We start from the raw sequence: 57,671 nt of genomic DNA on the forward strand, positions 1-57,671 counted from the left end.
TGGCGTCCTGTTATTACTGCCTAATTTTTTGTTAGCAAAAGATGTTCAACTAAACACCAACAATATTTCGTTAGTTTTATTTGCTGGCATTCCTGCCTCAATCCTCGCTCCCTACTTATGGATACAAGGTGTTATAAAGCTTGGCGCTAATACTGCTTCTATATTTATGAATCTGGCCCCGGTATTTACCGCAATTATCGCTATTCTGGTTCTACATGAAGAGATGCACAATTACCATCTAATTGGTGGCGGTATAACGTTATTAGGCGTTATGCTGGCACAGCAACTACGTACTCCTCTTATTAGGCGTAAGACAGAAAAATCTCAGGAAATTAATCATCAGAAAGCTTAAAAGGAATTCTTACCAGTAAGCCTCCTAGCATTTCGCTAGGCAATAATTGGGGGTGAGTGCCATGATAAATACTGATGTCTTTGACCAGGGCTAATCCTAGCCCCGCCCCTTCATGCCCCGCAGCATTATCAAGACGATTAAAAGCCATCAAAGACAAATTAACTTCTTCTTTAGCAATCCCCGGCCCACTGTCATCCACTTCCAAATAACAGTATGCCTTACAAGAGCTGAGAATCACTCTAGCCGTGACAATGCCGCCTTCCGGCGTATATTTAATCGCATTGTCCAATAAATTAGCGCACATTTCTGTCAGTAATACAGGTTCCCCCTTGATCCATTGAGCACTTTCACCTTCATAACCCAAATCAATATTCTTACTTTCAGCTTGTTGCAAACGAGAAAAACACGCCTGTTGCAACAATTCAACTAAATTGACCGGCCTATAATCTCGAACAGCCTCCTTTTCATGCGCTTTTAAACGAGAGAGTTGTAATAAGCGATCCGTCAGAGAGATAGTGTTATCCAATGTATTATCAATAGCCTGTAAGCTTTCTTTCCATTGCGCGGGATCTTCGCTGGCAAGCGCTACCGCTACTTGAGTTTTTAATACCGTTAATGGCGTTCTGAGTTGATGAGAAGCATCCGCACTGAATCTTTCCTGCCGACTTACCATTAGTTTCAGTCGTTCTATATAACGATTAAATGCATATAATAATGGGGAAAGTTCTGACCAAGGCAACATATCCGGTAACGGAGTGAGATCATTAGCAGGACGACGGACCATGACGCCAGAAAGTTTATGCAATGGTTTAAGTAACTGTTTCAACAGAAAATAAGCTAGAATCAGAGTCAACCCAACCACGGTTCCTTGACTCATCAAAGAAGATATTAATAATTGTTGTGCAAGATAATGACGGGAAGCCACTGTTTCAGCAACCAGTATCAACGCCATTCCCATCATTCCCCCTTCATTGATTGGCTGATAAAGGGCTGCAACCCGAATAGGATGGCCATGATATTCAGCATCATAGAAATAAACCAAAGCGGTGTATAAATTGGAGCGCAGCGTATCTTTAGGTATCAAAGGTAAATCATCATAACCGGAAATTATCTCCCCATCAGGAGATAACACCTGATAAAACAGCCGATCATTCATATTTCGCTCAAAACTATCCAGAACCACATAAGGTACATCGACAATTAATTGGTGATCCTTAACTGCCAGCCGTTCTGCCACAGTTCGAGCAGATGCCAATAAAGTACGATCATAAGCCAATGTTGCCGCATTCTCTGCACTGAAATAATGGGTGCAAACCGATAAACAGCCCAACAAGAATAGCGGAACACCAAAAAACAAAAGCAACTGGTGAAACAATGAGTTCGGTACTTTAAACCATGTCATCTTTCTGGCACTCCAGACGATAACCTAATCCCCGTAATGTACTGATCCCCACATTACTGCCTGACAATTTTTTTCGAATCCGGTGTATATAAAGTTCAATACTTTGTGGGTTTGCTTCATCTAATAGTGCAAATACCTGTTCAAATAGCTGTTGTTTAGAAACGGGCCTCCCTCGACGATGGAACAATGTCGTCAAAACCGAAAGTTCCCTTGGCGTCAAAGCCAATGGCTCATCGTTCAGAACAAAGTAACCATCATCCTGATAAACCAGAGAGCCGAATGTCAGCGTCTCCTGTAGCACATTTACACTACGCCGAAGTAATGCCCGGATACGTGCTTCCAATTCCTGTAAGTCAAAAGGTTTCGTCAGATAATCATCAGCGCCAGAATTAAGCCCTTTCACTCGCTCAGAAACATCAGCCTTCGCCGTTAATAATAATACCGGCAAATTTTGTCCACGTTTACGCAAACGAACCAACAATGAAAGGCCATCTAGCCTCGGCAAAGAAACATCCAAAATCAGCAATGCATAGTTTTCTGTCTGCAATAATTGATCAGCGACAATACCATCACTCGCAACATCTACAGCAAACCCCGCACTACTCAGTGCTTTTTGCAACCAGTGCAATAATTCAGGGTGGTCTTCCACTAAAAGTAAGCGCATATTTTAAATATCTACACCCGTTATCTTTCAAGCTGCCTCTTTGTTGGCTGCACTCACCCCGGTAACATAGTTATCTATGCTCCCAGGGATTCGCTCCCTTGCCGTCGCGATGCAACTTGAAATCCATAAGGTATAACCGATTAATATAAATATAATTACAAACATAACTATATTTTCAGTTCATATCGCCATACCTATTTTCTGAAAAATAGTCAGACACTGATTCAATTCCATTTGAATGCCAAAATACCGTGCTATAAATAACAGGATATCCTGTCATACCGAATCAAGTAATAGATTTCTATTACCATTTCCATTTACTCAGATATTGCCATGAGCACAGGGGTAAAATCAAAACGTTCATCTAATGCAGATGCCACAGAGACATTAGACAAAGTGAGTTTTATTTCACTGCCTACTTTTAAGCTAAAATTCGATATCACCATCGGCTCTTTATCATTAAGAAATGCGGATAAACCCGTCATTTTTAAAACCTTATCTGTATCATTCTTAATATTAATTGAGATCTTGGTCTTTGATGCCATTGAACTATCTACCTGGTTAATTTTCTTTTTCATCTCTTTCGGGACGCTTATCACCAAGATATCTGCACCACTACCGTAAAGATGAATACCCTTACCAGTTACACTTGAATTACCTACACTCACAGGAACTTTAAAGTGAGCAAACGAATCCATATTTTGTCTAAAACATTCCACGTATTCTGCATTGGCAAAAATAGTCGGCACTTTTTCCTGAGCGTCTAACAAAGATTTTGATGGTTGTCTGGAATCTTTATAATCACCACAGGCACTGACTTCAACCAACAAATCAGATGTCACCGTTTTAACTTGTTCAGATAACAGCTGGTTAACAGATACCGAAGTACTGAGTTCTGTTTTACATCCTGCCAAAGCAAAAGCCATAGCACTACCCATAACACTACAAAGAATCAATTTTCTCATCATTTCCTCAATTCAGATTTTTTCAAGATAAAGTCTTATTATGTGAATCCAAGTATTCAATAAATTCTCCGTTTAATTTAACACATTGTATAAATAATTAATTACCATTTGCATGATCCGAATGTAAAGTTCTCGCGAGCAAAACAGAGCAACCTCAAAACTACGAGAAACTTACAACAAACCAAAACAAAAAAGAAAGCCTGTAGCCACTTGTTAACTCATTAATGCGAAACACTACGCAAATTTAAGCGATTAAAATCACATATCAACAACTTTTCTTGTTAATGAAAGGTAAATGAAAGGTTTTGTTATTACTAATTGAATCAACCAGGGCCATTTGTAATGGTTATGTCTTACACCGGTATTGATGAGAGCAAACAAATGAAAACTATAATGATCAAGATGTTAGCGGCAACCGCTTTACTATTCAGCACAAGCAGTGTTTTTGCTGCCAGTGCGCCTGGCAGGACAGAATGTATTGCCCCGGCAAAACCGGGTGGCGGGTTTGACCTGACCTGCAAGCTGATCCAAGTTTCATTACTGGATACGAAAGAGATCAGCAAGCCTATGCGCGTCACCTTTATGCCCGGTGGTGTTGGCGCTGTCGCTTACAATGCTATTGTCGCACAACGACCTGCTGAAGCGGGAACCCTTGTTGCCTTTTCTGGCGGCTCTCTGCTCAATTTGTCTCAGGGGAAATTTGGCCGCTATAACGTTAATGATGTGCGCTGGCTGGCAAGCGTTGGTACTGATTATGGAATGATCGCTGTGCGTGCTGATTCGCCTTACCGTACCTTGAACGATTTGATGGACGCTTTCAAGGATAATCCTAATAACATTGTATTTGGCGCTGGCGCGTCTATCGGCAGTCAAGACTGGATGAAGACCGCACTGCTGGCAAAAGAGGTTGGCATTGATCCTCACAAGATGCGTTATGTCGCCTTTGAAGGGGGCGGCGAACCTGTTACCGCTCTGCTGGGTAATCATATTCAGGCGGTTTCCGGTGATCTGAGCGAGATGGTGCCTTACCTGAATGGAGACAAAATCCGGGTCTTAGCTGTTTATGCAGATAAACGACTAGATGGTGATCTAGCCAATATTCCTACTGCTAAAGAGCAAGGTTATGACCTGGTGTGGCCGATTATCCGCGGATTTTACATGGGCCCAAAAGTTTCTGATGAAGAGTACCAATGGTGGGTTGATACTTTTAATAAACTACAACAAACGGATGCTTTTAAAAAACAACGTGATATCCGTGGGTTGTTCGAATTCAACATGACCGGCAAAGAGTTGGACAACTATGTGAAAAAACAGGTTGAACAATATCGTGAACAAGCCAAAGCTTTTGGTTTAGCCAAATAACAGAGTCGTCATTATGAGCGATCGTATCTTTGCTACTATCTGGCTAGTGCTCTGTGCCATTGGGATGGTTATTGGTTGGGGCATTCAGAGCGAATACACTTATGAACCTTTGGGGCCCAGACCTTTCCCAATGATCATTCTGTCTCTGATGGCGCTCTGTGCCTTACTACTGCTTTTCAAAAAACCAGAACAGAACACTTGGCCTAGCGCCCCCGTTATCCGTCGCCTAATGTTGTTGATTATCTCTTTGGTTATCTATGGCTGGGCATTTGAGTGGCTGGGGTTCCCTCTCGCTACAGCGCTGCTGACATTCAGTGTCGCACTGTTGTTTAACGCAACACTGCTTGCCGCAATTATTTCCGGGGTGTTCCTTGGCGTCACGCTCTATTTCGCCTTTGACCGCTTACTTGACGTAACTCTGCCTCTCGGTAGCTGGCTCAACTGACGGAGAACTTATGGAAACGTGGATGTATCTTAGCCAAGGTTTTGCAGTTGCAATGGTGCCGCAAAACCTGATTATTGCTTTAATTGGCTGTTTTGTCGGTACGATTGTTGGATTGCTGCCGGGGCTTGGGCCGATTAATGGTGTTGCGATTCTGTTGCCACTGGCTTTCGCTTTAAAGCTACCTGCTGAATCTGCCCTGATTTTACTGGCAACCGTTTATATCGGCTGTGAATATGGTGGGCGTATATCATCGATTCTGCTGAATGTTCCTGGTGATGCCGCTGCCATTATGACCACACTAGATGGTTATCCGATGGCCAAACAGGGTCGTGCGGGTGTGGCGCTGTCTATTTCCGCAGTGAGTTCTTTCTGTGGTTCTTTGCTGGCAATTTTCGGCATCATTTTATTTGCTCCATTACTGGCGCGGTGGTCACTAGCTTTCGGCCCTGCTGAATATTTTGCACTTATGGTTTTTGCTATTGCTTGTCTGGGTAGCATGATGAGCCAGAATCCGCTGAAATCACTATTAGCAGCATTAATAGGATTGGGTCTGGCAACTGTCGGAGTAGACGCCAACACCGGGGTTTATCGTTTTACTTTCGATAGTGTTCATCTGTCAGATGGTATACAGTTTATTGTTGTGGTAATAGGTCTGTTTTCTGTCAGCGAAATTCTGCTGATGTTAGAAAACGCCTCAACCGGCAAAACCATTATCCGCAAAACAGGCCGCCTGCTGTTCAATCGCAAGGAAGCGGCTGAATGCGCCATACCAACGCTTAGATCATCTTTTATCGGTTTCTTTGTCGGTATTTTGCCCGGCGCAGGAGCGACAATTGCCAGCGCAATTACCTATATGACTGAGAAAAAGCTCAGTGGGAATAGCGACTCATTTGGTAAAGGTGATATTCGCGGCGTGGCAGCCCCAGAAGCAGCTAATAATGCCTCGGCCTGCGGCTCCTTTATTCCAATGCTAACATTAGGAGTGCCAGGCTCAGGCACCACTGCCGTCATGATGGGAGCATTAACGCTCTATAATATTACGCCTGGGCCGGGAATGTTCACTGAGCAGCCGGATATTGTCTGGGGGTTAATTGCGGCTTTATTAATTGCTAATATTATTCTGCTGATTATGAATATCCCAATGATAGGTCTGTTTACACGGATGCTGACTATTCCACTTTGGTTGCTTGTCCCAGCTATTGCTACTGTTTCAGCGGTTGGTGTATATGCCATACATAGCACAACGTTTGATCTTCTATTGATGGTAGGGTTGGGTGTTTTCGGCTATATTCTGAGGAAAATGAATTTCCCGATGTCGCCATTAATCCTCGGTTTCGTATTAGGAGAAATGCTGGAACAAAATTTACGTCGCGCGCTTTCTATTAGTAACGGAGAATTTAGTATTCTGTGGAATAGTGCAATTGCTCAGAGTTTATTGATCCTGGCAGTGCTGGTTTTGATTATTCCACCCATATTACGAATTGTCCGTAAGCGCCGCATTCAGCAAGCGGCTACCGAAAATAAAGCATAATAAGAAAAACCCCATAATATTACAAAATTATAATTATCATAAAAATATTATGGGCTTTTCTATCGCAACAACAATATATTTCCGTATTCACATTATATTTCATACAAAATCGAAACTCAGCAAAACAGGGTTAAAATTCACTCTATATAAACGAATAACGAAACACGCCAATTTGTTGCAACATTCATAGCAAGAATCATCTTTCGATAAAATGCCGACTTTACCAAATCGGCAATTCAACATTCCCGACGACTGTTAAATAGCTATTAAATGATATTGCTGATATTGCGTGCTCAATATTATTATATATTGGCCTTTTTTGTTGAAACAGACAAGATACGAATAGCACGTAAAAATAGGGCTATACAATGGAAAGGTGACTCGCTATACGCAGTCACCTAAGATGTATCAAATAATGACCATTTTTGGTCCAAAATAATCTGTGATGGGAGGAATCAACCTAAATATTTGCTCATCACCAAAGAAGCATTAGTTCCGCCAAAACCAAAACTATTGGACATCACCGTATTCAATTTTTGCTCAGTAGGTTTAGTGATGATATTCATGCCTGCCGCTTTATCATCAAGATCTTCAATGTTAATACTCGGTGCAATAAAGCCATGCTCTAACATCAATAGGCTATAAATCGCTTCGTGTACACCAGCAGCGCCCAGTGAATGACCAGTCATCGCTTTTGTTGCAGAAATTGCCGGTGTTGTATCACCAAAGACTCCCCTGATCGCTTCCAACTCTTTCAAATCACCCGCAGGAGTAGAAGTACCATGCGTATTCACATAATCAATGGAACCTTTCACACCTTGCAGCGCCATATTCATACAACGAACCGCACCTTCACCAGATGGAACAACCATATCCGCGCCATCGGATGTTGCACCATAACCAACAATTTCAGCGTATATGTGTGCGCCGCGTGCCAGTGCATGCTCTAATTCTTCCACAACAACAATACCGCCGCCGCCAGCAATAACAAAACCATCACGGTTTTTATCATAAGTACGGGATGCTTTTTCTGGCATTTCGTTGTATTTGGTTGAAAGTGCGCCCATTGCATCAAATTCACAGCTCATTTCCCAACACAGCTCTTCACCACCACCGGCAAAAACAATATCCTGTTTTCCTAACTGAATAAGTTCAGCCGCATGACCAATACAATGAGCAGAAGTAGAACAAGCAGAACTGATAGAATAATTTACCCCTTTGATTTTAAAAGGAGTTGCAAGGCAAGCAGACACACCGGAAGCCATTGCGCGAGTTACCATATAAGGCCCCACACCACGCAAACCACGAGCACGCATACCATCAGCACTCGCAACCTGGTTATATGGTGAGCCACCACCAGAACCCACCACCAATCCGCTACGAATATTGGAAACCTGATCATCAGTCAGGCCAGAATCTTTAATTGCCTCATCCATCGCCAGATAAGCATAAACAGAGGCATCGCTCATGAAACGCTGAATTTTTCGGTCTATTAATCCGGTGGTATCCAGTTTTACATTCCCCCAGACATGGCTTCTCATTCCTATCTCTTTGAATTTTTCAGAAAAAGTTATCCCGGAGCGGCCTTCTTTCAAAGATGCCAGTACTTCTTTCTGATTATTACCAATGCTGGAAACAATACCCAAGCCAGTGATCACTACACGCTTCATTAAATACCTCATTAAATGTGTTTATCCGCGGGATTTCTATCTATGCTATGTAGCACTTTAGCGTACACTTGTACGCTGAACAAGTCCGATCAGGATAAAATTACGAAGAAAAATTCATCTTTCTAAAAATCCCAATATGTTTTCATGTCAAAATAACCGTTAACTTTCATAGAATACAGTAAAAACCATTCGGATTTTAATAGATAAAAATAAATTTCAGACAGGAATTATTTTGGAAAAAAACAAAATCATAAAATACTTGTAATTTACATCAAAAATTTAGACCAAGGGTAATAATATCAATACAATATATATGAATTTATCAAGCATTCTAATAATGATTAGCAGGCTTATATTTATATATAAGTTGATATACTTGTTATTTTTATTAATTTTATTGCTAATTAGAAACAATTTTAATAACTGATACTAATAAGGGTGAATAAAATTTTTATGAAATGAATCAATCCCTATGTTATATTACTGACTGCATTACGTAAAATATCCAAACTTACAGCAACAAACGTTTTAGAACAGAAAATTTCCTGACTTTATCAACAGATAAAGCCATTATTCATACAAAAGATGATGGTAATTATGCTATGTCATATGCAAATAGTTGGTTCATTGTAAGACCTAAGTAATTTTACCCAATAATCTTAATGGGGGTTAATAATGAGAGGACTTGGTTATCTTCTACTGAGCGTTGGTATCATATGGATTTTAGTGGCTTTTAATATGGACACAAACACTTTATCACAATATGGCAACAAATTTAACAATATAGAACCAATTGCTTCACAACAAAATCATATCCTAATTGGCGCATTCATTACACTTTATGGGCTAATTATGATTATATCCAGTAAGAATCAGAGATTATTAGAGTCTATATACAGAAGTAATATTAAGGAGATTGCCGAGTTCAATTCAAAAGATGTATCCATACCTACACCGATGCAAAACTCAGATGACTTAAAACGAGCTAATAAGAAGCGGCCAAGCGTAAAGTGATAGCAATGATTGATACGATTGCCTCACATTTAAAAGAGAGGCAATCAAAAGAATTTAAAAGATTATGTGAATTTCATATTCATTTATAAATACAAACCCCGCTTCTTTGGCGGGGAATTATTTCCTTGAACACTCCACTTTTATTATGAGAAGAGCTTATTCATAATAGAGTATATTATAGTGTGTAAAACTATTTATTATTTAATAGTGAACATATCCCCAGAGAGAAACGTTCAATATCAAAGCAAATGTCTTCTCAATAATTCCCTTTGCCAAAGTCAATATTTTATTCAGATACACATAGGGAAAGATTGGTAACTCATATTGGCAACATATGAGTAAGTTTCGCCGTTTCCATCGGCACTTCCGTCTTAACACTCTGAATACTGTCGATCCGGGTTAGATGTTCAGCATGGAAACGGCGGTAAGAGTGGAGATCCTCTGTAACAATTCTCAAAAGCGCATCACATTCTCCTGCCATTAAGTGGCATTCCACCACTTCAGGCATTTCTTGGATAGCATCGGTAAAACGCTGAATTGTCTCTGCATCCTGAGCCTTGAGCCAAATTCGGGCAAACAATGAAAGACTAGCGCCGATCTTCGAACCATCAAGAACAGCAACATAGCGCTTGATAACTCCTGCTTCTTCCAATAACCGCACACGCCGCAAGCAAGGCGATGGCGATAAACCAACCTCTTTAGCTAATTCGACATTCTGGAGTCGGCCATTACGTTGTAAGGCACGAAGAATACGTTTATCAATATTATCTAATTTCATTGGCATTCGATTCCATTAAAACCAAAAATAAATCACGCAGATTTTAATATTAATATAAAAATTGAAAAAACAGACACAAAATATCATAGAAATTAGATTAAAATACCAATAATTATCTTTTGTAGATTGATTGCAGTATCTACCTGCCCTACTTAATTGCTCTAATCCAGTAATTGGCATGCCTGTTAAATATTTATGGAGGAAAAATCATGCAATTAGAGAACTTGTTAATTTTCGCTGCAACTGTACTGCCGCTAATCTGTACTCCCGGACCCGATATCATGTTTGTGGCATCTCAAGGTCTGTCAGCAGGAAAAAGTGCCGCCCTACGTGCCAATGCAGGGATCATCTCCGGTTATTGTCTACATAGCGTTCTTGGCGCTCTGGGTGTTACAGCTATCGTGGCAACCTCACCAATTCTGTTCGAGGTGATGCGTTGGGTTGGCGTTGTCTACTTAGCCTATTTAGCGGTTCAGATGTTTCGTTCAGCCATGCATCCCGGCAAAATTATTTTCTCGTCCTCATCAGCCAAGACCTCGCTGACCAAAGGTTTCCTAACCAGCTTTCTAAACCCCAAAGGATTGCTAATCTACTTTGCTATTCTGCCAAACTTCATCACTGCGGACAGCAACTATACGCTCCAATCCATTATTCTCTCAGCAATTTTCATCACTACCTGTGCTCTCATTTACGGATTAATCGGTATCATCATAGCTAGCATGGGGGAAAAAGGCTCATTCAGCGATCATCGCCGTCGCTGGGTTGAAGGAATTGCCGCAGGGCTTTTATGTTTAGCCGCCGGGCACCTGGCGAAGAGCTGAACAGAATGATTGTTGATATAATGCCCAATAATGTCCAGCACTTGTCCAAATACAGGTGCTGGCTGCTGTTCAAATCAGCACTTTTCCACTCTTTTCTTCCGTCAGGTGGTACATCAACCCCAACCTCGCTAAAATCGCATTATTATCAGTAATATTGCAGGCATTACCGTGAAAAATTCTGCTATCTGTAACGCAACCCTAAGTTGGAATGATCAAGGTACTCCAGTTTCAACACAGTTTGATGACGTTTATTTCTCAAATCAGGATGGGCTGGAAGAAACCCGTTATGTATTTCTTAATGGCAACCACTTTCCCCAACGATTCAGCACTCATTCCCGTTCTAACTGTGTCATCGCGGAAACCGGCTTCGGTACGGGATTAAATTTTCTGACGCTTTGGCAATCTTTTGATCTATTTCGACAGCAAAATCCTGATGCGTCATTGAAACGTCTACACTTCATCAGTTTTGAGAAATATCCGCTGAAAACCAATGACTTAAAAGCCGCTCATCAACGCTGGCCTGAACTTGGAATTTTTTCACAGCAACTTTGCCAGCAATGGCCTCAACCACTAGCAGGCTGCCATCGGCTGATTATGGCAAATGGCGCTGTCACATTGGATTTATGGTTTGGCGATGTCAATGATCTGTTGCCCACAATGGATTCCAGTCTTCACGGTAAAATAGATGCCTGGTTTTTAGACGGCTTTGCTCCTGCCAAAAACCCGCAAATGTGGAGTGAACGGTTGTTTGCCGCAATGGCGCAATTTGCCCATCCAGAAGGCACCTTTGCAACCTTTACTTCTGCTGGTGTCGTCCGTCGCGGTTTACAACAGGCTGGTTTTAATGTCAGTAAAATCAAAGGATTCGGGCGAAAAAGAGAAATGCTGACTGGAGTTCTAGCAACTCAGAAATATCAGCCATTACCAGCACCTTGGTTTGCCCGGCCGCCAGCAAGCCACACCGATGATATCGCGATTATCGGCGGAGGGATTGCCAGTATTCTTACCGCACTTGCGCTATTGCGTCGTGGAGCACAGGTGACGCTTTATTGTCAGGATGCAGCCCCGGCACAAGGTGCGTCTGGTAATCGCCAGGGAGCGCTTTATCCGCTACTGAACGGTAGTAATAACGGACTCGAAAAATTCTTTACCTCTGCATTCACCTTTGCCCGCCGCCAATATGAACAGTTATCAGCGCAGGGAATTGATTTCGACCATCAATGGTGTGGCGTCAGCCAGCTTGCTTATGATGAAAAAAGTAGCAATAAAATTGAGAAAATGCTGGCAACAGAATGGCCGAATGAACTCGCCATCGATATGAATTGTCACCAGTTAAGTGAAAAATGTGGGCTGGATATTCATCACCACGGCATTCACTATCCACAGGGCGGATGGCTATGTCCGGCTGAACTCACTAAAGCAGCAACAGAGTTGGCACAACAGCAAGGAATGCTCTGTTGCTTCAATCATCAAGTTACTGCGCTTAACCACAACCAATATGGCTGGCAACTGCATCTCATGCATCAAGGACAATCGTTAAATGCACAGCACAAAACGGTAGTGATTGCCAACGGTCATCATCTACCCCAGTTTGAACAAACCGAGAAACTGCCAGTGACTGCCGTGCGTGGTCAAGTCAGTCACATCCCAACCACAACTGATCTGAGCCAATTGCAAAATGTGCTTTGCTACGATGGTTATATGACACCGGCTAATCCAGCCAATCAACACCACTGTATCGGCGCCAGTTATCAGCGTCATCGGCTTGATAATGAATATTCTGAAACAGAACAGCAGGAAAACCGTGATCGGTTGCTGAAATGTTTACCTGATGCCGAATGGACAAATCAGGTTGATGTTTCTGCTAAACAATCCCGCCAAGGTATTCGCTGCGTTATTCGCGACCATATGCCAATGGTGGGAAATGTGCCGGATCTCAATAAGATAATGACAGATTATCAAGATTTGCCAGAAAAAATCCGCACAGGGAGCCCCATTACAGATGCAGCCTGTTATTCCAATCTGTTTGTTATCGGGGCATTAGGTTCCCGTGGATTATGCTCAGCGCCACTCAGTGCAGAAATTCTTGCAGGACAGATCTTTGATGAGCCATTACCATTGGATAATGAAATACTGGCGGCCCTTCACCCAAACCGTTTCTGGATTAGAAAACTACTGAAAGGACGTAAAGTGAAAATTGAAAAGCCATAAGGAACTGCACTGCCTAAGCAGTGAAATGCTTATGTAACTTTTGGGAGACAGCTTAATACTATTGCTGATATCACATAATAAAATCTGACAAGTGGAGGAGACAAAATGGTTGCTCAAACATCAATACTGCACGTTCGTGTAGACGATAAACTCAAGGCCGATGCTATGGAAAAGCTCTCAAATTTAGGCTTAACCATATCGGATGCGGTACACATTCTACCCACCTATATCGTCAAAGATGGTGTGTTACCTGCTGACTCAGAAGCTTACGACGCCTGGTTTCACGCTTAAGTGCAAGAAGCGCTCGACGATACGCGCCAACCTCTCCCACATCAGCAAATAATGGATGAAGCTCAAGAATTAATTGAAAGGAAACTTCGTGCTTGCTCTTGAATGGTGGAAAAAGGAATAAAAATCGCCATTAAGTCTCCGTTTCTGATGCACTGCCCCCAAGAAACTCATATGGTTTCGTGGGGGTGTAGCTCGTTTTTTCTATTCTATTGCTTTAATTCAACTTATTGAGTTTTAGCATTATCCAGCAGGCGCTGCCAAGTATTAAGAACAAGAACCTGATCCGGCGGCGCCAGTTCTCCCGCTTTAATTGCAGTTTGGATACTTTCTTCAACACGGTCATGAAGCTGTTCAGCCGTATGAGCGCCTTCCTGCTCCAATTCTGCTACCGCTAAAGTGAGATGCCCGCGGAGATAACCACCAGCAAACAATTCATCATCACTGGCGTGATCTACCATGTCATCAATTTGCGCTAAAATACGCGTTTCAAACTCAGCGAGCATCATTTTTCCTCAAATTCAGTTTCATTCTGCGAATATATCTTCCGGGTAAGGAAAATGTTCCGCTTTTAACGGAGGCGTATTGTAAAACGATTGCAGCCCCTGAATAAAGCACTCCGCTCTTGCAGGTATCCCCTGCGCTAAATAGTCCATGATCTGATCATGAACTTTACGCTGAAAAGCTAATCTATCAGGCTCAAAATCCCCTTCAAGGTTGTCACAACTAACATTAAACGGAAAACCTGCCGCAGTACAAAACAACCAATCAAGTGCCTGTGGTTTAATTTCTACTTTTTCAAATTCACTTTGCGTCTGTGCGTCACGCCCATCCGGGCAATACCAGTAACCAAAATCCACCAATTTCCGGCGCTCTTGACCCGCAATGCACCAATGAGCAATTTCATGTAATGCACTGGCATAGAAGCCATGAGCAAATACAATTCGGTTATAAGGAGTCTCTTCATCTGCCGGCAGGTAAATAGGTTCGCCATCACCTTTAACCAAACGTGTGTTGTATTCGTCACCAAAACAGCGATTGAAAATATCAATAAGTTGTTGATAGTTATGCGTTATCATGAATTAAAAACAAAACCCTGAATCAAAAATAAAATGCCAGCCAACTACGGATCGTATCGCCGTGATTATCATTCAGTAATTTAATACTCATCAAAAAGGAGATGATGACAATCATAGGGCGAATCAGTTTCTGTCCATGAGTCAAAACTAAACTCGCACCCAACCGCGCACCAATCACCTGCCCTGCCAACATTACAAGGCCCAATACCCACAAAACTTGACCGCCAAGGATAAAAAGCGCTAATGAACCTACATTGGAAGCAAAGTTCAGTACTTTAGCATGAGCGGTGGATTTCGCCAGGTTATAACCACACAACACGACATAAGCTAACGCATAAAATGAGCCAACACCGGGGCCAAATATGCCGTCATATAAACCCAGTCCACTCCCGACAAGCAAAGCAAATGCCACAGGCGTCAAGCGACGATGGCGCTCTTCTCTGCCAATAGTTGGCGTCAAAAGGAAATAAAGACCAATAATAATGACCAGAACCGGTAATAGCTGACAGAGAAAATCTGGCTTTATAAATTGGACAATAATCGCACCAGCCACTGAGCCAAGTAATGTCATCAATATGGCAAAGCGTTGAGATTTGAGATCAACCGCACCATAACGGACAAAATAGACGCTGGCAGAAAATGAACCTCCCACTGCCTGTAACTTGTTTGTCGCCAATGCCTGTACCGGAGAGACGCCAACGGATAACAGCGCCGGAATAGTTAGTAAACCGCCGCCGCCAGAAATCGAGTCAATAAATCCAGCCATCATTGCAACCAAAAAGAGCAGAATGTAAACTTCCGCACCTGACGACAATAACCAGTCCATATTTCATCCCATCAACAGCAACTTCTTATCAATATTCAAGCTACCCATTTCAGTCTCTGGGATTTTCAAGGCTAGCTTCATTCTCAAGTTCACCAGCGAGGAAGGCTGGATTCGATATCAGCACACTGCGCCCTCTGGCGTAATAGGTGGTCCATCAGCACGATAGCTACCATTGCTTCTGCAATCGGCACAGCTCGAATACCAACACAAGGATCATGGCGGCCACGAGTGATCATTTCCACTTCTTCACCCTGACGATTAATCGTTTTACCCGGCACCATAATGCTGGACGTTGGCTTCAATGCAATATGAGCAATAATTGGCTGACTGCTGCTAATACCACCCAGAATCCCGCCCGCATGATTACTGGTGAATCCCCGAGCAGTTATTTCATCTCGGTTTTCGCTGCCGCGTAAATTGATAACACCGAAACCATCACCAATTTCGACGCCTTTTACTGCGTTAATACTCATCAGCGCATGAGCAATATCAGCATCAAGACGGTCAAAAACCGGTTCTCCCAAACCAGCCGGAACATTTTCCGCGACAACAGTCACTTTCGCGCCAATAGAATCCCCCGCTTTTTTCAGTTCACGCATCAAGGCATCAAGTTGTTCAAGTTTAGTCTCATCAGGACTGAAAAATGGGTTTTGTTCCACCTGTTCCCAATCTTTCAATTGGCAATGGATATTGCCCATTTGAGTCAAACAGGCACGGACACGAATACCATATTTATCCAGCAAATATTTTTTCGCTATTGCACCTGCGGCAACACGCATTGCCGTTTCACGCGCAGAAGAGCGGCCCCCACCACGATAGTCACGGATACCGTATTTCTGTTCATAAGTGTAATCAGCATGGCCTGGACGAAACACATCTTTAATAGCACTGTAATCCTGAGAACGTTGGTCAGTATTTTCAATGAGTAAACCGATACTGGTACCGGTCGTCACCCCCTCAAATACACCCGAAAGAATGCGAACCTGATCCGGCTCACGGCGCTGTGTTGTATAACGGGAAGTCCCCGGACGACGCCTATCTAAATCAATTTGCAAATCGGCTTCTGTGATTGCAATGCCCGGTGGCACACCATCGACAATACATCCCAACGCCAAACCGTGAGATTCGCCAAAAGTGGCGACCCGGAAAAATTGCCCGATACTATTTCCCGCCATCCCAATTCCTTCCTGTTAATCGTGCTTTTATTTGACTCTGCCTGTTTTGCATTATTACCGCAGTTACAACCTATCCAATTATTCAATCTTTGAATAAGCGAAAATGTTCGTGATGTTCAACCAACTGTTGACGTGTCAACATAAATACGCCATCACCACCATATTCAAATTCCAACCAGGTAAATGGCACATCAGGATATTGTTCAATCAAATGCACCATACTGTTGCCAACCTCACAAATCAACACACCTCGTTCAGTGAGAAAATCTGGAGCAGTCGCCAGAATACGGCGTGCCAGTTTCAAACCATCTGAACCCGCCGCCAAACCCAATTCAGGCTCACGGCGAAACTCTTCCGGCAAGTCGCTCATATCCTCGGCATCGACATAAGGCGGATTTGTGACAATAAGATCGTATTTAACCGGCGGCATATCGCGGAACAGATCAGAACGAATCGGAATAACCCGGTGGTCAAGGCTATGATTCTGAATATTCTGTTCAGTCACGGCCAGCACATCCGCGGAAATATCTACAGCATCTATTTCTGCTTCCGGGAAAGCATATGCACAGGCAATAGCAATACAACCACTACCCGTGCAGAGATCGAGGATATTGGCAGGTTGGTCAGGGATCAATCCCGTAAATTCATTATTAATTAATTCACCAATCGGTGAACGCGGAACCAAAACCCGTTCATCAACATAAAATTCATGACCACAAAACCAGGCTCTGTTAGTCAAATAAGCAACTGGAATGCGCTCATTAATACGGCGCAGTACCCGCTCGACAATACGATGACGTTCAGTTGATGTCAGTCGCGTAGTTAGCATCTCTTGTGGGATATCCAGCGGCAAAAACAGCGATGGAAGAACCAATTGCAGTGCTTCATCCCAAGGATTGTCTGTACCGTGCCCGTAATAGATATTCGCCGCATTAAACCGGCTAACAGACCAGCGCAACATATCCTGAATGGTATATAACTCAGCTACTGCCTCATCGATAAAAATCTTGTCCAAAAGCGCCTCCAGCCCTGCAAATTCATTAGCCTGCTAGTTTGCCACGATCATTGAAACAAATCAGCTTTATATCAGGCTAATGACATAGAATTTTAAGTACTAATGTTCAGCAAGCAATGAATTAAGGAATGACAATTAAAAAGGCAGCTCGGATGTTCTATTGCAGATTTTTAATTAATTTTCAGCTCAAACCGTCTTATTCAACAACAAGACGGTTTGGTTTCTACATATTTAACATTGTGTTTCTTTGACTGATTGAGCGCTCACAATAATGACATTTTTTCGTATCCATAAATAATAGGCGGATGTTAACAGCACGATCCATACTCCTCCCACATAGAACGCAATACGTGTCGCTGGAAAGTAACTGAGAACAGCAATAATAAATATCATAAACACGATGGTCAGAATCGGCGCAACAGGCCACATCGGTACTGGGAATTGTAATTTCTGCACTTCTCCCGGCGACATTTTTCTGCGCATAGCAAATTGAGATAGCAAAATCATTAACCAAACCCACACGGTGGCAAAAGTCGCAATCGAAGCAATAATCACGAATACCTGTTTAGGGAGCAAGTAATTGAGAACCACAGCACACAATAATGCCAGCGTCATAACCATGATTGTCACCCAAGGCACCCCGTTACGGCTTAAATGCATAAATTTTTTATGGGCTAATCCTTTCTCGGCCATACCGTACATCATACGACCAGCACCAAAGATATCGCTGTTAATGGCCGAAATTGCCGCCGTAATGACGACAATATTCAGAATATTCGCCGCCGAACCAATGCCTAACCCCTGAAATATTGCGACAAATGGGCTACCTTCTTGGCCGATGCTGTTCCAAGGGTAAATTGCCATTAATACAAAAATAGTGAATACATAAAACAGAAGAATACGAAACGGGATAGAGTTAATCGCTTGCGGGATCATTTTCGCCGGATTCTTAGCTTCACTGGATGTAATACCGATAATTTCAATACCACCGAAAGCAAACATGACAACAGCCAGAGACTCAATAATGCCGCCCAACCCATTAGGCATAAACCCACCGTGTTGCCACAGATTGTGAATTCCCGTCGCCTGAAAATGGCCGCTAAAACCAAACAGAATAATACCTGTTCCGGCAATAATCATGGCGCTGATTGCAGCAACTTTCAGAATCGATAACCAGAATTCCATTTCGCCAAACACTTTAACTTTACAAAGATTAAGTGCGCCAATAATGAAAATAATACTCAGTACCCATATCCAGCGCGGTACTTCCGGGTACCATAGCCCCATATAAATGCCAAAAGCAGTCACATCCGCCAGACAAACGATGATCATTTCGAAAGTATAAGTCCAGCCGGTAATAAATCCGGGCAATGGGCCTAAATATTGATGAGCGTAACTGGCGAAAGAACCGGCATCCGGCCTGTGGACCGCCATTTCGCCTAAAGCGCGCATAACCATAAAGACAGCAGCACCGCCTATTAAATAAGCTAACAATACCGCCGGACCTGCCATACTTATTGCTTCAGCAGAACCATAAAAAAGACCTGTACCAATCGCAGAACCCAACGCCATAAACCGGATATGACGTGCGTTGAGTCCTCGCTCTAGTTGTAATGAGGCTTGCATGATTTACCCTCTTATCTTTTATTATTGGGTTTTATCAGAAAGATAAATGTGACAATCAGGCCGGTCAGGCACCGGCCATTGGTTTATTTAATGGTTATTTTTACTCTGTAATATCTGTCCAGAAGGAAGTAATGAGGAGAGATGTTGCTCGGCTAATAATTTCACAGCAGCATCAATATCAGGCGCAAAAAAACGATCCTGATCGTAATAATCTACTTTCGCTCGCAGGATATTACGCGCTTCTTCCAAAATCGGGCTGCTTTTCAGGCCATTGCGGAAATCGATTCCCTGACAGGCAGATAGCCATTCCACTGCCAGAATACCTCGGGTATTTTCTGCCATTTCCCATAAACGACGCCCCGCAGCCGGCGCCATTGATACATGATCTTCCTGATTGGCCGAAGTCGGTAAACTGTCAACACTCGCCGGGTGCGCCAACGCTTTATTTTCACTGGCAAGCGCCGCTGCCGTCACCTGTGCAATCATAAAACCTGAATTCACCCCACCATTCTCAACTAGGAAAGGCGGAAGCTGTGACATATGTGAATCCATCAACAACGCAATACGTCGTTCTGACAATGCACCTATCTCTGCTAATACCAGCGCTAAATTATCAGACGCCATTGCAACAGGTTCAGCATGGAAGTTACCGCCGGAAATCACCTCGCCCTGCTCAGCAAACACCAATGGGTTATCAGATACGGCATTAGCTTCAGTCAGAATAACCTCAGCAGCATGGCGCAACTGAGTCAGGCAAGCGCCCATGACTTGTGGCTGACAACGTAATGAATAAGGGTCCTGTACCTTGGGGCAATTGATGTGAGAATCTGATAGTTCGCTGCTCTCTTCCAATACATAACGATACAATGCAGCAACATCGATCTGCCCTTGTTGCCCCCGTACCGCATGTACACGGGCATCAAATGGTTTACGTGAACCCAATGTCGCCTCTACGGATAAAGAACCACAAACTATCGCTGCCGCCAGCAGATCTTCTGCTTCAAATAACCCACGTAATGCAAAAGCAGTGGATACTTGGGTTCCATTGAGTAACGCCAAACCTTCTTTAGCCGCTAATGTAATGGGTTGTAAATTAGCCTTTGCCAGCGCTTCTTTGGCTGACAGCCATTCGCCCTGATAACGCGCTTGCCCTTCCCCAAGTAATAACAGGCTCATATGTGCCAACGGCGCCAAATCACCAGAAGCCCCCACCGATCCTTTACAAGGAATATGAGGATAAATTTCCGCATTGACTAACGCGATTAATGCCTGGATAACTGTAAGACGAATACCGGAGTAACCACGGGAGAGGCTGTTAATTTTCAATACCATGATCAACCGAGTCATATTATCGTCCAACGCTTCGCCGACCCCGGCAGCATGAGAGACAACCAACGAACGCTGTAGTTTTTCTAAATCATCTTCTTCGATCCTTGTACTGGCTAATAGCCCGAACCCGGTATTAATTCCATAGGCAGTGCGATTTTCAGCAAGAATCGCGTTAACACACTCCACGCTGTGATCAATAGCAGGAAAAATCTGACTATCCAGAGCGATTTTCACCGGTTGTAGATAAACCTGACGTAGTTCATCAAGGGTCAATTTACCTGGATAAATAGTTAACTGCTTCATAATGTTCCTTATTTTGTATTAAGCATCGGCAAGTCTAATCCTTGCTCTTTGGCACAATGGATAGCGATTTCATAACCTGCATCAGCATGACGCATAACCCCAGTGGCGGGATCGTTATGCAACACCCGAGCGATACGCTCTGCGGCTTCATCGGTTCCATCACAAACAATCACCATACCGGAATGTTGTGAGAAACCCATGCCGACACCACCGCCATGATGCAGAGAAACCCAGGTCGCGCCGCTAGCAGTGTTAAGTAAGGCGTTTAACAACGGCCAGTCCGAAACAGCGTCAGAGCCATCACTCATAGATTCAGTTTCGCGGTTCGGACTGGCTACAGAGCCGGAATCCAGATGGTCACGGCCAATAACAATCGGCGCCGAAAGTTCGCCACTGCGTACCATTTCGTTAAAAGCTAACCCTAGTTTGGCTCGTTGCCCTAAACCGACCCAACAGATACGGGCAGGTAAACCCTGAAAGCTGATGCGTTCCCTCGCCATATCTAACCAATGATGCAAATGTTGATCATCGGGGAGTAATTCTTTAACTTTGGCGTCAGTTTTATAGATATCCTGTGGATCGCCGGAAAGCGCTACCCAGCGGAAAGGCCCAATACCACGGCAAAATAACGGGCGAATGTAGGTAGGAACAAAACCAGGAAAATCGAAAGCATTTTCTACGCCGACTTCATATGCCATTTGGCGAATGTTGTTGCCGTAATCAAAAACAGGAATGCCCTGCTGTTGGAAAATCAACATCGCCTTAACATGTTCCATCATTGAAGATTTTGCTGCTTTGATGACCTCCTCGGGCGCTGAAATAGCGCGTTGGCGGTATTCTTCCCAACTCCAGTTTTCTGGCAAATAGCCGTTGAGAGGATCGTGTGCGCTTGTCTGGTCAGTGACTAAATCCGGGCGTACGCCACGACGAACTAATTCCGGCAAAACTTCAGCCGCATTACCACACAGAGCGATAGAGATGGCTTTGCCTTCCTGAGTGTATTTTTCGATCCGAGCCAAGGCATCATCCAGATCTTTCGCTTGTTCATCGACATAACCAGTACGCAGACGGAAATCAATTCTGCTTTGCTGACACTCAATATTTAGCGAACACGCTCCAGCCAATGTTGCAGCCAATGGTTGTGCTCCCCCCATACCGCCCAAACCAGCAGTTAACACCCAACGACCCTGTAAGTTACCGTCATAATGCTGACGGCCAGCTTCCACAAACGTTTCATAAGTACCTTGAACAATTCCCTGGCTGCCAATGTAAATCCAACTACCCGCCGTCATTTGGCCGTACATAGCCAGCCCTTTAGCATCTAACTCGTTGAAATGTTCCCAAGTCGCCCAATGCGGCACCAAATTCGAATTTGCAATGAGTACCCGTGGAGCATTGCTATGGGTTTTAAATACCCCAACTGGTTTACCCGATTGGATTAATAACGTTTCGTCGTCTTCCAACTTTTTCAATGTTTCAATGATCTTGTCATAACATTCCCAATCTCTAGCAGCCCGGCCAATGCCGCCATACACCACCAGTTCATGAGGATTTTCAGCAACTTCTGGATCAAGATTATTCATTAACATGCGTAGAGGAGCTTCGGTTAACCAGCTTTTAGCTGTTAATTTTGTTCCCCTCGGTGCCCGGATATCGACATTACGAAATTTACTATTCTGGGCGGTCACGATCTGGCTCCTTTGTGGTCTTTGGATATTTGTTAAATGTATAGTTGTATATACATGTATATTCAATAGGCCAAATCGTTAACTAAAATAACATAATTACAGAGTTATTATTTTTATTTTCTTATAAATCAATTTGTTAATATTATTTCTTTCTAATTATCAATGAATAATGTTTTTCTTATTTTTGTGTTTACAATCACAAATTATTTACATCAATTTTACAAAAATATAATTTAAGGACGAAAAGGGCTTTCCTGGTACGACAGTCGTAACCCATAACGAGGTTCAGCAATGGAAGAACTGATATCGACATATTGCCTTATCACTGTGGTGCATGCGGTGCTACAGATACAGGAAAAAATGACGGCATTATCTTGTCAGGAATTGTATTGTCTATATTTTATTCAATTTAGCTACTGAGAAAATTTTTAGAAATTACCTCTCAAGGTGCATAGTATCTACTCTCAAAAAGAGTATATAAGATCACCTATATTTTTTCGAATCAATTGATTTATTCTTTATTTGTGATTAAAAAATATTAGCGATCTTGCTCTGATTAAAAAGCTTGTTATACAATATAGACACCAATTTAAATGACAATCATTATTACGCCGCAAAAAACTATGATTATAATACGATAAATAAAGAAAATAATAATTTACGCAAGTAAATTTAATAAAAATAAGGTTGGTGACAAATATGTACTCTTAAATGTATAGGAAATTAATAGAAAGTGAATCATTAGCCAATAAATACTATGTTAACTATTTTTTCATGAGGAAGAGTGTTGAAAGATTGCGAGATTATCTGTAATGACGCTATGATAGATTATGCCAATGCCTATTAAATTAATGCGGTAGCATAAATAATTTGAAGTCAGAAAAGTAATGAAATCTACTCATTCATGCTATAAATTACAAATAACTTACAAACGGAATACATTCGTATAATTTATTATGAAAACATCTGAGGGTTCGCTGGATTCGAACTTATATAGTCTTCATCCTTCTCAGGAAGATGTGTTTTACGAACAAGCGCTTTATGAGAATAGTCCAATACACAGCCTCGGCTGGTATACATTGATAGAAAAAAATGTTGATATCGTTATTCTGCAAAAAGCGTGGAATTTACTATATCAACACATTGATATGTTACGTTTACGTATATCAATTAATTCTAATAATGAAGCTATTCAATATATTCAAAATCAGAGTACGCCAGAATTAATCAAGTGCTACGATGTTTCGGCGCAGCTTGATCCTGAAAAGGAAGCACATCTTTGGATGAAGCAACAAGTAGGTATTCCTATCGATTACTTAAAGGAAACTCCATATCAAGTTACAATAATTCGCTTAAATAATGAAAAACACTACTTTTTCACTAAATTCCATCATATTATGATTGATGGTGTCGGGCTATATCGACTTCATGAATATGTCCATAAGCTATATACATATATTGAAAACGGAACATCAACAACATGGTTATCAGAAATCCCACAATATTTAACTACAATAATCAAGTCGAGAAAATATTTCAATAGCATTCAGTATGAAAAAGATAAGAGTTATTGGTTTGATTTTCTGAAACAAAAAGAAATACATCAATTAACACCCTGTTATCAGAATACAGGCAGTGATAATTGTACGTTAATATTGCCTCTTCCAATTAAAGAAGATTTACGTACTTTTTGCAGAGAATACAAAACCAATCCGCTTTTCATCTTTTCGAGTCTGGTCAGCATTATTATGACTGAACTTACAGGACAACAAGAACTGGTTTTTAACACGATCACACATGGCAGAGAGGGAAAATCAGAAAAATATGTTGTTGGGATGCATGCAAATATGTATCCGGTGCATTGTCATATTTCTCATGCGGCTAGTCTAATTGAACAGATTAAATTAACAGAATTCGAACTCAAAAATAGTTATTATCACTGTAAATTTCCTCAATCCCACCTTGCTCGAATTGCTCATAAACATAAGCTTTCTTTACCCAATATATCTATTTTCTATGAACGTTTTTCAGAGTCAGACCTCGAAGTCACCGAAAATCAGCACTATCACATAGATGGGGCATTTAATATTTATCCTATCGTCTTTAGATTGAAAAACTATGGGTATGCTCAGGAGCTAAAAATAACGATAGATTATCTGCGGAAATACTTTAGTGAGCAGGATGTCAACAGAATACTTGAACGATTACAAAACCTGTTTATTACCTTACTCAACAATCCTGCATCATTAGTCAGTGAATTACCTATTTTATTAGAACAGGAGCGCCATACATTACTGCATACCTGGAACCAGCCCAGTATATCCTATCCACAAGACCGTACTCTCCAGCAGAAATTTGAGGCTCAGGCGGCAGCCAGACCAGACAACATAGCGTTGGTGTTTGAAGGGAAAACACTGACTTATCGCCAACTAAACGAACGGGCTAACCAGTTGGCCGTGGTGATCCGCGAACAATATCAACAGCAATGCAATAAACCCATGCCAGCCGATACGTTAGTGGCTTTGTATCTGGATCGTAGTCTGGAAATGGTCATCAGCATTCTGGCGGTACTGAAAGCAGGGGGAGCCTATGTACCAATCTCCCCGGAATATCCGCCGGAGCGGGTCCGGTTTATTTTAGAAGATACCGCATCCCCCTGTGTGGTGACTCAACAGCAATATCTGACAACGCTAGGGAAATATACGCAGACACAGACTAAACAGCCTACATTGATAGCTACGGATGATCGAACAGTGACAGAAAACCTCTCGACAGAGAATCCGGTACCCGTCAGCGGAGCCACAGATCTGGCGTACGTTATCTATACTTCAGGCACAACCGGACAACCGAAAGGCGTGTTGCAGACACATCATAATGTTGTGCGTTTATTCGCAACTACTCAGGGAGGTTATCAATTTGATCAAAATGATACCTGGGTGCTTTACCATGCTTACACATTTGATTTCAGTGTCTGGGAATTATGGGGCGCATTGCTCTATGGCGGGCGTTTGATTATTCCGACAGTAGAATGTACGAAGGACTTCGGCAAATTCAGTCGCCTCTGTTCAGATCAGAAAGTTACCGTATTAAACCAGACACCCGGGGCATTTTATGCCTTTATTGATGCGTCATTGAATATTGGCGCTGAATTTCCCCATCTTCGCTACGTGATTTTTGGTGGAGATAAACTGAATCCAGTTCAATTGAAACCCTGGTGGAACCATTACGGCGATCAATCCCCTACTCTCATCAATATGTATGGGATAACCGAAACAACCGTACATGTTACCTACAAGAAATTAACCCAAGACGATGCCACAGCAGTATCTTGCATTGGACGACCATTAAATGACATGTATGCCTATGTCTTGAATCACTCCGGGAGCCTTGTACCTCCTGGCGCCCCCGGAGAGCTTTACATCGGTGGCGCTGGACTGGCGCGAGGATATTTAAACCGGCCTGAACTGACTGCCGAACGTTTTGTGGAAAATCCATTTGCTACTAATGAAGATAAGGAACGCGGTTACACTCGTCTGTATAAAACCGGCGATTTAGTCCGCTGGCAGCCGGATGGCAATCTGGAATATCTGGGGCGTAATGATTTTCAGGTTACAATCCGCGGCTACCGCATAGAACTGGGCGAAATTGAAACTGCACTCGCTTTGCACCCACAGGTAAAACAGGCGGTGGTGATCGATCGCGAATATGAGAGTAATAAAGCACTGGCAGCATATCTGGTTACAGCCGAGAAACTCTCAGACGATGGTCTAATCAGTCACTTATCTTCTCTCTTGCCGGACTATATGCTGCCAGCCAGCTTTACCCGTATTGAAGCCGTGCCTCTAACTCTGAATGGCAAAGTGGATCGGCGGGCATTGCCGGAGCCTGTCTGGGAAGACAAAGAGGGATATGTGGCGCCCCGCAATGTGCTGGAAACCCAACTGTGTGCCATTTGGCAGGATGTATTGGGACTGGAGCGAGTAGGCATTAAGGATAATTTCTTCCGTATCGGGGGCAACTCCCTGACGGCAATTAAGCTGACTACCGCCATCCGCCGCATACTGGCAACTGAGATCTCACTGGCGCAGTTGTTCGCGCTAAAAACCGTCGCGGGCCTGGCAACCCAGATGGAACAGCAGATTTATACGGTTATCCCTCATCTGACACGGGAACGTTACCCTTTATCGTTTGCCCAGGAACGGATGCTATTTATCGAGCAATTTGAACAAGGTTCCGATACTTACCATATCCCTTATCTGGTTCAACTGGATAATGATGCCTGTCTGCCCCTGTTGGAGACCGCCATTAACCGGCTGGCTGAACGCCATACTGTAATGAAGATGGTGTACCGCAGCGATGATGATGGACAGGTTTACCCACAGAAACTGAACAGAAATTTGGTTATCCCGTCCCAGTCCTGTGAAAATGCTGACATGCTATTGAACATGGTGCGTTCCGAAATAGCCACCCCGTTTGATTTGACCACAGAACCCAGCCTGCGCCTGTGCCACTATCAGCTTTCCGACCAACACTACTTATTAATGCTATGGCACCATATCGCCATTGATGGCTGGTCGGTCGATACCTTTATGGCTGAACTGGCAGAGACTTACCATTCCTTGCGGGAAGGCCATGACAGCCAGCTTCCCCCGTTGGAGATTACCTACGGCGATTACGCCGCCTGGCAACGGGACTATTTACAGGGCGATATCCGTGAACGTCAGCTCACTTACTGGCAACAGGTCCTGTCCGGCTATGAATCACTGGCCTTACCCACCGATTATCCCAGACCCACACGGGTGAATTATCAGGGGCGAGATTTCAAGTTTGTACTGAACACCCGGCTGTCTGAGCAGTTAAGAACACTGGCAAAAGCGCAGGAAACCACCCTGTATACCGTGCTACTCAGTGCCTTTTATATCACGCTGGCAAAATTGTCCGGGCAAAACGATATCGTCCTGGGGACACCGACGGATAACCGCCACCATGCCCAAACTCAGCCCCTGATTGGGATGTTTGTCAATTCACTGGCTTTAAGGACACAACTTCAACAAACCGCCAGCATAGAAGCACTGATTAAACAGACGCATCAGCGGGTGACTGAGGCTAAGGCCCATCAGGATATGCCGTTTGAACAACTGGTTGAGGCGCTGGATATTGAGCGTGACACCGCCCGCCATCCTATTTTTCAGGTGATGTTCGGGTTGCAGAACTTTGGCGAAAATCCGCCAGACAGCCGCCTGCCGTTCAGACCGGTGACACTGGATGAGCCGTTATACAGCCCTGCCAAGTTTGACCTGAGCCTGTTTTTATCCGATGGGCAAACCGATATTACCGGGTGTCTGAACTACGCCGTCAGCCTGTTTGCTGAGACTACCATCGTGAGACTGGCGGGGATTTATCAACGGGTACTGGCAGCCTTCGTGGCAGACCAGACACAATCGTTGTCCGACATTGACATCCTGTCCGCCCAGGAGCGTCATACCCTGTTGCACCACTGGAATCAAACTGATGCGCCTTACCCGCAGGATAAAACCCTGCAACAACTGTTTGAAGCTCAGGTGGAAAGGACACCGGATAACGTAGCGCTGGTGTTTGAAGGCGAATCCCTGACCTACCGCCAACTTAACGAACGGGCAAACCAGCTGGCTTATGTGATCCGTGAACGCTGTCAGCAACATCATCATGTCCCTATGCCAGCTGATACCCCCATCGCCCTCTACCTCGACCGCAGTCTGGAAATGGTTATCAGTATTTTGGCGGTTCTCAAAGCCGGTGGCGCTTATGTGCCCATCTCCCCTGAATATCCACCAGAGCGGGTTCGGTTTATTTTGGATGATACCCAATCACCCTGCGTCGTCACTCAGCAAAGGTATCTGGCAACACTGACGACGGACACGCAAACATGCGCAGAACAACCGGTACTGATAGCGGCGGATGACCCGACAATCACCGCAGGCCAGCCCGTGGACAATCCGACATCAGTAAGCAAATCATCGGATTTGGCCTATATCATCTATACCTCAGGCACCACCGGCCAGCCAAAAGGCGTCATGATTGAGCACAAAAATGTGGCTCATCTGGCGGCGGCACAGGCAGAAATTTTTGATGCCACCAAGAGAAAGAAAACCTTAATGTTTGCCGCCTATGTGTTTGATGGTTCTGTTTTCGAACTCTTCCCCAGTTTATTTAATGGACTGACTCTTTACCTTTGCAGCGAAACAGAACGTCATGCCCAAGCAGTTGAAAAACTCATTCAACGAGAAACCATTGAAATAGCGGCCTTACCGCCAGCAATATTGAAGCTGTTAATTGGCTCGCGCTTACCTTCCTTGCAGTTATTAGTCACCGCCGGAGAATCTCCCTCGCTGGATTTTCTTGACCATTTCAACCGTCATAGCGATGTCCTGAATTCTTATGGTCCGACCGAAGTGACCGTTTGTGCGACCGAAAAGAGATATCAACGTGGGGTCATCCCAACAAATATCGGCAAAGCCATTAATAACGCCCGCCTTTATGTTCTTGATAATCACGGCAATCTGTCTCCTGTCGGAGCTCCGGGAGAACTCTATATCGGCGGCGCCGGGTTGGCGCGAGGATATTTAAACCAGCCGGAACTGACCGCCGAGCGGTTTGTGGCAAACCCCTTTGCCACTAAAGAAGACAAGGCACTCGGTTACACCCGCCTGTATAAAACCGGTGATTTAGTCCGCTGGCAGCCGGATGGCAATCTGGAATATCTGGGACGCAATGATTTTCAGGTCAAAATCCGCGGTTATCGCATAGAATTAAGCGAAATTGAAACTGCACTCGCTTTGCACCCACAGATAAAACAGGCGGTAGTGATTGACCGTGATCATAGCGACCATAAAGTACTGGTGGCGTATCTGGTGACAACGGGGGAACTTTCAGACGATGAGCTCGTCAGGCACTTATCTTCCCAACTGCCGGGCTACATGCTGCCAGCCAGCTTTGTCCGCATTGAATCCGTTCCTCTGACTCTGAACGGCAAAGTGGATCGGCGGGCATTACCAGAACCTGTCTGGGGAAACAAAGAGGAATACGTAGCGCCCCGCAATATGCTGGAAACCCAACTGTGTGCCATTTGGCAGGACGTGTTAGGACTGGAACAGGTGGGCATTGAGGATAATTTCTTCCGTATCGGGGGGAGCTCCCTGACGGCAATAAGACTGACCGCCGCCATCCGCCGCATACTGGCAACTGAGATCTCACTGGCGCAGTTGTTTGCGCTAAAAACCATCGCGGGCCTGGCAACCCAGATGGAACAGCAAACTTATACGGTTATCCCTCATCTGACACAGGAGCGCTATCCCTTATCATTTGCCCAGGAACGGATGCTATTTATCGAGCAATTTGAACAAGGCTCCGATATCTACCATATTCCTTACCTAGTTCAGTTGGACAATGATGCCTGTCTGCCCCTGTTGGAGACTGCCATTAACCGGCTAGCAGAACGCCACGCTGTAATGAAGATGACGTACCGCAGCGATGATGATGGACAGATTTACCCGCAGAAACTGGACGAAAATTTGGTTATCCACTCCTGTGAAAATGCTGACACGCTGTTGAACATGGTGCGTTCCGAAATAGCCACCCCGTTTGATTTGACCGCAGAACCCAGCCTGCGCCTGTGCCACTATCAGCTTTCCGGCCAGCACTATTTATTAATGCTATGGCACCATATCACCATTGATGGCTGGTCGGTCGATATCTTTATGGCTGAACTGGCGGAGATTTACCACTCCTTGCGGGAAAAGCGTGATAGCCAGCTTCCCCCGCTAGAGATTACCTACGGCGATTACGCCGCCTGGCAACGGAACTATTTACAGGGCGACGTCCGTGAACGTCAGCTCGCTTACTGGCGGCAGGCTCTGGCCGGCTATGAATCACTGGCCTTACCCACCGATTATCCCAGACCCACACGGGTGAATTATCAGGGGAGAGATTTCAAGTTTGTACTGAACACCCGACTGTCTGAGCAGTTAAGAACACTGGCAAAAGTACAGGAAACCACCCTGTATACTGTGCTGCTCAGTGCCTTTTATATCACGCTGGCAAAATTATCCGGGCAAAACGATATCGTCCTGGGGACGCCGACGGATAATCGTCATCATGCCCAAACTCAGCCCCTGATTGGGATGTTTGTCAATTCACTGGCTTTAAGGACACAACTTCAACAAACCGCCAGTGTGGAAGCTCTGATTAAACAGGTCCATCAGCAGGTGGCTGAGGCTAAGGCCCATCAGGACATACCGTTTGAACAACTGGTTGAAGCGCTGGATATTGAGCGTGATACCGCCCGTCATCCGATTTTTCAGGTAATGTTCGGGTTGCAGAACTTTGGCGAAAATCCACCAGACAACCGTCTGCCGTTCAGACCGGTGACACTGGATGAGCCGTTATACAGCCCCGCCAAGTTTGACCTGAGCCTGTTTTTATCCGATGGGCAAACTGATATTACTGGTTGTCTGAACTACGCCGTCAGCCTGTTTACTGAGGCCACCATTGAGAGACTGGCGGATAGTTATCAACGGGTGCTGGCAGCCTTCGTGGCAAACCAGACACAATCACTGTCCGAAATTGACATCCTATCCGCCCTGGAGCGCTATACCCTGTTGCACCGCTGGAATCAAACTGATGCGCCTTATTCGCAAGATAAAACCCTGCAACAACTGTTTGAAGCCCAAGTAGAAAGCACACCGGATAACGTGGCGCTGGTGTTTGAAGGCGAATCCCTGACCTACCGGCAGCTTAACGAACGAGCCAACCAACTGGCTTATGTGATCCGTGAACGCTGTCAGCAACACCAGCATGCCCCTATGCAAGCTGATACCCCTATCGCCCTCTACCTCGACCGCAGTCTGGAAATGGTCATCAGTATTTTGGCGGTTCTCAAAGCCGGTGGCGCTTATGTGCCCATTTCCCCTGAATATCCACCAGAGCGGGTTCGGTTTATTTTGGATGATACCCAATCACCCTGTGTCGTAACCCAGCAAAGGTATCTATCAACGCTGGCGACAGACACGCAAACATACGCCGAACAACCGGTACTGATAATAACGGATGACCCGACAATCACCGCAGACAAACCTGTGGGAAATCCGGCATCGATAAACACATCCTCGGATTTGGCCTATATCATCTATACCTCAGGCACTACCGGCCAGCCAAAAGGCGTCATGATTGAGCACAAAAATGTGGCTCATCTGGTGGCGGCACAGGCAGAGCTTTTTAATGTGACAAAGAGAAAAAAAGCCTTAATGTTTGCTGCTTATGTCTTTGACGCTTCGGTTTCCGAGTTATTCCTTAGCCTGCTTCATGGTCATACCATTTATCTTTGCAACGAAACAGAACGTAATGTCCCCGCCGTTGAAAAACTCATTCAGCGGGAACATATTGAAATGGCTACCTTACCCCCTGCCATATTGAAATTATTAATTGGGGCTGAGTTGCCTTCCCTACAATTACTAGTCACCGCCGGAGAGTCACCTTCTTCAAATTTTCTTGACTATTTCAGCCAGCACAACAGCATACTGAATGCTTACGGCCCGACAGAAGTGACCGTTTGTGCGACAGGGAAACAGTATCAAGGTGGGGATATTGCAGCAAACATTGGTAAAGCGATTAATAACGTCCGCCTTTACGTTCTTGATAATCACGGCAATCTGTCTCCTGTCGGCGCACCGGGAGAACTGTATATCGGCGGTGCCGGAGTCGCACGAGGTTACTGGAATCGGCCAGAACTGACAGCCGAGCGGTTTGTGGCGAATCCCTTTGCAACCGCAGAGGATAAAACCAAAGGATATACTCGCCTGTATAAAACCGGCGATTTAGTGCGCTGGCAGCCGGATGGTAATCTGGAATATCTGGGACGCAATGATTTTCAGGTCAAAATCCGCGGTTACCGCATCGAATTGAGCGAAATTGAAACCGCGCTCACTTTGCACCCACAGGTCAAACAGGCGGTCGTAATTGACCATGAGCATAACGGCCATAAAGTTCTGGCAGCATATCTGGTGACAGACGAGGAACTCTCAGACGATGAACTCGTCAGACACTTATCTTCCCGTCTGCCGGACTATATGGCGCCGGCCAGCTTTACCCGCATTGAGTTCGTTCCCCTGACGCTGAATGGCAAAGTGGATCGGCGGGCATTGCCGCAACCTGTCTGGGGAGACAGAGAGGGATACGTAGCACCCCGCAATACGCTGGAAACCCAACTGTGTGCCATTTGGCAGGAGGTATTGGGACTGGAGCGGGTGGGCATTGAGGATAATTTCTTCCGTATCGGAGGCAACTCCCTGACGGCAATTAGGTTGACCGCCGCTATCCACCGCAAGCTGGCAACCGAGATCTCACTGGCACAGTTGTTTGCGCTGAAAACCATCGCGGGCCTGTCAACCCAGATGGAGCAGCAGATTTATACGGTTATCCCCCACCTGGCACAGGAGCGTTATCCCTTATCGTTTGCCCAGGAGCGGATGCTATTTATCGAACATTTTGAACAAGGCTCCGATACCTACCATATCCCTTATCTGGTTGAGCTGGATAATGATGCCTGTCTGCCTCTGTTGGAAACCGCCATTAACCGACTGGCTGAACGCCATGCTGTAATGAAGATGGTGTACCGCAGCGATGATGATGGACAGGTTTACTCGCAGGTGCTGGACAACCCTTTGGTTATCCAGTCCCAATCCTGTGAAAATGCTGACACATTTTTGAACATGGTTCAGGCTGAAATAGCCACCCCGTTTGATTTAACCGCAGAACCCAGCCTGCGCCTGTGCCACTATCAGCTTTCCAACCGACACTACTTATTAATGCTATGGCACCATATCGCCATTGATGGCTGGTCGGTTGATATCTTTATGGCTGAACTGACAGAGATTTACCACTCCTTACGGGAAGGCCGTGACAACCCACTTCCTCCGCTGGAGATTACCTACGGCGATTACGCCGCCTGGCAACGGGACTATTTACAGGGCGATATCCGTGAACGTCAGCTCGCTTACTGGCGGCAGGCCCTGACCGGTTATGAATCACTAGCCTTTCCCACCGATTACCCCAGACCTACGCGAGTGAATTATCAGGGACGGGATTTCAAGTTTGTGCTGAACACCCGGCTGTCTGAGCAGTTAAGAACACTAGCAAAAGTACAGGAAACCACCCTGTATACCGTGCTGCTCAGTGCCTTTTACATCACGCTGGCAAAATTGTCCGGGCAACACGATATCGTCTTGGGGACACCGACAGATAACCGCCACCATGCCCAAACCCAGTCTCTGATTGGGATGTTTGTCAACTCACTGGCCTTAAGGATACAACTTCAACAAACCGCCAGTGTTGAAGCACTGATTCAACAGACCCATCAGCGGGTAACAGAAGCTAAGACCCATCAGGACATGCCGTTTGAACAACTGGTTGAGGTGCTGGATATTGAACGTGATACCGCCCGCCATCCGATATTTCAGGTGATGTTCGGGTTACAGAATTTTGAAGAAAACCCACCAGACAGCCGTCTGCCGTTCAGGCCGGTGACACTGGATGAGCCGTTATACAGCCCTGCTAAGTTTGACCTGAGCCTGTTTTTATCCGATGGGCAAACCGATATTACCGGTTGTCTGAACTACGCCGTCAGCCTGTTTGCTGAGACTACCATCGTGAGACTGGCGGGGATTTATCAACGGGTGCTGGCAGCATTCGTGGCAGACCAGACACAATCGCTGTCCGACATTGACATCCTGTCCGCCCAGGAGCGTCATACCCTGTTGCACTACTGGAATCAGACCGATGCGCCTTACCCGCAGGATAAAACCCTGCAACAACTGTTTGAAGCCCAAGTGGAAAACACACCGGATAACGTGGCGCTGGTGTTTGAAGGCGAATCCCTGACCTACCGCCAGCTTAACGAACGGGCAAACCAGCTGGCTTATGTGATCCGTGAACGTTGTCAGCAACATCATCATGTCCCTATGCCAGCTGATACCCCCATCGCCCTCTACCTCGACCGCAGTCTGGAAATGGTCATCAGTATTTTGGCGGTTCTCAAAGCCGGTGGCGCTTATGTGCCCATTTCCCCTGAATATCCATCAGAGCGGGTTCGGTTTATTTTGCACGATACCCAATCACCCTGCGTCGTCACTCAGCAAAGGTATCTGGCAACACTGGCGACGGACACGCAAACATGTGCAGAACAACCGGTACTGATAGCGGCGGATGACCCGACAATCACCGCAGGCCAGCCCGTGGATAATCCGACATCAGTAAGCAAATCCTCGGATTTGGCCTATATCATCTATACCTCAGGCACCACCGGCCAGCCAAAAGGCGTCATGATTGAGCACAAAAATGTGGCTCATCTGGCGGCGGCACAGGCAGAAATTTTTGATGCCACCAAGAGAAAAAAATCCTTAATGTTTGCCGCCTATGTGTTTGATGGTTCTGTTTTTGAACTCTTCCCCAGTCTATTTAATGGACTGACTCTTTACCTTTGCAGCGAAACAGAACGTCATGCCCAAGCAGTTGAAAAACTCATTCAACAAGAAAGCATTGAAATCGCTGCCTTACCGCCAGCAATATTGAAGCTGTTAATTGGCTCGCGCTTACCTTCCTTGCAGTTATTAGTGACAGCCGGAGAATCTCCCTCGCTGGATTTTCTTGAATATTTCAACCGTCATAGCGATGTCCTGAATTCTTATGGTCCGACCGAGGTTACTGTTTGCGCGACTGAAAAAATATATCAACGTGGGATCATACCAACAAATATCGGCAAAGCCATTCATAACGCCCGCCTTTACGTTCTTGATAATCACGGCAATCTGTCTCCTGTCGGCGCACCGGGAGAACTCTATATCGGCGGCGCCGGGCTGGCGCGAGGATATTTAAACCAGCCGGAACTGACCGCCGAACGTTTTGTGACGAATCCTTTTGCCACCGCAGAAGACAAGGCACGCGGTTATACCCGTCTGTACAGAACCGGCGATTTAGTCCGCTGGCTGCCGGATGGTAATCTGGAATATCTGGGGCGCAATGATTTGCAGGTCAAAATCCGTGGCTACCGTATTGAACTGGGAGAAATAGAAAGCGCCCTGACTGCCCACTCACAGGTCAAACAGGCGGTGGTGATTGACCGTGATCATAACGGCCATAAAATTCTGGTCGCGTATCTGGTGACAACGGGGGAATTGCCTGATGACAGCCTGACTGAGCACCTCTCCTCCCGCCTGCCGGAATACATGCTGCCTGCCAGCTTTACCTTTATTGATGCTGTGCCCCTGACCCTAAACGGCAAACTGGATCGACACGCTCTACCTGAGCCAGTTTGGGGGGATCGTGATAACTATGTCGCGCCCCGTAATGCACTGGAAACTCAGCTCTGTACTATTTGGCAAGACGTGTTGGGACTGGAACGCATTGGCATTGAAGATAACTTTTTCCGCATCGGGGGGGATTCCATTGTCAGTATCCAACTGGTCTCAAAACTACGTCAGGCGGGCTTTTTCCTCCAAGTTAAATCAATTTTTGAAGCACCAACGGTGGCCCGATTAGCCCAACAGCTAGCTCTCTCATCATCTACCGTAAACGTGCTCGCAGAGCAGGGATTGTTAAGCGGGGAATTTGACCTGTTGCCTATCCAACAGACCTTCTTCGATTGGAATTGGCCAAATCCACATCATTGGAATCAGGCATTTATGATTCAGATCCCCGGGAATATCAAATCTTCACAGATTGAACAGGCTCTGATAACGCTGACTGAACAGCACGATATGCTACGTACCCGTTTTATAGATACCAAAAATGGCTACCGTCAGTACTATTCCGCAGAAATGCCATCTTCATATTCCATTTTACATCATTGTGATATCAGGAGATTAAATAAGGAAGCATTACATCAACAACTAACCCAATGGCAAAGTGGATTCGATTACAACAACGGGCCATTATGGCAAGCAGGTCATCTGACCGGATACAGGGATGGCAGTGCCCGGTTATTCTTCGCATTCCACCATCTGATTATTGACGCTGTTTCCTGGCGGATTATTGCTGAACATATGCGTCTGTTGTTACAGGGGACGACCTTACCGCCGAAGACCAGCAGTTATCGACAATGGGTAACGGCTGTCCACCGTTATGCACAACAGCATCAGGATGAAGTGCCCTACTGGCAACAGGTGATAGCAGGAAACGACGCCAAACCCACACTGGATAATATCACTCAGCACCGGTTAAGCATTCCTGCCGAAATGACGGACATACTACTACATGAAGCCAACACCGGTTATCACACTGAAATTAACGATTTACTGTTGAGTGCATTGACACTGGCCTTGCAGGAGACCTTCACTCAAGCTGTAAACTACATCATTCTGGAAGGACATGGGCGGGAATCCATTGACGACACATTAGATCTTTCCGAAACCGTTGGCTGGTTTACCATCATGTACCCTATCCGTCTGGAAATGCAGACTGATATTGCAGAAACCATCATCCACACCAAAGAGATGCTTCGTGGCGTACCGAATAAAGGTATTGGTTACAGTGCGTTACATCAAGCGGGATATCTGGCTGGCGATTTACCAACCATCAGCTTCAACTACCTTGGCCAGTTAGTAGGAGCCAGCCATCAAGACTGGTCCATAACCAACGATGATTGTGGGGCTGTGATAGCTAGCGAAAATGGCCGTCATTTACTGCTGAGCATCAATGGCTCAGTCCAGGAGGGAAAACTGCAATTCTGCATAGATTCCCGCTTACCACAAACCCGGACAGAGATATTTATCACAGCATTTAAACAAGCACTCAATAACGTCATTACTACGGGTCAAAAGCAAGCTCAATTGGGCGGAATAAAAACCCCCAGTGATTACGGATTCAAAGACGTTTCAATGGAACAGCTAAATCAGCTCACTCATCGTTTTGAGCATGTGAAGCATGAAAATGCAGCCCCTCACTCAGAAAAGAAAACTATTTTGGAAATGTAAAAGATGTTGATGCTAATTAAAGAACTCAGTAAAAATCATATATCAATATGGGCCTGTGAGAATAAGTTGAAACTGGCGTTTACCGGGGAAACTCCTCCCTCCCAACTTATTGATAAGGTTAAACAGAGAAAAGAAAACATATTAGGCTTTTTAAACGAAAGAAGTATTTTCTCTGAAAAAGATTTTAAAAGTTTTACTTTTCATGAAAATCATTCTGGTTCAAATGATTCAGTCATATCCCCCAGAAACAAAATTGAAACGATATTTCCTGCCACCAGCTTGCAACAGGGATTTGTTTATCATCATCTGACTCAACCACAGGATGATGCTTATCGTGTGCAATTGCTGTTGGATTATCACGCCAATATCAACTTTGCCGTCTATCAACAAGCTTGGTCGCTGGCTTCACTACGTTTCCCCATTCTCAGAACCGCATTTGATTGGGCAGGAAAAATATTACAGATCGTCACAACGGGCGCCAGTATTGGGCCATTGAACTTCAAGTTCAAAGATATCAGTCAAATACCCAAAGAAGATCGAAATAAGGCGATTGACGAAATTCAACAACACGACCGTACCCTACCTTTTGATTTAAGTCAGCCCGGGTTAATCCGCTTCACTCTCATCAGGCAAGATGAGCAGTTAGTCACCATACTGCTTACACAACATCACTGCATTGCTGATGGCTGGAGTAACCCGATTTTGTTGCAGGCTGTGCATGAGTATTACAACCAATTGATAAAGGGACAAAAACCCCAGATTGTGGCGGAACAGACTTATCTGGCAACCCAGCAATATCATCTGGATCATCAAGCTGAATCAGACGCCTATTGGGAGGCACACAAAGCCCAATTTCAGGGCGCCAATGATTTTTCTGCGTTGTTAAGTCACCGTGTCGATTTAGCGCAGATAAAAAGCATTGAAAACCCGGCTGAACAAGAACTCATTGTTCAGGGCGACGCTTATACGCAGCTTAAGAATATGTGCCGGACACAAGGGGTGACGTTGAATGTAGCCCTGCAATTCGCCTGGCATAAACTCCTGCATAGCTATACGGGTGATGCACAGACCCTTGTCGGCACCACCGTCTCCGGCCGCGATGTTCCGGTGCCGGGGATTGAATCCAGTGTTGGCTTATATATCAATACCTTGCCGCTGATGGTGCAATGGCATCCAACAGACAGTGTAGCGACGGTTTTACAGGATATTCAGACAGCTATTGCTGCCCTCAACAGCCACAGTGCCGTCTCACTGGCCAGTTTACAATCCGACGGGGAACGGTTGTTCCACAGCTTACTGGTATTTGAAAACTACCCTGCTCCCGTGGTAAGCGAAAACCCAGCAGGTATAGAACATACCCTGACATTCCGTCAGTCCGTCGAAAAAGTGGATTATCCGGTATCGCTGTTAGCCTATGAGCACAACAACAGTCTCATCATCAAATTCAATTATGGCAAAGACTGGCTGACAGAAGCACAGACACAGCGTGTACTAGGTCAGCTTGAACGTATCCTGCACTCGGCGGCATGCAATCCAGACCAGCCACATACGTCAATCACCTTCCTCAGCGAAGCCGAACGTCATACTTTGCTGCACCACTGGAATCAGACCGATTTACCCTATCCGCAGAATAAAACCCTGCAACAACTGTTTGAAGCTCAGGTGGAAAGCACACCGGATAACGTAGCGCTGGTGTTTGAAGGCGAATCCCTAACCTACCGCCAGCTCAACGAACGGGCAAACCAGTTGGCTTATCTGATCCGTGAACGTTGTCAGCAACATCATCATATCCCTATGCAAGCTGATACCCCCATCGCCCTCTACCTTGACCGCAGTCTGGAAATGGTCATCAGTATCTTAGCGGTTCTGAAAGCCGGTGGCGCTTATGTACCCATTTCACCGGAATATCCATTAGAGAGGGTTCAGTTTATTTTGGATGATACCCAATCACCCTACGTCGTCACTCAGCAAAGGTATCTGGCAACACTGGCGGCGAACACGCAAACACACGCAAAACAACCGATACTGATAGCGGCGGATGATCCGACAATCACCGCAGACCAACCTGCGGGAAATCCAGCACGAATCAATAAATCAACCGATTTAGCCTATATCATCTATACCTCAGGCACTACCGGCCAGCCGAAAGGCGTCATGATTGAGCACAAAAATGTGGCTCATATGGCGGCGGCACAGGCAGAAATTTTTGATGCCACCAAGAGAAAAAAATCCTTAATGTTTGCCGCCTATGTGTTTGATGGTTCTGTTTTCGAACTCTTCCCCAGTTTATTTAATGGACTGACTCTTTACCTTTGCAGCGAAACAGAACGTCATGCCCTGGCAATTGAAAAACTCATTCAACAAGAAGGCATTGAAATCGCTGCCTTACCGCCAGCAATATTGAAGCTGTTAATTGGCTCGCGCTTACCTTCCTTGCAGTTATTGGTGACAGCCGGAGAATCTCCCTCGCTGGATTTTCTTGACCATTTCAACCGTCATAGCGATGTCCTGAATTCTTATGGTCCGACCGAAGTGACCGTTTGCGCGACAGAGAAGCAGTATCAACGTGGAGATATTGCAACAAACATTGGTAAAGCGATTAATAATGTCCGCCTTTACGTTCTTGATAATCACGGCAAGCTGTCTCCTATCGGAGCGCCGGGAGAGCTGTATATCGGCGGCGCCGGGCTGGCGCGGGGGTATTTAAACCAGCCGGAACTGACGGCCGAACGTTTTGTAGCGAATCCCTTTGCCAACGCAGAAGACAAGGCACGCGGTTACACCCGTCTATACAGAACTGGCGATTTAGTACGCTGGCAAGCGGATGGCACTCTGGAGTATCTGGGACGCAATGATTTTCAGGTCAAAATCCGTGGCTACCGCATTGAACTGGGAGAAATAGAAAGTGCCCTGACTGTCCACCCACAGGTAAAACAGGCGGTGGTGATTGACCGTGATCATAACGGCCATAAAATACTGGTCGCGTATCTGGTGGCGGAGGCGGAACTGTCTGATGATAGCCTGACCAGGTATCTCTCCTCCTGCCTGCCGGAATACATGATGCCAGCCAGCTTTACCCACATTGAGTTTGTGCCACTGACCCTGAATGGCAAACTGGATCGCCGCGCCCTGCCTGAGCCAGTCTGGGGGGATCGTGACAGCTATGTCGCGCCCCGCAATGCGCTGGAAACCCAATTGTGTGCCATTTGGCAGGCCGTGTTGGGGCTGGAGCGGGTGAGTATTGATGATAACTTCTTCCGCATCGGGGGGAATTCCCTGATGGCAATTAAGCTGACCACAGCGATACGCCATGAAATGGGGATTGATATTCCTCTAAATATTTTATTTAGCTGCAAATGCATTTCTCTGTTATCCCAATGGTTGGAAACAGGCAATACAAAATCCAGCTTGATTAATTTATTAACACCAAAATCAACGGCAACAAATAAGCTGTTTATGGTTCATCCTGCTAATGCTGGTAGTGAAGTCTATGAATTTCTGGCAAATACTTTATCTGGTGCGTATAACTGCATAGGCATCGATAATTATAATCTCTGTACAGATAATCAGATAGATTCACTACAAAAAATAGCTCAAATTTATAGGGAGTTAATTCTGACTGAAACTTCTATTGATCAACCTATTCGCATTTTAGGATGGTCATTAGGTGGACAATTAGCGATGGAGATTGCTTTTCAATTAGAACAGCTAGGCGCAAAAGAAATTCAATTGTTCTTGTTAGATACTATAATCAATAACGAAAAGATAAAAGAATTCAGAGATAACTTAGATATATCAAGTAAACATGTGCCAATCGTTGGAAAATTGCGAAAAATGGGAGCAAGTGATACCTATATTAATAAAGTTTTAGCAGCAATACCATTTGAATGTAGCATGACTAACTGCAATTTAAGTGGGAAATTATCTCATACCAATATTACCTTATTTAAAGCTGGTCAAATGACACCATATTATACAGATGAAACTCAATTAGCTATGGGTCAATTGATAACAAAAATACCGGATAACAATATCTCCCAATGGACAGTCAATCCATTAGTTATTACATTGCTTAATGATTATTATCACGAAAATATTATTGAAGCTGTTTCCATTATCAGCGAAAAAATAATCAACACTCGGTCAATTAAGGATAATATCAATATCACTTAATTATAATTAACGGGGCTGGCATTGCTGGCCCCGTCAAATTTCTTGTCGAAATGAACACTCAATCCCTAGCCAAGCCACTAAACGCACAATCAATAACCTTATCGACAAATTCAGGTGTAATAAGAGAAAAAGAAACTATATATTTGTAGTAAATAGCACCAAAAATGCAGTCTAACAATAAGTCGCTATCAGTATTAGAGGAAATCTCTCCCCGTTCAATAGCATGTAAAATGATCTGCTTTCCTAACTGTCGTCGTGGTTCAATCCAGCGCTGAATAAAAACCTCCCTCACCTCGGTATCGTACTGCGCTGATCCCAACAGATACCTGAACAACAACCCGCGCTTGCTTTGCAACACTTCAATAAATTTTTTAATGGCAACCCGCATGGATTCTATCACTGGCATCTGTTTATCATAAATAATTAGAGGTTCAATATCATCAAAGAAAGCATCCATTAAAACCGCTGATACATTCGGCCATCTACGATAAATAGTCGATTTCGCAACGCCTGAATACAAAGCAATATGATTAATAGTGATATCTGCAATCCGTCCACTTTCAGCAAGAACAAGTGCAGCACTCAACACCGTTTTTGTCGTGTCATTATCGCGCGGGCGCCCACGTCTTATTGAGGATAGCCGCTCATTCTCACTCATAACTCCCTCCGTTTATTTCAAAAACTACCCATATTTAGGTATTGACAAATAAAACCAAAAAAGCAAGTTTAGACGCTCTAATTTCGATACCAATAGTTTCGTATTTAATAAGGGTAATCGGAATAGAGTGCTATTTCTAGTAAAAAACGGGATGTACTCCGTAAAACCGAACAAACAATTCAATGCTCAACTCATAGAAAGTGTTCCCAGGAACATCAATTCTGACTAAAGAATGGAGGAGAGAAATGTCTGTATATGATGTCGCTATTATTGGCGCTGGCCCAGCAGGCTTAGCTGCGGTACAGAAATTGAAAGGAAAAGGTTTACGAGTCGTACTAATCGATAATGGCAAAGCTATTCATGAACGCGATAAAGATAATCTTGTTGAAATAACCGAAGGACACGGTGGCGCGGGGCTATTTTCTGACGGAAAATTCTCATTTTTTCCTTCTGCTAGTGCACTTTGGGAGTTACCAAATGAACTGGAATTACGACAAGCTTATGAATGGACGTGCACCACACTAAATACATATGGCCTGGACACCCCACCATTCCCAACAAACCCCAAAGACTTCACAGTAGGTTCCGGAGAATGGGTATTAAAAGATTATCCCTCCAATTATATGTCTCTCGAAGATAGAATTAATCTTGTTGAAGATATGGTGCAAACGGCAGATGCAGATATCATCACACAAACTAAATTCCTGTCTTATAAATACGTCGGAAGAAAAGATTCTCTGATTATGAATTTAAGAGACAAAAATGCTAATACTTATCAAATTGAATGCCGACGAATCATTTTGGCTAGTGGCAGATTTGGTCCATTAGAGATTGCTAATCTAGTTGAAAAACAATCTTTCAATCGGCTAGAAGTTGGGTTCCGCATTGAACAGCAAGAAGATTTGGCATTCTTTAAAAATATGAAACAACTCGACCCGAAGTTAAAATTTCGGTCGGATGATGGCGTTATTGAATGGCGTACTTTCTGTGCTTGCCGGGATGGAGAAACAGTATTAACAAAAACCCAAGATTTATGGACCGTTTCTGGTCATTCTGACGGCCCTTCGACAGGACGATCTAATGTTGGGTTTAATACACGTATCCTTGATGAAAATATCGCGGACAGAACACTCAATAATGTTGTGTCCGCCATGAAGCAAGAAGACTCTTACTTTAGAATCAAAGTACAAGATGTATTAGCAGGAAATGCTCACATCACTACACAACTTACATCTATTTATGGAAAAGAGCTATTCGATAAGATGTTGCAAGGATTGCGTAATATTATCAAAAAATTTCCCGAAATCGATCACGAGAATACGCATATTATCGGCCCTACACTAGAAGGTGTCGGTTGGTATCCCAGCCTTGACGGCGATTTAAGCCTGGAAACGTCCCCTTATCCTGTATGGGTTGCAGGCGACGCTTGTGGAATTTTCAGAGGTATTGTTGCTGCAATGATTAGTGGTCACTATGCCGCCTCAGCGGTTCTTAAGACCCTGGCAGTAGAAGCCGCCTAATTCGCGAGCTAGCTGAATAAGCGGGGGATTACTAAGATAGGTAATCCCTATATGTTTACCATCACGAACAAACCTAATTTATCCCTATAACGAAAAAATTACCTGGGTTTATTATGAAAGTATTACATATTTTTGATATGGATGGCACTCTCCTCAAAGGAACCACGGCAAGTCTGGAAATTGCCCGTACCATGAATTGCCTGACAGAACTTCATCTGCTGGAAAAACAGTTTTCTCAAGGAGATATAAATACCAAAAAGTTTGCCGCGGAATTACAGCTTTTATGGTCAAACTTGCAATACGTTGACGTTGCCGAAGTTTTTCATGCCTCACCGTGGATTAGGGGAATAAAAGAGGTTTTTGACGATATTAGAGCCAAAGGTGAAATATCTATGGTCATTACCCTCTCACCAGATTTCTTCGCCCAACACTTAAGAACATTTGGAGTTGATATCGTTGTTGCATCAAATTTCCCTGCTTTACCTTTTCGTGAACCGGTTGATCCGGAACAGATATTAACGCCTGAAAGTAAATTACAGATAGTCAAAAAGTATGTACGGGAATACGGGCTAAATTTGGAAAAGTGTGTTGCCTATGGTGATTCTGACTCTGACCTCCCTTTATTTAATGCCCTTACCAATACGGTTGCCATAAATGGGACGGATAAAATACGTGAAATCGCATTAATTCATTACGAAGGTAATGATCTATGGCAACCCTATCAGCTCATACGGAAAAAAATCAGTTGTGAATAATAAGGATACCGCTATGAGCTGAAACGCCCTTTTAATTTATAGCGATTACCGGGAAATAGCAGCCTGGCACTGGAGACAGTGTAATGAGTGGACCAAGTTCGACGACTAATTAATAAACAAGGAGCTCCTGACTCAATTTGCAACAACTTACAGGATCGAGGATCGCCAGCAATAGCTTCCACAATGTGTTCACCTTCCGTTAGTGGGGCAATCATTGACAAATAATCGTGTGGCGTAAGCTTGGTAAAATCCTGTTGCAAATAGCCAGAAGCCGCTTGAGCATTGACATAACGATCTTCTATCTGAACAGGAATATCGTTTTCATAGTGGATAATAACCGAATGGTAAATCGGCGTACCGACGATAATATCCAATTCAGCGGCCTGTTTCACATCCGCATTCAACTCGGATAATTTTAAGATTTTACAGCTATGCTGATGAGAACGAGCTGAAATCTCATCAGCAATGCTGTGAATTTCGAATAGCGCAGATTGTCCCTTCGGTTCAGCGACAAACGATCCTACGCCTTGCAGCCGTACTAATAATCCTTCAGCGGTCAACTCACGCAATGCACGGTTGGCAGTCATACGGCTACAGTTAAATTGTTTAACCAATTCAGCTTCAGAGGGAACACGATCATTTGATTTCCATTCACCAGTATAAATTTTTTCAATGATGGATTGTTTCACTCTGGCATACAGAGGCGCAGGTTTGGCAAATGATCCTGATAAGTGCGTCGTCACAATAAATTCCTTATGCTATAAAAATGTTAAGTGATTAATTACATTCACTTTATCAGGCTATCTTTGCCAAAATAAAAAACACAATAGTACTGTTATTCTAGATAATCAATACCACCAATGTGCTAATTGCCAGGCAATACGCGCCGCTGCTTTTCCACCTATGCCCTGTATGTCAAATATTGGATTGAGCTCAACCAAATCAGCCGCCTGTAGTTTACCACTCTGACAAATTGGCTGAACTAATTGCAAAAGACGCTCTAATGGCATCCCCAAGGCGGCTGGCGCAGAGACGGCTGGCATCTGATAAGCAGGTAATACATCCAAATCGATCGTCATATAAATCAAATCAACTTGCTGGAGTATATCTTGTATCTGCTGTTGCACCTTGTCCAGCATAGTTTCACGACATTGTTCATCCCAGATAATCGTGGCATTCAAATGGTTTGCCTCATCCACCAATGCCTGAGTATTAGACGCCAAACTTGCGCCAATGCAAGTATAGTGAAACTGGCGTTGATGTTGCTGACAATATTCAGCAAGTTGACGAAATGGCGTGCCAGAAGTGGGCTGCGGCGACCGACGTAAATCGAGATGAGCATCAAAGTTAATAATACCAATACGTTGATGTGGAAAAGCATCATAAATTCCAACACCATGAGCAAAAGCCGTTTCATGCCCACCACCCAATATCAAAGTACGTACATTCTGACGTTGGCATTGGGTAACAGCATCAGATAAGGCTTGTTGCGCCTCACATAATTGATTGGGATTAGCACGAATACTTCCCAAGTCCACCAATCGATCATGCCCTTTATGACTAGCCATATTTGCCAACGACTGCCGCAAATAATCAGGGCCTTGATTGGCGCCTGGCCTCCCCTGATTACGTTTTACACCTTCATCACATTCAAACCCTAATAGAGCAATATAGTGAGAAAATTCTGCCGGCGTAAAATACGGAGATAATTTAACTGTTTGAAAAAGCCGTAGTGCATTATCCGCTTCTGCCAAATCATTTCGTCCTTGCCAAATAGTCGGCGAAGTAGCGTGCCATAAATTCATTTACTGCTCCTTAATCTGTTTATATGCTGGAATGAGTCATAACGCCACGAAACACTCTGGTATTCAAAGGGTTATGACCAAGCTCATAGAAAATATCAACGGGATTTTCTGCATCCCAAACAACAAAATCGGCGTAAGCCCCTGCACGCAATTGCCCGTGGCTCTGTTCTCTGCCCAATGCACGAGCCGCATGCCGGGTTACACCTAACCATACTTCTTCTGGAGTCAATCCAAATTGGACACATGCCATATTCATAGCCATTCGCAAAGAGGCAAATGGGCTGGTTCCGGGATTAAAATCGGTAGATACGGCTATCGGCACATTAAATTGCCGCAATAAATCAATAGGCGGGCGCTGTGTTTCCTGCAAAAAGTAGAACGCGCCAGGAAGCAAAACAGCTACCGTACCACTGTGACTGAGCGCCTCAACTCCCGCCTGATCTAAATATTCAATATGATCTACAGAAAGGCCATGATAGCGAGCGACCAGTTCACTTCCGCCTAAATGAGATAACTGCTCCACATGACCTTTTACCGGAATATTCCAACGTTGTGCTTCCTGAAAGAGCCGTTCAGTTTGTGCCAGGGTAAATCCCACACTTTCACAAAAAACATCTACTGCCTCAAACAGCCCTTTTTGCCACAGTTGTGGAAGGATATTTTCACAAATCAGATTCATATAAACATCGGGATTATGCTTATATTCAGGTGGGCAAGTATGAGCAGCGAGCAATGTGGGGCTGATTTCTATCGGATTATGTCGCGCTAAGTTCTGCGCAACTTGTAGCAACTTTTCTTCATTTTCCAGATTTAATCCATAACCCGATTTAATCTCAATAGTGGTTACACCTTCGGCCATAAATGCAGCAAGACGCAGCTGCGCGGAACGTTCAAGTTGTTCATGAGAACTGGCCCGAGTCGCAGAAACTGTCGCATTAATCCCCCCACCTTGAGCACTAAGTTCAGCATAGGACATACCATTTAAACGCTGTTCCCACTCATAAGCCCGGTTGCCACCAAACACTAAATGGGTGTGACAATCGATTAAACCAGGGGTAATTAGGCGTTGTTGAACATCAATAACCTGACAGCAATTCGTCTGTAATGTTGCAGTGGGCAAAATAGCTAAAATTTTGTCATCACGTACCAGAAGATCATATTCTCTTAATAATCCGTAAGCTGCATTGACAGCAGGGTCCATTGTCGCCAGTCTTGCATTGCGCCAGATGATATCAGTATCACGCAGTTCTACCGCCATGATTAGCATCCTGTATTGATTGGTCTGTATCTGATAAATCAGGTTTCTAGTTGTATATACATTTATTTTCCAACCAACTGTCATTGTCAAATTATTTTATCGACTACCTAGATATACTTTCCTATCAGCATTTTTAAACCACAAACTCGGTAAAATCAGGTTTCATTAAATATAATCAGGTTTAATAGTTAAAAATATGCAGTACACTTGTCACAAAATGGTTTAATCAACTGAGCAATGATGAAAAACAAATACTCCCTGAATGAGGAAGAAATTCAATTATTTCAACAATCTATAGCAGGCACTAAACGCATCAACCAGGATACCGTCTTACATTCTCCTAGAAGAAATAAAACCAGCTATATTGCCCCTGAACGAGTTCAGCAAGAGCAAATTGATGCCAGCTACTATTTTTCTGATGAATTTCAGCCCAACCTTGATACCGAGGGTCCTACCCGTTACGTAAGGGGAGATACAAGCCATTACGAATTGAAGAAATTACGCCGAGGTGACTATTCGCCAGAGCTGTTTCTTGATTTACACGGACTAACTCAAATGCAGGCCAAACAGGAAATTGGGGCATTGATCGCTGCTTGCCGTCGCGAACATGTCTATTGTGCCTGCATCATGCACGGCCACGGAAAACGTATTCTCAAACAGCAAACACCTCTATGGTTAGCCCAGCACCCGGATATCATAGCCTTCCATCAAGCGCCGAAGGAATGGGGAGGTAACGCCGCACTATTGATACTTATCGAACTTGATGAGCCTTGAGCCTATATCCGTTATCTTTCCGTAGGGTATATACGTTGCTGGATTATTAGGCTTTTTCTGCTAATTGTGACGGACTGACCTGCCAGACAAGAGTCCCTTTGCCAGTCTGGCTGTTTAAATCTACACATATCATTGCAGAAGTTGCAAACATCGGTGGTGTTTCTGCCGGACATAGCTCAGCAACTAAGTAGCTGACTAATGGTAAATGAGAGACAACTAAAACAGCGTTATGACCTTGCTCAGCAAGAAGCTGGAGATAACTACTCACTGTAGCAGCATCACCTGACGGCGTTAACCCCAACAACACTTCTTCACCATCTGGTAAAGATAAGGATTTACGAACAACTTGTAACGTCTGTTCAGCGCGAATATAAGGACTTACTAATACGAGATCAATCTGATGCTTTTGCTGTGCTAACCAGCAAGCCATTTTTTGCGATTCATTACAACCGCGAGGAGTCAGTTGCCGGGCGGCATCGCTCATTGCATCTAAAGCCGCGTCACCATGACGCATAATAAAAATTTGCATAGTCCACCGTATGAATGAGTAAGTGCAGTTATTCTACCGCTAACAAATACCAGCAATCTCAACCTGAGTTATACAATAAAAATTGTTACTACAAAAACATTTCAAACTTGACATCCTCCCCCATTTTCGCATTTCGTGACTTAAGAGGGGGATTCCCGTTAGTGGGCGACGGCTGATCGCTCTGCGTCAGGTTCCTGCTTCAACGGGCGGCCTGACCGCTCCATCCCTCCACAGGCAAGCACAGCATGCCCTGCCGCTAAAATGTTACGAGCGCCGTTTACATCTGCGTTCGCGGTATATCCACACACTTGGCACACGAATTGACTCTGCGACAAGCGGTTCTCTTTTGCTGTATGACCGCAACATGCGCACCGCCGGCTGGTGTATGCCGGAGGGATTGCCTGTACCGTCATGTTTTCGTTTCCATACAGGCGATTTCGCTGCCAGTGTTTTATCGAAGCAACGCTGCCATGCCCCATGTCAGTCTTTCAGTTTTTGTTGAAGGTTATCAGTGTAAGCTTCCTGTAAGAAGGCATATTCCGGTGTTTTTTTCCACCCCGTGAGCATGCGGTTGAGTTCAAACGCGGAGGGAAGTTTTCCGCCAAAATCCAGAATGTGTTTTGTTACCTCAAGTCCGTGATCCCAGACAAAACGAGCACACCCGCATAACTGTCGCAAACGCTGCGACTGTTCTTCCGTTGGCTCTGGTCTGAACTTGCAGGCTTTCAGTATTAGCATTATCATTCAGTGTGTAGTAGGCTTATTCTCTATTTTACTGTGCCTTCGACTAACTTCAATGCAAAAATACACAATTAATCGTTCACGACATGCCGCCTTTATTTTGCATGTACATCTTGTGTTTGTGACCAAATACCGTCGAAAGATTCTTGGCGAGCCACACTATGCCGCCTTTCATCAGTATGCAGGTGAGATCTGCCGTGACTTCGGCGCAGAACTTAAAGAGAGTCACGGCGATTTAGATCATGTTCATATGCTGATTGAGTATCCACCGACCGTTCAGCTATCGATATTAGTTAACTCGCTGAAAGCAGTCACCTCCCGTCGCTTACGTAATGAGTTTCTGGACTTACGCGAAGCATACGGAAAGGCGGTTCTCTGGTCTCGCTCCTACTTTGCGGGTTCATGCGGTGGAGCGCCGCTGGAAGTGGTGAAACAATACATTCAACATCAGCGTGGCTGATGATTCTACGGGCTTTTCAAGCCCATCCCAATTCCCCTCCCACCTGATGTCGGCGGAAGTACCCTTTGGAGCTAAAGATAGATGTTGCTTAAATCTATAAAGAGATCTTTTTCATTCAAAAATACTCAATACAATTCCGGTGCCTCAACGGCACCGGAAATCATTTTTTCATCAATGCAGCACTAGCCACTATGGATAAAAACTTTTATTCTGTTCAGCCATTTTCACTAAACACTCACAAGGTACAAATCTATCTCCATACTGGCTTTCCAGCCTACGCAGAATCTCCACCACTCTGGCACAACCAAGGCTATCAATATAACGGAATGGACCACCAAAGAATGGTGGAAAACCAATGCCAAATACCGCCCCAATATCACCATCACGCGGACTTCTGATAATGCCTTCGTCCAGACAACGAACAGCTTCATTAAGCATTAACATCACACAGCGCTGAGCAATTTCTGACGAGAGCATATGCGACTCAGGGGTTATATTCAGCAAGGTATAAATTGAGCTATCAACTTTTTTGCCTTTCTTACCCAACCGCCAGAATTTTCTGGCTTCTGATGTATACAAATAGAAACCACGCCCATTTTTCCTGCCCTTGCGACCATCTTTCAGTACAACATCGAGAGATTCAGGCGCTGCAAACCGCGGACCTAGCTGTTCTACCAGAATCGGCATGATTTTGGTGCCAACATCAATACCGACTTCATCCAATAAATTAATCGGCCCTACCGGAAAACCAAAATTAACCAGTGCTCCATCGATATGGTCAATAGGCTCTCCTGCTACCAGACAATGAGCGGCTTCACTAATATAAGGGACAAGAATCCGGTTTACATAAAATCCGGCTTTATCACCTACCACAATAGCGGTTTTACCCTGTTTCTTCGCCAACGCAACGGCTGTAGCAATCGTTTTCTCACTAGTCCCTTGATGTGGGATAACTTCCACCAACGGCATCTTATCCACCGGACTAAAATAGTGCAGACCAATAACCTGTTCTGGTCGTTGGGCTTTTTCAGCAATCTGATGGATAGGTAATGAAGAAGTATTAGATGCAAATATGGTGTCCGGTTTAGCATTCGTTTCAATTTCTGCCACCATTTGCTGCTTTAGTGACAAATCCTCAAACACTGCTTCAACAACAATATCAGTTTGTGCGAAACCACGATAATCCGTCGTTCCTGAAATCAGCATCATTTGTTGAGCACGCTCTGCCGGGCGTAGTCGCTTTTGCTTCACCCGTTTGGACAACAAATCCCAAGTATATTTCAATACCTGACTAATGCCCTTTTCATTAATATCTTTAATCCGCACGGGTAGTTTGCCACGGGTGGCTGTTACATTCGCAACGCCTCCGCCCATCAAGCCACCACCTAATATACCAACGCGCTTAATTTCCGCCGGTTTCTCTGATGAACCCGTTTCATTCTTCAACGAAGTTGCAGCAAAAAACAGATTACGTAAAGCGGCAGATTCCCGTGTCATTGCCAGTTCACCAAATGCTACCGCCTCAGCCCGTAAACCCTGACTCATGCCTTTTTCAAGACCTTCTTTGACAACATCAATAATTCGTTCAGGTGCAGGATAATGCCCACGAGTTTTCGCCAAAGTCTTTTTACGAACGATATTAAACAAAAAGTATCTTCCCAAGGGGCCAACTAATAACCGTTGTTGCCACGGCAAAGGCTTACGCACAGGAATACCTTTTTTGACTTTTTCGATAGCAATGTCCAGCAGAATATCCAACGGCACAGCATCATCCACCAATCCGAGCCGTAATGCCTGTTTCGCCCGTAGCTGTTTACCTGTCAAAATGATATCCAACGCTGAACTGACGCCAATAAGTCTTGGCAACCGTTGAGTACCACCAGAACCGGGTAATAACCCAAGTTGAACTTCAGGTAATCCAAGACGAGTTTTATCATCCAGTGAACACACACGCCAATGACATGCAAGGGCCAATTCCAAACCGCCCCCCAAGCAAGCGCCATGAATTGCTGCTACGACAGGTAAGGGGTAATTAGCTATCTGAGAAAATAGTTTCTGACCTTTTTCAGCCAAATCTCGCGCATCTTCTTTGGTCTTACATCCGGCAATCATGGAAATATCAGCACCGGCAATAAACGTATCCGGTTTACCGGAAATCAATATTAATCCTTTAAGACCAGAAGATTGCTGAGCTTGCTTGAAAACATTCAGAAACTGATCAACAAATTCTGCTTTCAGCGTATTGACCTTTTCTCCCGGCACATTAATGGTGATAACGCCGATTTTATCTGGCCTGACATCAAAATTGAAAACAGAAGCAGTTTGGTTTGTACCCGTAGTGATGGGTGCAGCATCATGTTGAGCCTGAGTCATTATTCCACCTCCAATACCATAGCAGTACCCAACCCGCCAGCAGCACAAGCGGTTGTCAACCCAAGCCCACCGCCACGACGACGCAACTCATTCAATACTTGCGTCACCATACGAGCGCCTGTCGCTGCGAATGGGTGCCCATAAGCGATTGAACCACCTAAAACATTAAATTTGTCCATATCGACTTCACCAATTGCTTGAGCACGCCCTAATTTATTACGAGCAAATTCATCACTGGCAAACATTTTCAAGTTTGCCAATGTCTGAGCTGCAAAAGCTTCATGCATATCGATTAAAGTCAGATCTTTCAGTGTAATACCTGCACGATCGAGTGCTATTGGCGTGGCGTATGATGGCCCTAATAACATATCTTGCCAGACATCAATGGCTGAAAATGCATAACTACGCAGATAACCAAGCGGTTTTGTTCCCAACGCCTTAGCCACTGATTCACGCATCAATATGACTGCCGCCGCACCATCCGTCAGCGGTGTACTATTTGCAGCAGTGACCGTGCCGTACTTACGGTCAAATGCCGGACGCAGCTTCGCATAAGAGGTCAGTACAGAATTTTTACGAACATTATTATCTTCAAGCAATGCTTCACGGTACGGTGGGAAGTGAGCTGTCATGACTTCATCAGCTAACAATCCCTGCTCCCAAGCTTTCGCTGCCAGAATATGGGAGCGGTGTGCTAACGCATCCTGATCTTCTCGACTGATACGGTAAGTCTTCGCCATCTGTTCTGCGGTATCTCCCATACGCAGACCTGTCGAATACTCCGCTACCGCCGGAGATACAGGCAATAAATCGCGAAATTTAAGGCGGCTAAGTAACTTAAGGCGTTGCGATAGCGTTTTAGCCTTATTCATATCCACCAGAGTACGAGCCAGGGATTTAGTCACGCCAATCGGCAATACAGACGAGGAATCTGCTCCACCAGCAATCCCAATATTCACCGAGCCAGCCATAATGCTTTCAGCCACATTGGCAATCGCCTGAAAACTGGTGGCACACGCGCGGGATACACTGTAAGCATCAGTACTCACACTTAACCCAGCACCGAGAACGATCTCACGGGCAATATTTGGCGCCTCAGGCATTTGCACTACTTGCCCAAATACCAGTTGGTCAATCTTTTCAGGGAGTAAACCACTCCTAGTCACGAGTTCGCTGACAACTGATTTACCCAAATCCACAGCCGGTATGCCGTGATACGATGTTGCCTGTTTAGCAAATGGAATGCGTAGCCCACTGACAATGGCGATACGCTCACCTTGCTGTGTCACTTTTGTTAAAGGACGACTCATAACGGCTCCTGAAAGATTATCGTTAACTGAATCAAATTACTGAAAAAACTTTTCAACCAATCTGGACAGGTCTGACCTGATAGATCATTGTTAGCGTAATGTTTATAAATAGCAAACCTGAATAAATCAAAAATGAGAGGGAGCGCAACTTTAATTTATTTAATAGCTAAATGGTTTCAATACTTAATTCGAACATGTTCGCAAGCTTTTATGCGACACCAGCCTATTACACCAGTCACAATTTCATTACTAAAATATTCATAATGAATTTTAATATTTTATCTCTCTTAAACTACCGGGAAACTTGCACTACCCCTAAGAATATTTATCTGCCGAAATTTGATCTTAAAAAATCGTTTTTAAACGTTTTTATTAATATCAAAAATCATTTTTTTGTTAACTGAGTCGCGTTTTTGATATCAACTTGGTAATATTTTGAAAACATTCTTGCAACACCAACTGTTATCAGACCTATACTTCACGACTGGTCTGATTTGTCATCAAGACAAACCGACCCTACAATCCTGCGCTCCTTGCTAAGATAAGTGGCATAGTTAAATAATAAACAAGAGGGTTTTGGTTATGAACCAGAAAAACCTGTTCACCCGTTCAGCATTAGCGGTTGCAGTGGCAATAATTTCATCGAATGCTGGCGCTGCTGGTTTCCAGTTAAATGAATTTTCTACTTCGGCTTTGGGCCGCGCTTTTTCCGGGGAAGGCGTTGTTGCTGATAACGCAACGGTAGGAAGTCGTAACCCAGCAGCAATGACACTGTTTGATCGCCCATCATTTTCTATTGGCGCTATCTATATCAACCCTGATGTTGATATTAGCGGTAAATCCCCAGTAACGGGCAAAAGCACTAACGCTAAAAATATCGCGCCTACTGCTTGGATACCTAACCTACATTTCATTATGCCAATCGATGATCAATGGTTTGTTGGTACTTCGGTCACTACCAACTTCGGCTTGGCAACCGATTTTAGTAATAACTATGAAGCAGGCCCTATCGGCGGTAAAACTGACCTGACAACGCTGAACTTCAACTTAAGCGGTGCTTATAAGCTGAATGATCACTTTAGCTTTGGTTTAGGGCTGAACGCGGTTTACGCGGATGCAGAAATCGTCCGTCATGCGGGCGCTCTGTCGTATCACCCTAAATTGCCAAAAGGTCTCATAAAACCAACAGATGAAGTTGCTAATCTGTCAGGTAAAGATTGGGGCTATGGCTGGAACGCAGGTATCATGTATGAAGTGGATGAAAATAACCGCTACAGCTTGACTTATCGTTCTAAAGTTAAAATTAAGTTTAAAGACGGTGACTATAAAAACGACATACCTGTTCAGCTAGGTCAAATGGCGCAAAAAATGGGAATAAATTTACCGGGTACTGGAGGCCAAACCATTGGCGGTAGATTGGATCTCAATTTGCCTGATATCTGGGAAGTTTCTGGTTATAACCGTGTAGCACCTAAATGGGCTATCCACTATAGCCTGGCATACACAGGCTGGAGTGAGTTTAATGAACTGAAAGGGACCAGAAATAAAGATGGATCTGTCCTGTTTAGTAAACATGAAGGCTTTAAAGATGCCTACCGTATTGCTTTAGGTACAACGTATTATCACGATGACAACTGGACATTCCGTACAGGTATCGCCTTTGACGACAGCCCGATTCCTGCTGAAAACCGTTCTATCTCCATTCCGGATCAAGATCGTTTCTGGCTGAGTGCAGGCGCAACCTACGCATTTAACAAAGATGCTTCTGTTGATGTAGGTATTTCATATATGCATGGTCAGAAAGTCACCGTTAAAGAGAAATTGTCTGAAGCGTTGCCTAACGCATATGAATTCGAAGCTAAAGGCACTGCTTGGTTGTACGGTGTGAACTTCAACTACGCATTCTAATAATATGCCACTCTAAAAAAGGATAGCGATATTATTGCTATCCTTTTTTATCTACGCAGCTAAAAACCCAATAAGGAGTTATCAATCATCAATACTATCTAAATCATCCTGTAATGCTTCAGCATTTGGATTTTTCGTGGCTTCCAGTTTACCGCCGCTTGCCATAAAATCATGGCTCTGGAAGTAAGCCTCACGCATCATCAAATAGGGATCTGACGAGTTCTTCAACAAGCCATCAGAATCCAGTAAACGAGCACGGGTTTCAATCCCTTCAAATGCCCACTTACCGGCTGACATCCAAATAGTCAGATAACTCAGCATTGGATAAGTCATATCCGCCCAGTCTCCCCCTTCATCACGTAGGGTAAAACTGCCATAGCCCGGTAATACAACATAAGGGCCATACCCCACCTTATGATAGCCCAGAGTACTCCCAAAGCGTTTTGACTCTTCTTTTGCCAATTTAGGGTTTGCCATCGTTGCAACATCAATCAGCCCCCCCATACCCAAAATGGTATTCAGGAAAAAACGATTAAAATGTTTCATCCCCTGATATGGATTACCACGCAAGAAACTGTTTACCATACTAGCCGGCTCTTCGAGATTACTCAGAAAATTACCCAAACCATTTCGAGCAGGCATCGGCACATAATCACGCCACACTACCGCGACTGGACGTAAAACATAAGGGTCAAGAACATCATAATTAAAGTTGAACATTGTACGGTTAAAGCCTTCCAGTGGGTCTGAACGCCCCTGTTCAACAGTATCAGATGAATTAGCGCATCCAACTAGTAATACGGCGGTAAGAGCGATTCCGCCCAAACGATACTTCATACATCTCTCCAAGTAATAACCTTCTAGATCCGGCAGATCAGTTTTTGCACGACTCGCCGATAATCATCAATAATATAAATATTACTGACAATCCAACTTGAATGGTACTCAATTCAAGCGATCACTAAATAGGCAAACAGTTTATAACGCCTTATATTATGAATGAAAAGCCGTTATAATGAAGCTATGTCCCCTTAGTTAAATGGATATAACAAGCCCCTCCTAAGGGCTAATTGCTGGTTCGATTCCAGCAGGGGACGCCAGTCTAATGCTAATAAACATAACCTTCCGCTAACAGAATTTCTTTAAAAACAGCCCTTCTCCACCTTTGTCGTAGAAGATGTTTGTATGTTGTCAGATCACATTAAGCACAAAAAACCCCACCAGATAATTGATGAGGCTTATTTTTATATTTCTGGAGCTTTCAATCGATTATTTTTAGCTTAAACGACAGGTATTAGCCTGTAGACAACGGTTTCAAGATAATTTAAAGATCGTAACTCAGCCATAATTCTCTTCTTCTAAGGCTCTTCTGTACCGTCGATCTCCAATGCAGCTTTATCAAATGTATAAAGCGGTGAAACCGACTCTTTATTTTTTATTCCATACCGCTGAGACTTATTCACTATCAATGCATCCGCAAAGTCGGCCTGCTTAGTCTTACCGCCGCATTTAATCGGTTTTGCATTGATATAGTCATCCAATGCACACCAGAGCGCATGACCATCTTCGAAGACAACATTAGGCTCTTCAATAAGCCTGTGCAACACTTTCACCAGAGACTCTTTAGGTAGCAAGTAACGCTTGCCTCTCAATGTCCAGATTGTCTCAACTAAGACTACATCTGTGATTAAGATTTTTTGATTACCTTCAAAGAGTGCATTGGCCTTTTGAGATTGGTTCGCATCATCTTGCAGCAGATACCTGAGTAAGACGTTTGTGTCTACCGCAATCATCAGTGCATGCCACTCTCAAGTGATTCTTCTTCACTCACCTGGTGATCGGTCAAGACATCCTTCAATAT

At 44.4% G+C, this 57,671-nt stretch carries 39 protein-coding genes, 1 tRNA gene and 1 pseudogene (2 of these 41 cut by a window edge); 16 read left to right on the forward strand and 25 right to left on the reverse strand.

The window, feature by feature from the left end:
* Positions 1–352, forward strand: the 3' end of a protein-coding gene (locus EAE90_RS06995; RefSeq protein WP_214052900.1) for a DMT family transporter. It extends 563 nt beyond the left edge of the window; only the last 352 of its 915 coding nucleotides appear in the window; its start codon lies off the left edge, out of view; its stop codon occupies positions 350–352.
* Here the strand turns inward: EAE90_RS06995 and EAE90_RS07000 are convergent.
* From EAE90_RS07000 to EAE90_RS07010, 3 genes are all read right to left on the reverse strand, one after another.
* Complete coding sequence (locus tag EAE90_RS07000) at positions 333–1,754, reverse strand: sensor histidine kinase (protein ID WP_214052901.1); 1,422 nt, start codon at positions 1,752–1,754, stop codon at positions 333–335. The two genes, EAE90_RS06995 and EAE90_RS07000, sit on opposite strands and share 20 nt — an antisense overlap.
* On the reverse strand, positions 1,741–2,418 hold the full coding sequence (gene tctD / locus EAE90_RS07005) for a transcriptional regulator TctD (RefSeq protein WP_214052902.1): 678 nt from the start codon (positions 2,416–2,418) through the stop codon (positions 1,741–1,743). The genes EAE90_RS07000 and tctD overlap by 14 nt, the downstream gene beginning before the upstream one ends.
* A gap of 317 nt (positions 2,419–2,735) precedes the next feature.
* A complete protein-coding gene (locus tag EAE90_RS07010) occupies positions 2,736–3,344 on the reverse strand; it encodes a DUF7424 family protein (RefSeq protein WP_246550451.1) in 609 nt (202 codons plus the stop codon).
* A 420-nt stretch (positions 3,345–3,764) separates the two neighbouring features.
* Here EAE90_RS07010 and EAE90_RS07015 point away from each other — a divergent pair, with 420 nt between their 5' ends.
* The 3 genes from EAE90_RS07015 to EAE90_RS07025 are packed head-to-tail and all read left to right on the forward strand — an operon-like array spanning position 3,765 to position 6,721.
* Positions 3,765–4,745 carry a Bug family tripartite tricarboxylate transporter substrate binding protein gene (locus EAE90_RS07015; protein WP_214052904.1) on the forward strand — a complete coding sequence of 327 codons (981 nt, stop codon included), beginning with the start codon at positions 3,765–3,767 and terminating at the stop codon, positions 4,743–4,745.
* A 13-nt stretch (positions 4,746–4,758) separates the two neighbouring features.
* Positions 4,759–5,190: a tripartite tricarboxylate transporter TctB family protein gene (locus tag EAE90_RS07020; protein WP_214052905.1), complete on the forward strand. Its 432-nt coding sequence runs from the start codon at positions 4,759–4,761 to the stop codon at positions 5,188–5,190.
* Between the two features lie 10 nt (positions 5,191–5,200).
* Positions 5,201–6,721 (forward strand): tripartite tricarboxylate transporter permease, encoded by a 1,521-nt coding sequence (locus EAE90_RS07025; protein WP_214052906.1) that lies wholly within the window; start codon positions 5,201–5,203, stop codon positions 6,719–6,721.
* 455 nt (positions 6,722–7,176) lie between these two features.
* On the opposite strand, the gene fabB is transcribed toward EAE90_RS07025, so the two are convergent.
* Positions 7,177–8,391 carry a beta-ketoacyl-ACP synthase I gene (fabB, locus tag EAE90_RS07030; protein WP_214052907.1) on the reverse strand — a complete coding sequence of 405 codons (1,215 nt, stop codon included), beginning with the start codon at positions 8,389–8,391 and terminating at the stop codon, positions 7,177–7,179.
* Positions 8,392–9,066: 675 nt separating this feature from the next.
* On the opposite strand from fabB, the gene EAE90_RS07035 reads away from it, so the two are divergent.
* Entirely contained in the window at positions 9,067–9,405 is a 339-nt protein-coding gene (locus EAE90_RS07035; RefSeq protein ID WP_214052908.1) for a hypothetical protein, read from the forward strand.
* 319 nt (positions 9,406–9,724) lie between these two features.
* Here EAE90_RS07035 and EAE90_RS07040 read toward each other — a convergent pair whose 3' ends face one another.
* Positions 9,725–10,189: an Lrp/AsnC family transcriptional regulator gene (locus tag EAE90_RS07040; protein WP_214052909.1), complete on the reverse strand. Its 465-nt coding sequence runs from the start codon at positions 10,187–10,189 to the stop codon at positions 9,725–9,727.
* Positions 10,190–10,392: 203 nt separating this feature from the next.
* On the opposite strand from EAE90_RS07040, the gene EAE90_RS07045 reads away from it, so the two are divergent.
* From EAE90_RS07045 to EAE90_RS23680, 3 genes are all read left to right on the forward strand, one after another.
* A complete protein-coding gene (locus EAE90_RS07045) occupies positions 10,393–11,004 on the forward strand; it encodes a LysE family translocator (protein ID WP_214052910.1) in 612 nt (203 codons plus the stop codon).
* Between the two features lie 168 nt (positions 11,005–11,172).
* A complete protein-coding gene (mnmC, locus tag EAE90_RS07050) occupies positions 11,173–13,215 on the forward strand; it encodes a bifunctional tRNA (5-methylaminomethyl-2-thiouridine)(34)-methyltransferase MnmC2/FAD-dependent 5-carboxymethylaminomethyl-2-thiouridine(34) oxidoreductase MnmC1 (protein WP_214052911.1) in 2,043 nt (680 codons plus the stop codon).
* A 105-nt stretch (positions 13,216–13,320) separates the two neighbouring features.
* On the forward strand, positions 13,321–13,506 hold the full coding sequence (locus EAE90_RS23680; RefSeq protein ID WP_246550454.1) for a type II toxin-antitoxin system RelB/DinJ family antitoxin: 186 nt from the start codon (positions 13,321–13,323) through the stop codon (positions 13,504–13,506).
* A gap of 224 nt (positions 13,507–13,730) precedes the next feature.
* Here EAE90_RS23680 and EAE90_RS07060 read toward each other — a convergent pair whose 3' ends face one another.
* From EAE90_RS07060 to hutU, 8 genes are all read right to left on the reverse strand, one after another.
* Positions 13,731–14,009, reverse strand: a complete 279-nt coding sequence (locus EAE90_RS07060) for a YfcL family protein (RefSeq protein ID WP_011147393.1) — start codon at positions 14,007–14,009, stop codon at positions 13,731–13,733.
* Positions 14,010–14,030: 21 nt separating this feature from the next.
* Positions 14,031–14,582, reverse strand: coding sequence for an elongation factor P hydroxylase (locus EAE90_RS07065; protein ID WP_214052912.1), 552 nt, complete (start codon positions 14,580–14,582; stop codon positions 14,031–14,033).
* A 22-nt stretch (positions 14,583–14,604) separates the two neighbouring features.
* Complete coding sequence (locus EAE90_RS07070) at positions 14,605–15,408, reverse strand: sulfite exporter TauE/SafE family protein (protein ID WP_214052913.1); 804 nt, start codon at positions 15,406–15,408, stop codon at positions 14,605–14,607.
* 89 nt (positions 15,409–15,497) lie between these two features.
* Positions 15,498–16,583 (reverse strand): chorismate synthase, encoded by a 1,086-nt coding sequence (aroC, locus tag EAE90_RS07075; RefSeq protein WP_214052914.1) that lies wholly within the window; start codon positions 16,581–16,583, stop codon positions 15,498–15,500.
* An 82-nt stretch (positions 16,584–16,665) separates the two neighbouring features.
* Positions 16,666–17,598, reverse strand: a complete 933-nt coding sequence (gene prmB, locus EAE90_RS07080) for a 50S ribosomal protein L3 N(5)-glutamine methyltransferase (RefSeq protein ID WP_214052915.1) — start codon at positions 17,596–17,598, stop codon at positions 16,666–16,668.
* 231 nt (positions 17,599–17,829) lie between these two features.
* Positions 17,830–19,224 carry an amino acid permease gene (locus EAE90_RS07085; protein ID WP_214052916.1) on the reverse strand — a complete coding sequence of 465 codons (1,395 nt, stop codon included), beginning with the start codon at positions 19,222–19,224 and terminating at the stop codon, positions 17,830–17,832.
* Between the two features lie 87 nt (positions 19,225–19,311).
* Complete coding sequence (gene hutH, locus EAE90_RS07090; protein WP_214052917.1) at positions 19,312–20,856, reverse strand: histidine ammonia-lyase; 1,545 nt, start codon at positions 20,854–20,856, stop codon at positions 19,312–19,314.
* A gap of 8 nt (positions 20,857–20,864) precedes the next feature.
* Positions 20,865–22,544 carry a urocanate hydratase gene (gene hutU / locus EAE90_RS07095; RefSeq protein WP_214052918.1) on the reverse strand — a complete coding sequence of 560 codons (1,680 nt, stop codon included), beginning with the start codon at positions 22,542–22,544 and terminating at the stop codon, positions 20,865–20,867.
* Positions 22,545–23,500: 956 nt separating this feature from the next.
* Here hutU and EAE90_RS07100 point away from each other — a divergent pair.
* Together EAE90_RS07100 and EAE90_RS07105 are read left to right on the forward strand one after the other, a co-directional pair.
* Positions 23,501–37,546, forward strand: a complete 14,046-nt coding sequence (locus tag EAE90_RS07100) for a non-ribosomal peptide synthetase (protein ID WP_214052919.1) — start codon at positions 23,501–23,503, stop codon at positions 37,544–37,546.
* Positions 37,547–37,549: 3 nt separating this feature from the next.
* Positions 37,550–41,719, forward strand: coding sequence for a non-ribosomal peptide synthetase (locus tag EAE90_RS07105; protein WP_214052920.1), 4,170 nt, complete (start codon positions 37,550–37,552; stop codon positions 41,717–41,719).
* A gap of 58 nt (positions 41,720–41,777) precedes the next feature.
* Here the strand turns inward: EAE90_RS07105 and EAE90_RS07110 are convergent, their stop codons facing one another.
* A complete protein-coding gene (locus EAE90_RS07110) occupies positions 41,778–42,377 on the reverse strand; it encodes a TetR/AcrR family transcriptional regulator (protein WP_214052921.1) in 600 nt (199 codons plus the stop codon).
* A gap of 245 nt (positions 42,378–42,622) precedes the next feature.
* Between EAE90_RS07110 and EAE90_RS07115 the strand changes: the two genes are divergently transcribed.
* Positions 42,623–43,897: an FAD-dependent oxidoreductase gene (locus EAE90_RS07115; RefSeq protein WP_214052922.1), complete on the forward strand. Its 1,275-nt coding sequence runs from the start codon at positions 42,623–42,625 to the stop codon at positions 43,895–43,897.
* 113 nt (positions 43,898–44,010) lie between these two features.
* On the forward strand, positions 44,011–44,652 hold the full coding sequence (locus EAE90_RS07120) for an HAD family hydrolase (protein WP_214052923.1): 642 nt from the start codon (positions 44,011–44,013) through the stop codon (positions 44,650–44,652).
* Between the two features lie 11 nt (positions 44,653–44,663).
* Here EAE90_RS07120 and hutC read toward each other — a convergent pair whose 3' ends face one another.
* The 3 genes from hutC to hutI form a co-directional block, all read right to left on the reverse strand.
* The gene (hutC, locus tag EAE90_RS07125; RefSeq protein ID WP_214052924.1) at positions 44,664–45,395 is read right to left on the reverse strand and encodes a histidine utilization transcriptional repressor HutC; all 732 of its coding nucleotides are present in this window, start codon (positions 45,393–45,395) and stop codon (positions 44,664–44,666) included.
* A gap of 105 nt (positions 45,396–45,500) precedes the next feature.
* Positions 45,501–46,457: a formimidoylglutamase gene (gene hutG / locus EAE90_RS07130; protein WP_214052925.1), complete on the reverse strand. Its 957-nt coding sequence runs from the start codon at positions 46,455–46,457 to the stop codon at positions 45,501–45,503.
* Between the two features lie 19 nt (positions 46,458–46,476).
* Positions 46,477–47,715 carry an imidazolonepropionase gene (gene hutI, locus EAE90_RS07135; RefSeq protein ID WP_214052926.1) on the reverse strand — a complete coding sequence of 413 codons (1,239 nt, stop codon included), beginning with the start codon at positions 47,713–47,715 and terminating at the stop codon, positions 46,477–46,479.
* A gap of 240 nt (positions 47,716–47,955) precedes the next feature.
* Here hutI and smrB point away from each other — a divergent pair, with 240 nt between their 5' ends.
* Positions 47,956–48,489, forward strand: coding sequence for an endonuclease SmrB (smrB, locus tag EAE90_RS07140; RefSeq protein ID WP_214052968.1), 534 nt, complete (start codon positions 47,956–47,958; stop codon positions 48,487–48,489).
* A 46-nt stretch (positions 48,490–48,535) separates the two neighbouring features.
* On the opposite strand, the gene sixA is transcribed toward smrB, so the two are convergent.
* From sixA to EAE90_RS23690, 3 genes and pseudogenes are all read right to left on the reverse strand, one after another.
* A complete protein-coding gene (gene sixA, locus EAE90_RS07145) occupies positions 48,536–49,018 on the reverse strand; it encodes a phosphohistidine phosphatase SixA (protein WP_214052927.1) in 483 nt (160 codons plus the stop codon).
* Between the two features lie 158 nt (positions 49,019–49,176).
* A pseudogene (locus EAE90_RS23685) lies at positions 49,177–49,425 on the reverse strand (zinc ribbon domain-containing protein); the annotation flags it as partial.
* 73 nt (positions 49,426–49,498) lie between these two features.
* Positions 49,499–49,756 (reverse strand): helix-turn-helix domain-containing protein, encoded by a 258-nt coding sequence (locus tag EAE90_RS23690; protein ID WP_246550456.1) that lies wholly within the window; start codon positions 49,754–49,756, stop codon positions 49,499–49,501.
* A gap of 58 nt (positions 49,757–49,814) precedes the next feature.
* Here EAE90_RS23690 and tnpA point away from each other — a divergent pair, with 58 nt between their 5' ends.
* The gene (tnpA, locus tag EAE90_RS07155) at positions 49,815–50,219 is read left to right on the forward strand and encodes an IS200/IS605 family transposase (protein WP_214052928.1); all 405 of its coding nucleotides are present in this window, start codon (positions 49,815–49,817) and stop codon (positions 50,217–50,219) included.
* Between the two features lie 189 nt (positions 50,220–50,408).
* Here tnpA and fadJ read toward each other — a convergent pair whose 3' ends face one another.
* The gene (gene fadJ / locus EAE90_RS07160; RefSeq protein WP_214052929.1) at positions 50,409–52,592 is read right to left on the reverse strand and encodes a fatty acid oxidation complex subunit alpha FadJ; all 2,184 of its coding nucleotides are present in this window, start codon (positions 52,590–52,592) and stop codon (positions 50,409–50,411) included.
* Complete coding sequence (fadI, locus tag EAE90_RS07165; RefSeq protein WP_214052930.1) at positions 52,592–53,902, reverse strand: acetyl-CoA C-acyltransferase FadI; 1,311 nt, start codon at positions 53,900–53,902, stop codon at positions 52,592–52,594. The genes fadJ and fadI overlap by 1 nt, the downstream gene beginning before the upstream one ends.
* 582 nt (positions 53,903–54,484) lie before the next feature.
* Here fadI and fadL point away from each other — a divergent pair.
* Complete coding sequence (gene fadL / locus EAE90_RS07170) at positions 54,485–55,810, forward strand: long-chain fatty acid transporter FadL (protein WP_214052931.1); 1,326 nt, start codon at positions 54,485–54,487, stop codon at positions 55,808–55,810.
* Positions 55,811–55,891: 81 nt separating this feature from the next.
* Here the strand turns inward: fadL and mlaA are convergent, their stop codons facing one another.
* Positions 55,892–56,647 carry a phospholipid-binding lipoprotein MlaA gene (gene mlaA / locus EAE90_RS07175; protein WP_214052932.1) on the reverse strand — a complete coding sequence of 252 codons (756 nt, stop codon included), beginning with the start codon at positions 56,645–56,647 and terminating at the stop codon, positions 55,892–55,894.
* A gap of 188 nt (positions 56,648–56,835) precedes the next feature.
* On the opposite strand from mlaA, the gene EAE90_RS07180 reads away from it, so the two are divergent.
* A tRNA-Arg gene (locus EAE90_RS07180) sits at positions 56,836–56,910 on the forward strand.
* A gap of 258 nt (positions 56,911–57,168) precedes the next feature.
* Here the strand turns inward: EAE90_RS07180 and EAE90_RS07185 are convergent.
* Positions 57,169–57,603 (reverse strand): type II toxin-antitoxin system VapC family toxin, encoded by a 435-nt coding sequence (locus EAE90_RS07185; protein WP_040149198.1) that lies wholly within the window; start codon positions 57,601–57,603, stop codon positions 57,169–57,171.
* Positions 57,603–57,671, reverse strand: the 3' portion of a protein-coding gene (locus EAE90_RS07190; RefSeq protein WP_214052933.1) for an AbrB family transcriptional regulator. It continues 150 nt past the right edge of the window; 69 of the gene's 219 nt are visible here — the last part of the coding sequence; its start codon lies off the right edge, out of view; the stop codon is at positions 57,603–57,605. The genes EAE90_RS07185 and EAE90_RS07190 overlap by 1 nt, the downstream gene beginning before the upstream one ends.

It is taken from the genome of Photorhabdus caribbeanensis (genome assembly GCF_018448885.1).
Taxonomy (GTDB): Bacteria; Pseudomonadota; Gammaproteobacteria; order Enterobacterales; family Enterobacteriaceae; genus Photorhabdus; species Photorhabdus caribbeanensis.

Coding starts and splice junctions, on each gene's coding strand:
- EAE90_RS07000 (WP_214052901.1), bottom strand. CDS start 1,754: ATGACATGGTTTAAAGTACCGAACTCATTGTTTCACCAGTTGCTTTTG.
- EAE90_RS07010 (WP_246550451.1), bottom strand. CDS start 3,344: ATGGCTTTTGCTTTGGCAGGATGTAAAACAGAACTCAGTACTTCGGTA.
- hutH (WP_214052917.1), bottom strand. CDS start 20,856: ATGAAGCAGTTAACTATTTATCCAGGTAAATTGACCCTTGATGAACTA.
- hutI (WP_214052926.1), bottom strand. CDS start 47,715: ATGGCGGTAGAACTGCGTGATACTGATATCATCTGGCGCAATGCAAGA.
- EAE90_RS07115 (WP_214052922.1), top strand. CDS start 42,623: ATGTCTGTATATGATGTCGCTATTATTGGCGCTGGCCCAGCAGGCTTA.
- EAE90_RS07040 (WP_214052909.1), bottom strand. CDS start 10,189: ATGCCAATGAAATTAGATAATATTGATAAACGTATTCTTCGTGCCTTA.
- EAE90_RS23680 (WP_246550454.1), top strand. CDS start 13,321: ATGGTTGCTCAAACATCAATACTGCACGTTCGTGTAGACGATAAACTC.
- EAE90_RS07105 (WP_214052920.1), top strand. CDS start 37,550: ATGTTGATGCTAATTAAAGAACTCAGTAAAAATCATATATCAATATGG.
- EAE90_RS07085 (WP_214052916.1), bottom strand. CDS start 19,224: ATGCAAGCCTCATTACAACTAGAGCGAGGACTCAACGCACGTCATATC.
- fadL (WP_214052931.1), top strand. CDS start 54,485: ATGAACCAGAAAAACCTGTTCACCCGTTCAGCATTAGCGGTTGCAGTG.
- EAE90_RS07065 (WP_214052912.1), bottom strand. CDS start 14,582: ATGATAACGCATAACTATCAACAACTTATTGATATTTTCAATCGCTGT.
- EAE90_RS07120 (WP_214052923.1), top strand. CDS start 44,011: ATGAAAGTATTACATATTTTTGATATGGATGGCACTCTCCTCAAAGGA.
- EAE90_RS07060 (WP_011147393.1), bottom strand. CDS start 14,009: ATGCTCGCTGAGTTTGAAACGCGTATTTTAGCGCAAATTGATGACATG.
- EAE90_RS07020 (WP_214052905.1), top strand. CDS start 4,759: ATGAGCGATCGTATCTTTGCTACTATCTGGCTAGTGCTCTGTGCCATT.
- hutG (WP_214052925.1), bottom strand. CDS start 46,457: ATGAATTTATGGCACGCTACTTCGCCGACTATTTGGCAAGGACGAAAT.
- tctD (WP_214052902.1), bottom strand. CDS start 2,418: ATGCGCTTACTTTTAGTGGAAGACCACCCTGAATTATTGCACTGGTTG.
- EAE90_RS07100 (WP_214052919.1), top strand. CDS start 23,501: ATGAAAACATCTGAGGGTTCGCTGGATTCGAACTTATATAGTCTTCAT.
- smrB (WP_214052968.1), top strand. CDS start 47,956: ATGAAAAACAAATACTCCCTGAATGAGGAAGAAATTCAATTATTTCAA.
- EAE90_RS07045 (WP_214052910.1), top strand. CDS start 10,393: ATGCAATTAGAGAACTTGTTAATTTTCGCTGCAACTGTACTGCCGCTA.
- EAE90_RS07035 (WP_214052908.1), top strand. CDS start 9,067: ATGAGAGGACTTGGTTATCTTCTACTGAGCGTTGGTATCATATGGATT.
- EAE90_RS07185 (WP_040149198.1), bottom strand. CDS start 57,603: ATGATTGCGGTAGACACAAACGTCTTACTCAGGTATCTGCTGCAAGAT.
- aroC (WP_214052914.1), bottom strand. CDS start 16,583: ATGGCGGGAAATAGTATCGGGCAATTTTTCCGGGTCGCCACTTTTGGC.
- fadI (WP_214052930.1), bottom strand. CDS start 53,902: ATGAGTCGTCCTTTAACAAAAGTGACACAGCAAGGTGAGCGTATCGCC.
- EAE90_RS07025 (WP_214052906.1), top strand. CDS start 5,201: ATGGAAACGTGGATGTATCTTAGCCAAGGTTTTGCAGTTGCAATGGTG.
- EAE90_RS07110 (WP_214052921.1), bottom strand. CDS start 42,377: ATGAGTGAGAATGAGCGGCTATCCTCAATAAGACGTGGGCGCCCGCGC.
- EAE90_RS07070 (WP_214052913.1), bottom strand. CDS start 15,408: ATGGACTGGTTATTGTCGTCAGGTGCGGAAGTTTACATTCTGCTCTTT.
- mlaA (WP_214052932.1), bottom strand. CDS start 56,647: ATGAAGTATCGTTTGGGCGGAATCGCTCTTACCGCCGTATTACTAGTT.
- EAE90_RS23690 (WP_246550456.1), bottom strand. CDS start 49,756: ATGCTAATACTGAAAGCCTGCAAGTTCAGACCAGAGCCAACGGAAGAA.
- fabB (WP_214052907.1), bottom strand. CDS start 8,391: ATGAAGCGTGTAGTGATCACTGGCTTGGGTATTGTTTCCAGCATTGGT.
- sixA (WP_214052927.1), bottom strand. CDS start 49,018: ATGCAAATTTTTATTATGCGTCATGGTGACGCGGCTTTAGATGCAATG.
- tnpA (WP_214052928.1), top strand. CDS start 49,815: ATGCAAAAATACACAATTAATCGTTCACGACATGCCGCCTTTATTTTG.
- fadJ (WP_214052929.1), bottom strand. CDS start 52,592: ATGACTCAGGCTCAACATGATGCTGCACCCATCACTACGGGTACAAAC.
- EAE90_RS07015 (WP_214052904.1), top strand. CDS start 3,765: ATGAAAACTATAATGATCAAGATGTTAGCGGCAACCGCTTTACTATTC.